We start from the raw sequence: 57,519 nt of genomic DNA on the forward strand, positions 1-57,519 counted from the left end.
CGGCGGTGGCCATGCTGCCCGCGCTGTCCTGTATGCGATCCACCGCGGTGTCGAAGGCCCCGGTGATCTGGTCGTCGCCGATGTTCAGCGGCGGTCCGGCGGCCCACTCGCGCACCTTCTGTATGCCCTGGACGACGCCTTCCGACAGTTCGCCGGACTGTGCTGCCACCGGCACCGCGATCAGCGCCACGACGCCCGCGGCGACCAGGAGGAACAGCACGGTCACGGCCGAGGCGGCGAGGGCGGGGGGCCACCCGAACCTGCGCAGGAGCCGAGCCAGGGGCCAGGTGAGCGTGGTGAGGAGGAGGCCCACGACGAGGGGCCAGACGATCGACCACATCCGGCCCAGCAGCCACAGGGCCACCGCCGACATCACGGAAACGAGCAGCAGCTCGACCGACACCCGCGCCGAAGTGCCGAGCGCGGCACGGGCCCTCGTGGAGCTCAACCTGGCAGACATGGGATCACCCTAGGGGTACCCCGGCCGTGGGTCTCCAGCCGCAGCCCGTCCGGCCTCCGTTTCTCCGAGAGAGTCGTTCCTCCGGCCGTCCCTCCTGCTGCGGTGAGCGGTGTCCCGGGCGCGGCGAACGGTCGGACGGGCGGCCTCCGGACGGGACCTCGGCCTCGGCTCCGTCCCGGTTCCGGTTTCGGCCGGCCATGTTCCGTCCCGGGTCCGGCTTCGGGTCCGGTTTCGGCCGGCCCGGCTTCGGCCGGCCCGAGTCCGAGTCCGGCTCATGTTCCGTCCCGGGTCCGGGTCCGGCTCATGTTCCGTCCCCGTTCCGGGTCCGGCCTCGGCCTCGGAAATCCCTTTGACCGCCGGGCCGTCGGTGGATACGGTCCGCGGCGTGACTTCACACTGCTTCTCCGCGAACCGCGTCCGCCGCGCCTGAGCGCGGCGACGGCCCTCTCACTCTCGCCGCGCCCGTCAGTCCCTTCCTTCCAACGGGCACGGAGAACCCCATGTTCACGCCTTTCCCGGAGCTCAATGCGCTCCTGACCGGCTTCACCCACGCGGTACGCGACATCCTCGGCGACACATTCGTCGGCGCCTACGTCCAGGGCTCCTTCGCACTGGGTGCCGGTGATCCGCACAGCGACTGCGACTTCATCGTCGCCACCACCGAACCTCCCCGGGGGGCCGCGGAGACGGGGCTCCGCCGTCTCCACGACGGGATCCCGGCCCGTCCGGGGTTCTGGACACAACACATCGAGGGCTCGTACGCGGACACCGCGTCTCTTCGGGACGTCGGTGGGCTCGGCGTTCCGTGGCTGTTCTGCGACCACGGGCACCGTGAGCTGATCTGGGACACCCACTGCAACAGCCTTCACACTCGTTGGATCCTCAGGAACCACGGCATCACGCTCGCCGGCCCGCCCATCGCGGATCTGGTGGACGAGGTGCCGCCGGACGCACTGCGCGCCGCCATGCGCGCGGATCTGCCCGAGGTGCTGCGGGGCATCAGGACCTGGTCGTCCTTCGATCTCGCGTGGACCCAGCGCTACACGATGACGACCTACTGCCGCGTGCTGTACTCGCTGCACACGGGGAGGGTGGCGTCCAAGCGCGGTGCCCTCGAGTGGGCGTGCCGGAACCTGGAACCGAGGTGGCGTCCACTGCTCACCCAGGTGATGGACGACCGCGACCGGGGCTGGGACCCCGACGACCCGCCCCGGCCGGGCAGCCTCGACGCCACGTACGCCTTCGCCGCGTACGCGGAGTCCTTCGCGGGCTGACCGTGGCCGGAGTGGTCCGTTCGCCCACAGCCGCTGGATGTCGGCGGTGGCGCGCAGGGTGCGGAAGCGCGCGATGTCGTCGGGGTGGACCACCTGGAGGTGGGCCAGGTGGTGCCGATTGCCGGTGTGGCCGTTGGCGGCGACGGCGGCCTCCAGGGAGTCCAGGGCCTCACGGACGGCGCGGTCTCCGAGGGCGTGGAAGGCGCCGGGCGCGGCGGTACGGAGGTCGAAGCCGGCCCGAGTACCGCGGCCCGCCATGGACTACCGGCGAGCGGCGTACGCGGTCGTGCCGGCGGAGGTGGTGCCGTCGGCGGACGCCCGCTGCCGTGGGACCTCCGGGTCGCCGACTCCGGCGTGCCAGAGGCCGTCGCACCTCGTCAGGGTGACCGCCGACCGGTGCGGCACGTCCAGGTGCGGGAAGACGCGGGCGGGTACCGACAGGGCGTGGACCAGCGCCGCCCGGACGACGGACGCCTCGGTGATCGCCAGCACACGCCCGGCGCCGTCCGGCAGGGCCTCCAGCCAGGAGGCGGTCCGGCGGCACAGTCGGCCGACGGACTCGCCGCCGTGCGGTGCGGCATCGGGGTCCGTCAGCCAGGCGGAGAGGCCGTGCGGGTCCTCCGCCCGGATGTCCGCGTGTGTGCGCCCGCTCCAGGTGCCGTGGTCGATGTCCCGCAGGGCTTCCTCGGGTGTCGCCGCCACACCGAGGGCCTCGGCGGTCTGCGCACAGCGGGCCGACGGCGCCCGGAAGGCCTGGGAGTACGGCGGAAGGGCCGCCTTCTCGTTCGCGGCACGTCCGTCCAGGGGGCCGTCCCCGAACGCCGGACCGCGGGTTCCCTCCACGGGGGACGCGCACAGGAACGTCAGTCGCAGACCCATGGCTCCGACCTCCTTCTCCGATCGGCACGGCACCCGGCCGGCCCGGTCAGCCGATCCATCGGGCGGGCTTGGTGGCGCTGTACAGCATGTACTCCAGCGGGCCTCGCCGGAAGAAGCGGGTCCACAGGAGGGCCGTCGCCATGGCCACGACCGCGAACCCGAGGAGGACCGGCAGGGCCGCCCAATCCTCACCCTCGCCCGTACCCAGCAGACGGATGGCGAAAATATGGGCGACGTAGGCCGTCAGGGAGATCGAACCGACCGCGGCGAGCGGTGCGAGCAGCCGGACGCGGGGGCCCGCGAACCGCACGGCGAGGAAGCAGCCGGCCAGGACGGCCAGCGCCACGCCGGTGTTGCCGACGACGGACCAGGTGGTCTGGCTGTGCGGGGAGGCCACGAGCAGCCAGGCCGGGTGCCCGGAGGCGAACTCCTCGCCGACGGCGTCGGACCACCACGCCGAGGCGGCGGGGCCCCCGCCCGTGGCCGCGCTCACACCCGCCTGGGCGCCCGGGACCGCGTGGAGAGCCAGCCACGACCCTCCGTAGCCGATCACGGCCAGTGCCGCGCCGGTGCAGGCCAGCTTCGTGAGCACGTCACGGCGCGAGAGATCGAGCCTGGCCACCGCCATTCCGGCCACGATGAAGGGGAACCACGTCAGGGCCGGGTACTCACCGGTGACGAAGAGTTCCAGGAAACCGTCGGAGCCGGTGATCCGTGCGAGGGGGTCCAGGCCGACGACGGCCTCGTACCGGTCACCGCCGTCGACCGCGACTCTCAGCACGTACAGCACCTGCGGCAGGACGAGGGCGGACGAGGCCGCGACGAGCGCGAGCGTCCTCGCGCTCAGCCGGTACAGCGGCAGGGCGAGGACGAGGAGCAGACCGTAGAAGGACAGGATGACGTCGACGTCGGTGTCCAGCAGGACCAGTGCGTACCCCAGGACCATCAGCAGGGCGGCACGGATCACGACGCGGCCGATCGCCTGGCGGCCGCCGCGTCCCGTGCGCGGCCGGGGGCGTCCCGTCAGGAGGACCAGGGTGAAGCCGGCCAGCAGCGCGAACAGGGCGGACGACCGGCCGCGGGCCACCTCCATGACCCACCCCAGGGGTCCGCCCACCGACGGATCGGGACCCACGTGCGCGGCGAACATGCCCAGGATCGCCAGTCCGCGCGCGAGATCGAGGCCGACCATCCGGCCCGTCGAAGGCGCGCGGAAGGGCGAGTCGTCCGCGGTCGTCGCGGACGGCACGGCCGGAGCGAATACGTGTCCCATTGGTCACCACAATTCAAGGAACATGCCGGTTCAACCATCCGGCAGTCGGCCGGATCTCCCCCGCCGACCGACGGGTCCCCGGTGCGGCCGCGGAAATCCGCGGGAACCGGACGGCTCGGAATGCCACCAGTGAAACGGGCGGGAGCCCTCACGTCATGCCCCCGCCATTCGGGACTTGCCGGATCCGTACGCGGCCGGTAGGGCCGCACGTCGCGCAGGCAGGCGATTCCGCCCGGCAGACGGGGCCCTCACATCCCGCCGCCCGTGTCAAGCCACGAGCTCCAGTAGCAGGACAGAAATCGTTCGATCGTGCCTACTGGAACAAGAGGCGATTGAAACCCAAAACGTGGTGCCTGCCACCACCGCCTCCGACAGGAATCCGATATGCGCGCCCCGAGGAAAACAGAGCCAGGGTCGCACGACCGCAGGTGAACCACTCATGAACTCATGGATTTACGACCGCCCGGCGACCGATGACCTTGGGACGCCCGGGTCGCAGGCATCCGCTCCCGGGCACGGCCGTGACCGCCGCACGGCGACGGCGCTCCTGGCCGGGGCCGGCCGCCGTGTCCGGGAGGAACTGTCGTGACCTGCAACAGCTTCGAACGACCCGCCACCTCCACCGGAATCGGCCCGACACCCCGCACGGACACACCGGCCGACGCCGGAGGCGGCGCGGAGAGTCCCGTCGAGGCACGGCTCGCCGAGGTGCTGGCGGGCGTCCTGCGCACCGAGCAGGTCCCCGTCGACGGCAACTTCTTCACCGACCTCGGCGCCGACTCCCTCGTCATGGCCCAGTTCTGCGCACGCGTCCGCAAACGGGACGACCTCCCCACCGTGTCGATGAAGGACGTCTACCAGCACCCCACGCTGGAGGCCCTGGCGGCCTCACTGGCCCCCCCGCACCCGTCGGCGGCGGCACCGGCCGACGCCGGAGGCGGCACGGGGAGGCCCGTAGAGACACGGCTCGCCGAGGTGCTGGCGGGCGTCCTGCGCACCGAGCAGGTCCCCGTCGACGGCAACTTCTTCACCGACCTCGGCGCCGACTCCCTCGTCATGGCCCAGTTCTGCGCACGCGTCCGCAAACGGGACGACCTCCCCACCGTGTCGATGAAGGACGTCTACCGCAATCCGACCATCCGCGGCCTGGCCGCGGACCTGGACCTCCCGGAGGCCGGGCCCGGCGCCACGGCCGGCCCCGGGCGGTCCGGTGCCTCCGCCGGGGGGACGTCCGCAGCGACAGCGCGACCCACGGCGGGAACGACGGTCGAGACCGGCCCGGCGGAGGCTCCCCCCAGAGCGCGTACGTGGCAGTACGTGCTGTGCGGGACGCTGCAACTCCTGTTCTTCCTGGGCATGTCCTTCGTCCTGGCCCTCGTCCTGGCGAGCGGGTACGAGTGGATCCGGGACGGCTCGGGGGCCGTCGATGTGTATCTGCGGTCGGCCGTGTTCGCGAGTGCGGGCTTCACTGCCCTGTGCGCGCTCTCGGTCGTCGGCAAGTGGCTGCTGATCGGACGCTTCAGGCCCGGGCGGTTCCCCGTGTGGGGCCTCGGCTATCTGCGCTTCTGGTGCGTGAAGGCCCTCATCCGCACCAGCCCGATGCGTCTGTTCGTCGGCACCCCGCTGTACGTGCTGTATCTGCGGGCACTGGGCGCGAGGATCGGCCGCGATGTCGCGATCTTCTCCCGCAACGTGCCGGTGTGCACCGACCTGCTCACGGTCGAGGACGGCACCGTCATCCGCAAGGACGTGTTCTTCTCCTGCTACCGCGCGCACGACGGCGTGATCGAGACCGGTCCCGTCACCCTCGGGCGCGAAGCGACGGTCAGTGAGCAGACGGTCCTCGACATCGATACGTCGATGGGCGACAGCGCCCAGCTGGGCCATGCCTCCTCGCTGCACGGCGGACAGCACGTGCCGGCGGGTGAGTCCTGGCACGGCTCCCCGGCCCAGCCCACCACCACGGACTTCCGCGCCGTCGAGTCCGCCCCGTGCGGCGGCCTGCGCAAGGTGCTCTACACGGCGGCGCAGCTCCTCCTGCTGATCGGGGTGTACCTGCCCCTGGCGCTGGGCGGTCTCGGCCTGCTGTTCGCCGTACTGCCGCAGCTGGACGCCCTGCTGACTCCCGAGCCGGTCTTCACCAGCCCCGGGTTCTACCTCGATGCGCTGATCGCCTCGTTCGTGGCCTTCTTCGGCGGGCTTCTGATGGCCCTGTTCACCGTGAACGCCGTGCCCCGGCTGCTGCGCCTGGTGATCCGGCCGGGCAGGGTCTACCCCCTGTTCGGAGTCCACCACGGCCTCCAGCGCTCCCTCACACGGATGACCAACGTCAGGTTCTTCGTCCTGCTGTTCGGCGACAGCTCGGCCATCGTCCACTACCTGCGCGGCCTCGGGTACGACCTGGGCCGGGTCGAGCAGACGGGGTCCAACTTCGGCTCGCTGGTCAAGCACGACAGCCCGTACCTGAGCCGGGTCGGCACCGGAACGATGGTCGCCGACGGCCTCTCGGTCATCAACGCCGACTTCTCCAGCACGTCCTTCCGCTTCTCCCCCGCCTCCATCGGATCGAGCAGCTTCCTCGGCAACAACATCGTCTACCCCGCGCGCAGCCGCGCCGGGGACAACTGCCTGCTGGCCACCAAGGTCATGGTGCCCATCGACGGACCGGTCCGGGAGGACGTGGGCCTGCTGGGCTCACCGAGCTTCGAGATCCCGCGCACGGTCATGCGGGACCGGCGGTTCGACCACCTCGCCACCGGCGACGAACTGCGCCGCCGCCTGGGCGCGAAGAACAGGCACAACGCGATCACGGCGTCCCTGTACCTGCTGATGCGCTGGATCCACTTCTACGTCGTCGCCCTCATCGCCATGGCCGCGGTGGACCTGTACCACAGCCACGGTCTGGTGCCGCTCGCGCTGGCGAGCCTGATCACCCTGCTGTTCACCGTCGTCTACTACGCGCTGGTGGAACGGATCGTCACCCGCGTCCAGCCGCTGAAGCCGCTGTACTGCTCGATCTACGACCTGTCCTTCTGGCGTCACGAACGCTTCTGGAAACTGACGACCCACCGCTATATGCAGCTCTTCAACGGCACTCCGTTCAAGAACGTCGTCTGGCGGCTGCTGGGGGTCCGCATCGGCCGTCGGGTCTTCGACGACGGATGCTCGCTGATCGAGCGGTCCCTCGTGACGATAGGCGACGAGTGCACCCTCAATGCCGGCACCGTCATCCAGTGCCACTCCCAGGAGGACGGCGCCTTCAAGTCCGACCAGGCCACACTGGGCGCGGGCGTGACCCTCGGCGTCGGCGCCTTCGTCCACTACGGCACCACGGTCGGCGACCACTCCCGACTCGCCGCCGACTCCTTCCTGATGAAGGGTGAGGAAGTGCCCGCTCGGGAGGGCTGGGGCGGCAACCCGGCCCGGGAGGGCGTCGCCGTTGCGCGGGTGCCCGTCTGCCGCGAGCCGTCGGACGGCCGACGAGGAGCGCTGCGGTGACGCGGCGGACACCCGCTTCGCGGTGGGCCCCACCCGTCACGATCGGCGGAGCCCGGACGAGGGCACGAACGCCGCCACCGTGCACCGCGGTCCGTGCCGCCTGACGCGTTCACGGAATCCACGGCCGGGGTCCCCGCCCGCTCACTGCCCGGCGTCCGCCGGCTGCTCGGGCCGGTGGACACCCGACGGGGTCAGGACAGGACGCGGTCGAAGGCGACGGGCAGGTGCCTCGGTCCGCGCAGTACGGCGCTGCCACGGTAGGGCGGGGGGTCGGCGAGGAGGCGGGGGTCGTCGAGCCGCCGGACGAGTTCGGTGAGGGCGATCTGCGCCTCCAGACGGGCCAGCGGTGCGCCGAAGCAGCTGTGGACACCGCTGCCGAAGCCGAGGTGCTCGATGTCGGAGCGGTCGGGATCGAACTCGTCCGGGTCGGTGAAACGCTTCGGGTCCCGGTTGCCCGACGCCAGGACCAGGGCGACCACCGCCCCCTCCGGGATCGTCACGCCGCCGATCTCGATGTCCGTCAGAGCGCCCCGCCGCGGAATGATCTGCACCGGCGGCTCGAACCGGAGCAGTTCCTCGACCAGCCGCGGCGCGATCTCCGGCTCCCGGCGCAGCCGCTCCCACTGGTCCGGCCGGCGCAGCAGGGTCAGGATGCCGTTGGTGATCAGGTTGACGGTCGTCTCGTGACCGGCGATGAGCAGCAGGACCGCGGTGACCACGAGTTCCAGACGGCTGAGCGGTCCGCCCTCCGCGTCGTGGTCGGCCGCGAGCCGGAAGAGCATGCCGCCGTCGGACCTGCCGCCGCCGTTCTCGATGAGGTCGTTGATGTAGAGGGCGAGTTCCCGTCGGGTCGCGGCGCCCTCGCGCAGCTGGACGGACGGGTCCTCGCCCGGCCGCGGGTCGATGGAGGCGACCAGTTTGTCGGCCCAGACGCGGAACTTCGGCTCGTCCTCGTGCGGCACCCCCAGGAGCCGGCAGATGACGGTCACGGGGAACGGATAGGCGAAGGCATCGACCACATCCACCTCTCCCCCCGCGGGGAAGGCGTCGATCAGCTCCCTCACGGTGGCCTCCATCTCCCCGCGCATGTCCTGGATCCGGTGCGGCGAGTGCGGCGGCCCGAACTGACGCATCGCCAGACCGCGGACCCGGTCGTGCTCCGGAGGATCCATACCGATGAAACTGGGCGGGAACTGTCCTTCGAACGCCTCCTCCCGGTCCGCGTGCGTGGAGGTGAGGCGCGGATCGTGGAGCAGAGCCAGCAGCTCGTGATAGGTGCTGACGGCATAGCTGCCGTCCTCCTGCCGGGACACCGGCGTCCTGCGGAGCTCCGCGTACAGGGGATACGGATCAGCCCGGCTCCCGTAGTCGAGAATCTGCCGCATCAGGGTTTCGCCGCCCATGCCGGTCTCTCCTCCCACTCAGCCACCACGCCCGACGTCGGACCATCCGGCATTCTGACCACGATCGCGAACCGCCCGGCCGTCCCGGGGCGAAACCCGCGCGGCACGTCCCCTGACCGGCTCACACGGCGTGTTGGATCACGTCCGGTGCCGCCGCCCGCACCGCGACCGCCGTACGGGACGAGCGGCCGGGAACGGCGGGACCGGGGTGCAGCACGGACACCCGCGCAGGTCGCTGCCGCGGGATCCGCCGGACCGTGTGTCATCCTCGGGGCGGGTCCGTGACCTGCCCGGCCTCCCGGCCCCGGACGGGCCGTCACACCCGCGCGGACGCTGGGACGTTCGTGCACCCGCGTATGACGAAGGCGGCGGAAGGCGGTGCCTGTGGCGTTCGGTGAGGTCGTGTTCTTCGCGGTGGTGATCGCCCTGTCGCCGTTCACCCTCATCCCCGCCCTCTTCATGCAGTTCACCCCGCAGCCCCGGGCCACCAGCAGCGCCTTCCTGACCGGCTGGGTCATCGGAATCGTCGTGCCCGCGGGAGCGTGCGCCGCGCTGGCCTCCGTGGTCCAGCGTCCGGCGGAGGGCCACGGCTGGGTCGCCTGGGCCAGAGTCGTACTCGGCTCGCTCCTGATCCTTTTCGGCCTACGCCAATGGCTGACCAGACACGGCAGGCCCGCACCGGGCTGGATGCGGCTCCTCGCCGACGCGAGCCCGTCCAGGGCGTTCCGGCTCGGGCTGCTGCTGTCGCTGGCCAACCCGAAGATCCTGTTGCTGTCCGCCGCCGCCGGTCTCACGGTCGGTGCGGCCGGGGCCGCCACCACGAGCGGGGTGACGGCCCTCGCGGTGTTCACCGTGTGCGCCGCCAGCACCGTGGCCCTGCCCGTGCTGCTCCATCTGCTCATGGGCGAACGGGTCCTCATCCCGTTGCTGAGGGTCAGACGGTGGCTGGAGAGCCGGGCCGCCGGAGTGATGGCGGTGGTGATCGCCGCCATCGGCGTCCTGGTGCTCTTCGAAGGGGTCGTCAGGCTCTGAGCGCGCTCGGGCGACCGGCGGTGGTCCGCGTGTCCCGTCCGGCACCCCACGCCCCGCCGCCCCGTCGTCGATCACCTCCGTCGGTGACGGTGTCTCACCCTCGGCGCCGACCGCCACCGCCCAGTAATGTCCCTTGCCGGCACCGGTATCCGTATCCGCGCGTGGGCCGTACCGCTCCCGGACCGGTCCGCGTTCCGAGGGAGGGCACTCATGACGACTGTGGCCGGACGGCCCGCCGTGGGATCCATAGCGGCACGCCTCGAACGTCTGCCGCACTCCCGCTGGCACGTCAAGGTCCGTTTCCTGATCGGCGCCGTCACGTTCTTCGAGGCTTTCGACCAACTGCTCGCCGCCTCCGCGCTCCCCGTCCTCATGAAGGAATGGCATCTCACGACAGGGCAGGCCACCTTGGCCGTGACCGCCGGCTCCGTCGGCATGCTCTTCGGTGCTCTGGTCGCCGGATGGGCGGGGGACGTCATCGGCCGGGTGCGAACGGTCGCGGTGGGGGTCGCCGTCACCGCGCTCGCCGGCCTCGCCGTCGCCCTGTCCACGGGAATCGAGCTCTTCGCGCTCTTCCGCTTCGCCCAGGGCCTGGGCATCGGAGGTGTCGTCCCGGTCGCCGCCACCTACATCAACGAGATCGCACGGTCGGACAAGCGGGGTCGGTTCGTGCTGCTCTACGAGATGATCTTCCCCGCCGGGCTCGCGGTCGCGACCCTGGTCGCCGTGTGGGTCGTGCCCAACCTCGGCTGGCGGGCGATGTTCCTGATCGGCGCGCTGCCCGTGCTGCTCGCCGCCGTGCTGCCCCGCCACGTCGCCGAGTCACCGCGCTGGCTGCTGGCGCGTGGACGGACGGAGGAGGCCGAGCGGGTCATCGCGGCGATCGAGGCGGAGGTCGTCCGTTCCACCCGGGCGCCGCTGCCCGAGCCCGCCGCCGTGGAGAGGGACGAGGAGAGCGCCCGGGGAAGGCTGGGAGAGCTGTTCACCGGGCGGTACCTGAGGCGCACGACGGTCGTCTCGGCCCTGTGGTTCGTCGCGTACTACGTCAACCACGGAATCTCCGTCTGGCTGCCGTCGCTCTACACCGGGAACTTCGGTCTCGACCTGACCACCGCCCTCGGCTACACCCTGCTCAGCAATGTGACCGGGCTGCTCGGCACCCTGCTCGTCGCCCTGCTGATCGACCGGGTCGGCCGCCGGCCGGCGCTGGTGACCGCTCTCGCCGGCAGCGCGCTCGCACTGACCACGCTCGCGTTGACCGGAGCCGCCTCCGGCGGCCGGGTGGCGCTCTTCGCGTCCTGTACGACGTTCTTCGTGTACGCCATCAACTGCGGGCTCTATCTCTACTCCCCCGAGCTGTATCCGACGCGGAACCGCGCGAAGGGAGCGGCCTTCGGCGGGTTGTGGAACCGACTGGGCGTCATCCTGGGCCCGATCGTCGTCGGCGCGGTCCTGGGTGCCGGCGGGAGCCTGACGCTCGTCTTCGCCCAGTTCGCGGCCGTGGCGGTGGTGGGCATGGTCATCGCCTGCTTCGCCGTCGAGACGAAGGGCAGGACGCTGGAGGAGCTCAACGCCTAATGGGACTCCTGATCCGCCCGTGTCCTCCGGCGTGCGTCGCAGTTCGCGTGTTCCCGGAAGACGATTCACATGCGCGCAAACATTTGCCGTGGAACAACAATGCATGAGCGGCAACCGACAGGGAAGGCGCCCGGAGCCAGCCCAGTGCCTTCGGGAGGAGTGCCAGCTCATGACGACGCCCGCCACCCACCTGGATCCCGCTCCGCCTGCCGGAGCGCCGGGCCCCGGTCCGAGGGGCAGCGGCTTCGCCGGACTTCCCCGCATCGGCCGTGCCACCGACATCTCGCCCGAGGACGCCCGGGAGCTGACCCGCCTGTTCCTCCAGCGGCTGGGCGAGTTGGAGGAGGGCACGCGGGAGCACCAGTACGTCCGCAACACCCTGATCGAGATGAACCTCTCCCTGGTCAGGTTCGTGGCCAACCGCTTCCGCAACCGTGGCGAGGGGGAGATGGAGGACATCGTGCAGGTCGGGACGGTCGGGCTGATCAAGGCCATCGACCGGTTCGACCTCAGCCGGGCGGTCGCCTTCACCTCCTTCGCCATCCCTTACGTCCAGGGCGAGATCATGAGGTACTTCCGCGACACGTCCTGGGCCGTGCACGTGCCGCGCCGGCTCCAGGAACTGCGCGTCGAACTCGCCAGGGCCAGGGAGCGGCTCGTCGCCGAACTGGACCGCGATCCCAGTGTGGAGGACCTCGCCGCACACCTCGGGCGTACGAAGGACGAGGTCGTCGAGGGCATGGTGGCCGCCGCCGGATACCGGGCCGGCTCGCTGGACACCCCGAACGCCGACAGCGACGACGAGCACGCGCCCCTGGCCGGCGGCCGATTGCTGCCGGACCGGATCGGCATCGACGACCCCGGCATGCAGCTCGTGGAGGACATCCGCGCCCTGGTGCCCCACATGGCCGAACTCGACGACCGCGAGCGCACCATCCTCGAGCTCCGGTTCGGCAGTGAGATGACGCAGGCCCGGATAGGCGCCGTGCTCGGCATCTCCCAGATGCACGTCTCCCGGCTGCTGGCCGGCACCCTGGCCAAGCTGCGTACGCAGATGCTCGCCGACGGATGACCGGGGCGGCCGGGGCCCTCTTCGTTGCGCTCCGGCCCGTCCCTCCCGGCCGGCAGGCACGGGCCGGGCGTGACTCCGCCGCCGCCGCCCGGGCCGCCGAGACCCGCATGGCGGGCGCCGAATCCGGCGGCGGGGAACTCGGAGGCCGCCTCGGCCGACGTCTGATGTGACACATGAAACGAGTGGTGCGCTCGTGCCGCGAGGTGTCTCTCTCGCCGCGGTGCTGAACAGCCGCCCCCGCGCACCCGTACGTCGGTGAGAGCGTTCACCGGCACCGAGGAGTGGTCCGAATGACCCAGAAGCACTACAACGTCACCGGTATGAGCTGCGGGCACTGCGTGGCGAGCATCACCGAGGAGGTCCGCGAAGTGGCCGGTGTGAGCGAGGTCGTGGTCGACCTGGCCGCGAACGCCGTCACCGTGCACGGCACCGGCCTCGACGACGAACGGCTCCGCGCCGCCATCGTCGATGCCGGCTACGGGATCGCCGATCCGGTGACCGCGTGATCCCCTGACCGCAAGCGCACCGGAGGGGCAGGACGGACGTCCTGCCCCTCCGGTGCCGTCCGGGCTCCTCCGCCGTCCGGCGGTGGTGGCCTCCAGCGGGCGGCGGGCGCCCTGCGGTCGAAGGCGATGAGCGGATCGTCCGTGAGCGGGTGGTCGACACGGCGGCCCGGGCTCCGAACACGTCCGCCATCAGCAAACCGGGGGGAACACCTCACGAGGCGGTACGGAGGCGACGACGGTCCCGGAGTGCAGGACGTGCAGCCGGTCGCACACGGATGCGGCAGCGTTGAGATCGTGCAGCGACACCAGAGTGGTGCAGCGCTGCGCCCGGAGGAGGGCGAGCAGTTCCACCTGATCCCTGACGTCCAGGTGGTCGGTCGGTTCGTCCGGCACCGGCATTTCCGGGTCCTGGGCGAACGCCCGGGCCGGCAGCACCCGTTGGCGAACACACCCGGACAGGGCCGTGAAGCGCCGTCCGGCCGCCTCCGCCATACCGACGTCCGTCAGGACGGGCGACGACGTCCCGGTCGGTGGCGTCGTCCCGGCGAACGCCCGCTTGTACGGCGAACGCCCCATGGCCGCCTCCGCGTCACCCGTGCCGGGCCGCTGCGTCACGTCCGGACCCGGCCGAACGCGGGTGCCGGCGCGACCGCGAGGACGCGCCGGCACCCGAGCCGCGTCAGGCCGCCAGCACGGGCGCGGCCGGCTCCTCCGCCTCGCTCAGCAACTCCCTGAGCGTCGCCCGGGCACGGGCCACGCGGGAGCGCACCGTACCGACCGGGCAGTCGCTCAGCTCGGCCGCCTCCGCGTAGGGCAGCCCGAGCATCTGGGTGAGGACGAACGCCTCCCGTCGCTCCTGCGACAGACCCGCCAGCAACTCGTGCAGCGCGACGCCCTCGTCGAAGCCGGGCACATCGCTCGGCTGGGCACGTTCGACGACGAGCTGCCAGTCCGGTGCGTCGTGCAGTCTGGGCCTCGCGGCCGCGTACCGGTAGCTGTCGATCACCGCGCGGCGGGCGATGGACAGGAGCCAGGCACGGGCCGAGCACCGTCCTTCGAACCGGTGCAGGCTTCCGAGCGCACGCAGGAACGTGTCCTGGGCGAGGTCGTCGGCCGACTGGGGATCGCCGCACAGATGGGCGACGTAGCGCAGGACGTCGCGGTGCAGGGCTCGGACGAAACGCTCCCCGGCGTCGGCGTCACCGGTGCGGGCGGCGAGCGCCCAGGAGGTGATCGACTCGTCGGCCGATGGCGCCTTCTCCGTCGCGTCGCATGAAGCGGGCAGGGAAGAAGAGATCACCAGTTGTCCTTCTCGGGTCGTCCGGGACCGGGACCGGGGCCCGAGGCCGCAGGGTCCGCCACCCGGTGTGTGGGGGTGCGGCCGTACGGCGCCGGGGTGGTGTCCCACCGCGCGCCGGGTACGGCCGTGCCCGAGGGGCACTTGGGCCACCTCGGGATTCCGGCTGTCGTCAGGCGACAGCGGACCCCACGGGCGGCCCTCGGGAGACGATGGCGTAGACCAGCGGAAGGAGCCGCGACGCACGGGAAGGGCGGCGGCGGCCGCGCAGCCGCGGACGGCGCGGCGGAGCGGGCAATGCGAGCAGCAGCCGCAGCGGCGCGGTCAGCCATCCGGCGACGGCGCGGAGGATGCGGAACGCGGCCCGCTCCCCGTAGGCGAGCCACAGGCCCGTCAGCAGCGCCGCCAGCAGGTGGGCGGCGAGCATGCCCCAGGACGAGGAGTCTCCGGACAGCACATCCAGATGATGCAGGTGACTTGTACGGTCCATGTCGATCATGTCGCCCATGAGGGGCGTATGCGCCGACCCCATGTGCCCTGCAGATTCGAGGGATGCGCCGTGCCCATGCCCCATCGCCATACCGTGTGTGGCGTCTGTATGGGCCTGCCCCATACCGCTGGATCCCGTGTGGTGGTGCCCCTGGTGGACGGGCGCGGCTGCACGCGCGGTGTGGTCTGCGGCGCCGGTCCCGGACTGCGCGAGGGAGAAGACCGTGTGCAGTGCCGTCTGGACGGCGACCACCACGGCCACGACCGACGGCAGTCCCCGCTCACGGCCCGCCAGCCCCCAGCCCAGTGCGCCTGTTGCGACGAACCCGCCGGCCGGCGTCCACCAGGGCATGGGCTCCCCGGACATCATCACGTGACCGAGGGCGGCGAGCAGCACGCACACGGCCGCGAACACCGCGGCCCGTACCGTGCGAGAACACCACCCAGCAGTCATGGCGCCTCATCCTCGCATCCTGACGTTCGTCGTCGTGCATGGGTACGCACCGGACCCCGGGCACCGACTCAGACCGAACCAGGTGATCCGGAACACGGTTGCGGGAGTCGGAATGCGTCCGTATCGACGAATACCACGGGGAGTTGACGTCCGGGCCGACCGCCGCGCTCGCCGCCGCGGCGCACCCGCCGTCCGGCGCACCGCGGGCGCGAGGTCCCGGGTGGACGCGACCGGCGGCAGCCCGGCGTGCACGGCCCGCAGGGCCGGACTCGCGGCCACCCCCTGGGGGACCGACACATGCACGGCCCACGGGGAAGGCGACCCGCCCGCGGCGGCGGAGGGAGGGGAGCCGGGGAGGGCCGGGGACCGTTCGGGCTTCGGCCGGGCCGCCTCGGCACGGACGGCGCTCCGGCCCGCGTGTCGCCCTCGTTCCGGCTCCGCGTCGTACGGCCTGCCCGCCGGGGTGCCCGGAGCCCCGTGACGGGTGGGACCGCCGCGACGGGTGGGACGGCCGCGGTCGGCCGCGGGCCGTGCTGGACGAGGGGCCGCCCCGTCACCGCCCCGGGGGGAGCTGCGCCCGTGTGCTACTGCTGCTCCGCGACCGGTGACGGGCTGTCAGGACATTCACGGTGGCCGTGACGCCGTCGAGTCTGCCGAGCCGCTTCTCGACACGCCGCGCAGGTCATTCCCCCCACGCTCAGGTCGGTGGTGACGAGCGTCCCCGCTCCGGCGCCCATCAGTCGCGGCCTCCGTGGCCGTGGCCGTGGCCGGTGCCGTCGTCCTCCACCGCCCCGCCGGACGGGGTGGAGTGCATACCCGGCGCCACGGGCCCCACGAGGGACCCGACCGAGTAGGAACCCGCGAAGACAACGGCGAGCAGCAGCAGGAAGCCGCACAGCGCGGGCGGCGGCGCCACCTTGCGGAGCGTCGAGAGCACCGAGGTGGGGCCGGGCGCCGCTCGTCGGGAATCGTCCATGGCCGAGCTCTCCCTCGTCACGTGCGTACGGTCCGGTCGCCCGCTACGTCCGGGCAACCTGCGTGCGGCGCACCGGCTCGGGTCCGGCTTCCCCGGCTCGGCTGGACGCCGGTCCGGCTCGACCACGATGCGGCTCCACGCCGGTCGGCGACGCTCCGATCCTGCGTTCGGCCCGATCCTCCGTTCGGCCCGGTTCGCCGTACGGTCCAGATGTCGTACGTGTGAGAGGTGGAGTTCCGGGCCCGACGTATGACTCACCTCACACATCTCCGCCGGCGGCCGGCCGGTCCACCCCGGCCGGCGCTCACTCCGCCGGCGTGCCCACCCGGAGCCGGTTGCCGTCAGGATCGCGGAGCTCCACCTCGCGCGCCCATGGAGCGGTGGTCACCGGCACGCCGAACTCGTCAGCGACGGCGTCGACGTCCCGTACCCGCAGATACACCAGCGTGCCGGGGCGGGCGTCGCCGGCGTGCTCCGAGAGGAACAGCTTCAGCGGGCCCCTCGCGATCTCGACGAAGGCCGGGAGCCCCGGTTCGAACCGGTGCTCCCACTGCTTCACGAACCCGAGCCGCCGGTACCAGGAGAGTGCGGCGTCGGCATCGGCCACCCGCAGCACGGGAACCGCCTCCTCGTCCCCCTCCCCCCTTCGCGCCGCGTCGGGCACGGACGGCGTCCGGGCCGAGGAGGCGTCCGCTCCGGGGGCCGCGGGAGCGGACCGACCGTCGCCGCCGTCCACCGCTTCGTCGACGACGCGCAGGAGGTAGGTGTCCATGATCCAGCCGTGCCGCGCGCGCGCCTCGGCACGAAGCCGCTGGATGCGCCCGGCGACGTCCGACAGACGGCCGGACACGAGGAGTTCGTCGGGCGTTCCGAGGTAGGCGCCCCAGTAGATCCACACGTCGTCGCGCTCGACGTCGGTGAACGACTCCTGGGCGTCGAGCATCACGACGACGTCGCCGTCGTCGCCGAGACCCACCTCGCGCAGTCTGCGCGCGGGAGTGATGCGGACCGGACGGCCGACCCGGTTGAGCGTGGTGCGGTGCCGCGCGGCCAGGGCGGACACACTGCTGACCCCCGGGACGACCTCGGTGTCGAAGGCGACCGTGCCCCGCGCCTCGATCTCCGACAGGATGCCCAGGGTGCTGTCGTACAGGGCGGGATCGCCCCACACCAGGAAGGCTCCGGTCCGTCCCGGGGCCAACTCGTCCCGGATCAGGCGCTCGTAGACGTCGGCGCGCCGGCCGCGCCAGTCGTGGACCGCCGCCGTGTACTCGCTTCGGCCGCCCGGCGTCCGGTCGCGCCACGGGTCGTCCGCTTCGACGACGCGGTACGGCGTACGGGCGTGCTCGTCGAGCATCCGGCGCCGCAGATCGGTGAGCGAGGACTTCTCCGGCCCCTTCCCGAGGAGGAAGAACACGTCGGCGCGGCGCATGGCCTTCAGCCCGGCGAGCGTCAGATGGTCCGGATCACCGGCGCCGATGCCGATGACGAGGAGGTGGCGGTGGTCCGTACTCATGTGTACCGGCCTTATGGGCGAGATGGGGGGGGTGGACGGACGGACCGCCGCGCGGAGCGCGCGTCCGGGGCCGGCGCGCCGGTCAGCGGTGGGTGGACTCAGGCGGGTGGAGTCCGGTGGCCGCTCCTCCCTGCATGCGGTGAGTGATGCCCTCCCGTTCGGCGAGGAACACGACGTGGACCGGCCGGTGTTGGAAGCGTACGCCTTCGGCGGGGCCGGCCCGCAGCCGCGGCGCGCTCCGCCGTCGTCGCCCGTGCGGCACGACTCCTCACCCGCTGACGGTCGGAGGGAGCCAGGCGCGGTCAGGGCCGTGAGGTGCCGCCGTCGGCCTGGACCGCGTCGGCGACGGCCTCCGCCGCGGCCTCCGCCGCCCGCGCCGCATCGTCGGCGGCCTTCCGGTCGGCCGCGCCGTCGGAGGATTCCTCCCGGGTCGCCGGGGATCGGGGCAGTACCTCGCCGAACGCGCGGGACACGCCCTGGAGCGCGGAGGTGACCTCACCGGGAATGACCCAGAACGTACTGCCGGGTCCCTGGGCGAGCTGGGGCAGTACCTGCAGGTACTGGTAGGCGAGCAGTTTGGGGTCCGGGTCGTTGCGGTGCACGGCCTGGAACACCTCGTCGATGGCCCGGGACTGGCCCTCGGCCTTCAGGATCTCGGCGGTGCGGTTGCCCTCCGCCCGGAGGACGGCGGACTGCTTCTCGCCCTCCGCGGTGAGGATCTGGGCCTGGCGCTGCCCTTCGGCCCCGAGGATCGCGGCCCGCTTGTCCCGCTCGGCCCGCATCTGCTTCTCCATCGCGTCCTTGATGGACTGCGGGGGGTCGATGGCCTTGATCTCCACGCGGTTGACCCTCAGCCCCCACTTCCCGGTGGCCTCGTCCAGTACACCGCGCAACTGGTTGTTGATGGTGTCCCGCGAGGTGAGGGTCTTCTCCAGGTCCATCGACCCCACGACGTTGCGCAGGGTGGTGACGGTGAGCTGCTCGACGGCCTGCAGATAGTTCGCGATCTCGTAGGCGGCGGCACGTGGATCGGTCACCTGGAAGTACACGACGGTGTCGATCTCCACGACCAGGTTGTCCTCCGTGATGACGGGCTGCGGCCGGAAGGAGACGACCTGTTCGCGGAGGTCGATCACCGGGTGGACCCGGTCGACGTAGGGGATGACGACGTTGAGTCCCGGCTGCAGCGTGCGGTGGTAGCGGCCGAGCCGCTCGACGTTGCGCGCTCGCGCCTGGGGGACGACGCGCACCGCGCGGACGACGGTGAAGACCGCCAGGAGCGCGACGATCACGCCGAGAAGGAGTGCCGTGCCTTCCATGATTCACTCCCGGGGGTAGACGACTGCGGTGGCCCCGCTGATCTCCATGACGTCCACGGCCGCTCCCGGAGGGATCACCAGCGACTCGTCGTACGCACGGGCCGTCCATTCCTCACCGCCGATGCGGACCCTGCCGCCCGTGCCCGTCACCTCGGAGACGACCCGGGCGGTACTGCCGACCAGAGCGTCGACGCCGAACCGTTCGCGCCGCGGTGTGAGCGCCCGCCGCACACGGGGGCGCACGAACACCACACTGACCACGGCGACGACGGTGAAGACCAGGAACTGGAGGGGCAGCGGCACTCCTGCCGCGGCGCACGCCGCGGTGATCAGTGCGGCCCCGCCCAGCATGCCCAGTGCGACGGTCAGCGTGACGATCTCCGCGGCGATCAGCACCGCAGCGATGACCAACCAGATCGCCCAGAGGTCCATCTCGCCCCTCCTGACTGACGCAGGTGCTCGGAGATCCCGGGCGATGTCCGTCCTCCTCCTGCGAGGGCCCGGGGCGTATTGGTGCGAGGGCCCGGGGCGTACCGGGCCGGGAGGTGACCGCCTGCGAGCGGGTCACCCCTTACATCTCGTATCTACCCAGCACAAAAACGCAGAAATCCCATGAACTCCACCTTTCGTCGTGATCGGCTCGACGTCGACGCACCGGCACGTCCGGACCTAAGGCACCGGCCGCCGGACGCGCGAGGAGTCGCGCACGACGCTTCCCATCCGGGTCGTCGGCCCGCAAGACGTCGCCGCTCCCGCCGTTCAGGCCCCGCGGACCCGGTGCGCGCACCGCACCCCTCCGCGGCCGGCGGCCGTCATCGTCCCGACGCGCGAACCGTCCCGTCGGCGTACGAGCCGTCCTCGGGGCCGTGGCGGCCGTCGCGGTGTACCGGACCGTGCGGGTCCGCGCAGTGCCCCGCCGCACCCGGCGCGCCGGCAGGGGCGCCGACCTGGAGCAGGGTCTCCGGACCGTGGTCCACCTGGAGGGTGGTGTGGGTGATGCCGAAGTCACGGCGCACCAGGTCCTCGAGATCGCGGCGTACGGCGTGGCAGTCGTCGCCGGGTTCGACGAGCACATGCGCGGACAGGGCCGCCTCCTGGGACGTGATCTGCCAGATGTGCAGGTCGTGGATCTCCCGCACTCCCCGCTGCGCCGCCAGTCGCTCACCGAGCCGGTCGGGGTCGACATGGGCGGGCGCCGCCTCGAGGAAGATCCGTCCCGAATCGCGGAGCAGCCCGTAGCCGGCCCTGAACATCAGGGCGACGACGACGAGCGTCGCGATGCCGTCGGCGCGTGCGAAGCCCGTGGTGAGGACGACGAGGGCCGCGACCGCGGTGCCGATGAACGCGAACAGGTCGTTCAGGATGTGCTGGTAGGCGCCCTCGACGTTCAGCGAGGAGCGGTTGGCACGGGAAAGGCACCAGGTGGCGGCCACATTGACCGCGATTCCCGCGAGGGCGGTGGCGAGCATCAGCCCGCCCTTGACCTCCGGAGGATCGATGAGCCGCTCGACGGCCTCGACCGACAGCCAGGCGCCCAGCAGGATCAGGGAGAGGCCGTTCACCTGTGCGGAGAGGATCTCCACCCGCTTCAGCCCGTAGGTGTAGCCGCCCTTTGCGGGGCGCTTGGCTATCCGCATCGCCGCGAGCGCGAGGACGATGGCGACGGCGTCGGTGAGCATGTGAGCGGCATCGGAGATCAGCGCGAGGGACTGCGCCACCACGCCGATGACGACTTCGACCGACATGAAGCCCACGATCAGGACGAGGGCGATCGAGAGCCACCGCCTGTCCGAGTCCCCCGTCACCCCGTGACCGTGATCGTGACCGTGCGCACCGCGGTGACCGTGACCCGTACCCATCGATTCCCCCTGACCTGTGCATCACGTGCTTACCGGTTCGCAGTGAAACGCACGGAACGACTTCACGCAAAGGCTGCAACGATGTTGGTAATCGATGCCGATAGCAGGCCCATGACCTGGCATTTCACATGGAGAATGAGGAATTCCTCATTGAATCGACAGTCGTTGTCGCATTCATGGCGTGGGCGTTTCCTCCGGGGCGGCACCCGGATCCGGGTGTCCCCGGCCGTCCATCCGCCCGTCGCCGACCGGCGTGCCGACCCGACGGCGAACCTCCCCCGTCCGCCGGACGATCAGCGGCCCGGGTCCCACGCCGCATCGGGGAAGCACGGCCGGCGGTTCCGCTTCGCCCGGAGGACGACGCCGACGGTCCCCGGGGTGGGCCGAGCGCCCTGCCGACCGGGACCCGACGCGCCGTGTGCCTGCCGACCGGCCACGCGATGGTTCATGATGGGCGGGCCATGCACTCGCCGCACACGGACCCTCGTCCCCCACTGCCCGTCGTGCGGACGGCCGTGTTCGCCCTCGTGGGCGGCGTGCTCGGGCTCACCGCCCGTCCTTCCGCGACCCGTGAGCGCCGCGGGCCGGGCGGCGGGCGCCGCGGCGGTGGCCGCGCGCTTCGCCGTGGGGCGGTGCACGGCCGGCGTCCGCGAACCCTGCCACAGGCCGCCGCCGTCGACCGCGCGACCCAGGCAGGCAGCACTCATCCACCACGATCCGGAGACGCCATGACCCGTACCCCCGCGAGCATCCGCCGCGCGTGCCTCTGCCTCGCCACCGCCGTCGGTGCCGTACTGCTGGGCGCAGGCCCCGCAGCCGCGCACGTCGAAGTCGAGGCCGACAGGGCACAGGCCCTCGCCGAGGACGTCACGCTCACGTTCAACGCCGAATCGGAGTCCGACAAGGCCGGGATCACATCCCTGCGCGTCGTCCTCCCCAAGGGGATCGTCCCCGCCGACGTCACGTACACGGACGGCCCCGAGGGCTGGACGTTCGCCACCGCGGCCGACGGCTACACGGTCAAGGGGCCCGCCGTCGCCGTCGGGGCCGACGCCGAGTACTCGGTGCGCGTCCGGCAGTTGCCCGACGTCAGGGAGCTCGCCTTCAAGACGCTTCAGGGCTACGGCGACGGACGCGTCGACCGCTGGATCGAACTCGGCGCCTCGAGCGAACACGGCCACGGCCACGGCAACTCCGCACCCGTGCTGAAGCTCGAGGCGCCCGCGCCCGGCGCCACCGTGAAGAGCCCCACGCCCCCCGCCGCGCCGACGCCCACGCCGAGCGCTGCGGCACGCCCCGCCCCCGAGGCGTCCCCGGCGAGCACTCCGGCCACGGGTGCGGCGGTGGAGAGCGGCGGTTTGTCGGCCACCGGCTGGACCGCGATCGCCGTGGCCGCGGTGCTCGTGGCCGCCGCGGGGGCGTTCCTGCTCCGGCGGCGCTCCCGCGCGAGCTGACGGACGGGCATCGCGAGTGGTGCCGCTCCCGCGCGAGCCGACGGACGGGCATCGCGAGTGTGATCCGCGGGGCGGCCGGAGGCACAAGGCCGCAGGGGCCGGCCCCGGATCACCGGCCCGAGGGCACGCCTGCCCCGGCCGTGTTCCCCTCCCTCACCGGACTGCGCGCCCCTCACTCGCCTGAGCCCACGCCCGGCCGCAGTTCGGGGTGTTCCTCCGCCAGCCGGCCCGGTGCCGCCTGTCTCCAGGAGTCGACGAGAATGTCACGCAGTTCGGCCAGGTCCTCCAGCGCGCCGAGCCGCACCCGGACCCAGGACGAACTCGCCTCGTGCCGTGGTACCCAGAACTTCTCCGGCTCCGCGGCGATCAGTTCGGTCCGCTCGTGCTTCGGGCAGCGCACGGCGAACGACGTCTGATCGTCGGGAATCGTGATGTACATCTTCCCGGCCACGCGGAACGTGGGCATGCTCCATGCCTCCTTCTCCACCGTTTCCGGGAGCGACAGAGCGATACGGCGAATGTCCTCGGCCTCGATCATGTGCCCACCGTAACCAGCGCCGCTGACACACCCCCGCGCTCGGACGGCGCCGGTGCCGACGCCGACAATGGACCTGCGGCCTCGGGCACGGCGGAGACCGTCCGGCACCGGCGCCGCGGGCCTGGTGCAAGATCTCCGCTCACACGGGGAAGGCTCTTGCTGTGGACGGGTTCGAGCAGAGCGGGGAGACGCCGGTGTCCGCGGGTACCTGTCTGTTGACCGTCGTGAGCCCGCGCAGGGACGAGGGCAACAGCCCGACCGGGATCGTCGGCCGGTGCCTGGCCCGGCAACTGCTCGCCATGGGGCGGCATGTGCGGGTGGTGGCCGAGCCGGACCAGTGCGGTGGCTGGCCCGACACGGTCGAGGTCGTGGAAGGGACCATCACCCGGCCGCTGGAGTGTGCCCGGGCCTTCGACGGTGTCGAGGCCGTGTTCCTCGCCGGTGCCCATCCGTCCACGGTCCGGGACGCACTCGCGCTGGCCCGAAACGCCCGCACCGGCAGAGTCGTTCTCCTGTCGTCCCACGGGCCCGAGTACGAAGCGGCCCATCCCCCGGAGACCTGGTTCTGGCTGGCGATCGAGAAGGCTGTGGAGCACTCGGGCATCGCCTGGACGCACATCCGGCCGTCGGCCGTGATGGGTGCCGTCGTCGAGGGCACCTACCCGGCAACGGGGTCGGACTGGCCCGACACCGTCCGCGCCGACGGGACGGTCCGGGAGGCCTTCCTCGACCAGGGCCACTACCCCTTCATCCACGAGGAGGACCTCGCCGCCGTCGTGGCCGCAGCCCTGATCGGCAATGACCACACCGGGACGGTCGTGGAGGCTGTGGGCCCACCGCTGAGCACGCGTTCACGGATCCGGAGCATCGCGACCGCTCTCGGCCGCGACATCGACACGGTCGACCTCGCGGCGGACGAGAGTCGGGCGATCTGGCGACGCCGTGGCTGGCCGGACGGTGCGATCGACGTGACGCTGTACGCACTCGAGGAGTACGGTGCCCGCCTCGCCGAACTCGTTCAGTGGACCGTCGCCCAGCGGCCGTCCGTGCAGGACATCATCGGCCGCCCGCCGCGCACCTACGACGACTGGGTGCGCGAGAACATCGACGCGTTTCGCTGACCTCAGTGCGCGGAGCACGGTTCCCCGCTCGGCGACCGCCGCAGCCGGGAGATCGCGGACGATGTGGTGAGCGGCACGATTCGAGCGCGGCGCGAGCGCCCGCGTGGGTGCCGGTGTAGCAGTGGCCGCCGATACGGCGCAAGATGGAAGGTGCCCTGACAGGCCGGCCGAAGGCGCCGACGGGCCGTTTCGCAGCCGCAGGACCGTCCCCGCTGCCGTGGGGCCCGGGTCGGCCGGGCCTCGACAGGACCGTGCGGCGTGCATCCGGGACGGACCGGCTGCTCGCCCTTCCGGCATCCGGCATCCGGCATCCGGCATCCGAGCCGGAGGATTCCACCCTCAGGAGGTCCGATGGTGGAGGAAGAGTCGCGACTGCGCGAACTCGCAGCCCGCGTACGTACCGCCGACGTGGTCGACGCGATGGGACGTGCCCATCGGCATCGGTGCCATCTGATCGACCTGCACAGCCCCACGCCGGACCGCCTGCTCTTCGGCCCTGCGGTGACGATCTCCTACATGCCGTCCTGCCGGAAAGCCCTTCCACCCGAACGGTACAATTTCTCCGCGCTCTTCCAGGAGGCAGTCCGCGACGGCGGCCGGGGAAGAGTGCTGGTCCTGGCGAGCAACGGCTACCCGGACGCATCCCTCGGCGGTGGGGGCAAGCTCTCCCAACTCACCGTCCACGGACTCGCCGGAGTCCTGACGGACGGCCGCCTGCGTGACTTCCGGCAGCTTTCGGAGTTCGGATTCGCCGTCTACTGCGGAGGGGAGTCCGTGCGGTGGGGCGGGGACACGATAACGCCGTTCGAGGCCAACCGGCCCGCACTGGTGTCGGGTGTGGCGGTGCGTCCCGGTGACTACGTGTTCGCCGACTCGTCCGGGGCCGCGGTCATACCCGCCGTGGAGGTCCTGCAGATCCTCGAGGAAGCCGACCGCGTGGTGAGGGACGAAGCACGCTTCGCCGAAGAGGTTCGCCAGGAAGGCGGTTCAGCACACGAGCCCGAGGAATAGTTCGCCGGCGGCCAGCTGCCGGGGCCACCGGAACCGGACACCGCTCACCGCGGTCCGTGCCGATGCGGAGGCGTACCGCACGGACCCCGAGAGGACACCGCGCACCGGACGGATCCGGGCGCTGCGGCTCCGCACGGCGGATCGTCGTGGACGGAGACCACGGCCGTCACGGACTCCCCCGGGCACCGGGTCCGGATCGCGTGTGCGCCCGAAGGCCGGAGACCACCGCACAACAGGCGCCCGCCAGAGAGAGGTCCCGTCATGCAAGCCATCGCCGTCCGAGACCGTGACGCCGGCCTCGGTGGGCTCTCCCTGACGGAGATGCCGTATCCGCACGCCGCCGAGAACGACGTCGTCGTGCGCGTGCACGCCGCGGGGTTCACCACCGGTGAGCTGGACTGGCCGGGAACGTGGTCCGACCGTGCCGGCCGCGACCGGACCCCGAGTGTCCCCGGGCACGAGCTGTCGGGTGTCGTCGCCGAGCTCGGCTACGGGACCACCGGTCTCACCGTCGGTCAGAGGGTGTTCGGGCTCGCGGACTGGACCCGCGACGGCTCACTGGCCGAGTACACCGCCGTGGAGGCCCGCAACCTCGCTCCGCTCCCGGCGGACGTCGACCACACCCTGGCCGCCGCACTGCCGATCTCGGGGCTGACCGCGTGGCAGGGCCTGTTCGACCACGGCCGGCTCACGACGGGCCAGACGGTGCTCGTCCACGGCGCGGCAGGCGGTGTCGGGTCGATCGCGGTCCAACTCGCGCGCGAGGTGGGAGCGCGGGTGATCGGCACCGGCCGGTCCACCGGCAGGGACACGGCACTCGGTCTCGGTGCGGACGTGTTCCTGGACCTGGAGGCCGATCGGCTCGAAGACGCCGGCGAGGTGGACGTGGTGTTCGACGCGATCGGCGGCGAGGTCCTCGACCGCTCGGCAGCGCTGGTGCGCCCCGGTGGCACGCTCGTCGCCATCTCGATGCCGCCCGCGGTCAGGCCCAGGGACGGGCGGGCCGTCTTCTTCGTCGTCGAACCCGATCGCGCACAGCTCACGGCCCTGGCCCAGCGGCTGCGGGACGGACGGCTCACGTTGCTCGTGGGGGCCGTGCAGCCACTCGCCGAGGCACCCGCCGCACTGACCTCCGGGCGGCGCGTCCCCGGCCGAACGATCATCCGGGTGGCCGAGGGCTGAGTCGCCGCCCCGGAGGCCGCACCGTGCCGCACCGCACCCGAACGCCCCCCGCAGGCGGAGCACCGCGCCGCGCTCGACGAACGCCGCACGAAGGGACGAACGCCGCACAGAGGGCGTCGACGCCGCACAGGGGACCGCCGGTCCGGGGCCGCGCACCAGGAGGCCGGTCGACGCCGACGCGACGCCGGGCCGCCTCCCTGCTCCGGACGACGTCAGGCGGCCTCCTCGCTCCGGTTCCGGTCGCGGTACGTCTCGAGGATGCGCAGCCACACCTCGCTGATGGTCGGGAACGCCGGGACCGCGTGCCAGAGCCGCTCGACGGGGGCCTCACTGGTGATCAGAACGGTCGCCGAGTACAGCAGTTCCTGCACTCCCGGTCCGACGAAGGTGACGCCGACGACGGTGCCGCGGTCGCGGTCGATCAGCACGCGGGCCCTCCCCCGGTAGCCTTCGGCGTACTGGACCGCTCCCGCGACCCGGCCGATGTCGTAGTCCACGACGTCGACCCGGCGGCCCGTGCGTTCGGCCTCCATCGTGGTCAGACCCACGTCGGCGACGTCCGGGTCGGTGAAGACGACTTGGGGCACGGCGTCGCTGTCGGCGGTCGAGGCGTGCGCGCCCCACCGCCCGTCATCGAGCGGTTCCCCCTTGGCGCGGGCGCCGATCACGGCACCTGCGATCCGTGCCTGGTACTTCCCCTGATGCGTCATCAGGGCTCGGTGGTTGACGTCGCCGACCGCGTACAGCCAGCCGTCGGCGACTCCCGTCACGCGGTACGTGTCGTCCACGTCCAGCCAGTCCCCTGGGGTGAGGCCGACCGTTTCCAGGCCCAGATCGGCCGTGTGCGGCGCCCGGCCCGTCGCGAACAGGATCTCGTCCGCGACCAAGGGCTCGCCCTGCGACAGTGTGACCAGTACGGGGCCGTCCGCCCCGTCCTGCCGTACGACATCCGTCACCTTGGTACCGAAACGCAGGTCCACACCGGCGTCCCGGAGGGCGTGGGCCACCATCTCCCCGGCGAACGGCTCCATCCGACCGAGCAGTGCGTCACCCCTGACCAGCACGGTCACCCGGGATCCGAGAGCCTGCCATGCCGTGGCCATCTCGACGGCGACCACGCCGCCTCCGACCACGGCGAGCCGGTCCGGCACATGCCGGGCGGCCGTCGCCTCGCGGTTGGTCCACGGACGGACCGCGCCGAGTCCCGGCAGATCCGGGAAGGCGGTGACGGTACCGGTGCACACCGCGACGGCGTGCCGGGCGGTCAGACGGACCGTGTCACCTTCCGGCGTCACGACGACCACCTGTCGAGGCCCGTCCAGACGCCCGTGGCCCCGCACCAGGTCCACCGACACCGAGTCCAGCCATTCGACTTGGTCGTCGTCCGTCCAGTGGACGCACATCTTGTCGCGGTGGGCGAAGACCGCGGGAACGTCCAACGGCCCCTCGACCGCTCGTCTCAGCCCCGGTATCCGGCGTGCGTCGGTGCGTGCCACGACCGGCCGCAGCAGCGCCTTACTGGGTTCGCACGCCCAGAACGAACACTCCCCGCCGAGCAACTCGTTCTCCACGATCACCGAGTTGAGCCCGGCGGAGCTCGTTCGCTCGGCCACGTTCTCTCCCGCGGGGCCCGCTCCGAGGACCACGACGTCGTAGGCGCGCGAGGTGTCGCTCATTGCCACTCCAGCTTGTCCACCGGCCTCGAGCGAGGACGACGGTCGCTCGCTCCGTGGCCCCCGTCCGTTCCGACCCGCCGGTGAACGTGCGCACATGCCGTGGCCGCTCCGCGTCAGACGCGGGCCACCCACCGTCGCCGACCCACCCACTCACCGACGGGACGGAACACATCAGCGCCTCGCGAAGCACCACGCCCGCTCATGCGTCCCACCGGGCCGGCGCGGGTGTTGTCGCGCAGCACTCCTCCATCTTCCTCCAGTGGCAGTGGCGTCGCCTGGTGAGTCCCGGCCGGACGGGGAGTCGCGCTGCCCGGACGGCCTCGAAGCACTCCCGCCCCGGAGCGGTCAGACCCCGGAGCGGCGGCGTCCGGAACGGACCGAGTCGTGGGGCCTGCGCCGTTCGCCCGCGAGTGCGAGTGCCAGTGCGCGGACGGGGAGGCGGAGGAGGAGAGGTCTCCCTCGGCCCGAACGACCTTGCCGCCCGGAATCGGGCGCGAGCCCCGTCTGCGGGACATCTGGGAGACCAGGAAGGGACCTCGTCCTCGAACACGATCCTCAGAGAGTGCTCCCCTGGCGGCCAGCAGTAGTCGGGCAACGACTCATCGGCAACGCCGTCGATCCTCAGCGTCCAGTCGGTCCAGTCGGTGACGATGAAGTGCTGTCCGGTACCGGTGGCGATCCGGATGCCCACGACCTCCTCTCCCGCGAGAACCACCTCGGCCAGCCGGGTCACCCGTGTCCCGGCGAGGGAATCACCGAATCCCGTCCTCACGCTCGCCACCTCCTCCCGCCAGGGGCCCGCGGCTGACCCGGATCTTCGACTGGCCGTGGGGGCGCTTCTCCCAGTCGTCCATGAAGCGGGCCTGCAGGCCGTGTCCGCGCGCCAGGGCGAGGAGCGTTTCGGTGCGGTAGTAGAAGTCCTCGCGCAGCACCTGGTGTTCCGCTCCCTCGGTGCGGTCGAAGGTGAAGTCGAAGAACCCGGTGTCCGTCAGCACTCGGCCGACGTGCGCCAGGCATTCCTCGATGACCTCCAGCGGCGAGTGGGAGAAGACGCTGTGCGCGTGGACGACGTCGAAGTGGTCGCTGGGCAGGAAGTCCAGGGTGAGGTCGCCGACGAGGGTCAGATGGGGAAGCTTGTCCTGGAGCCGGCGCTCGGTCAGGGTCTTCTTGGCGGCGATCAGGATGTCGGGCGAGATGTCGATGCCGTAGTAGTTGCCGGTGCCGAGATGCTCGATGAAGCGCCAGCCGGCGCGAAGGTTGCCGCAGCCGATGTCGAGCATCCGGTGTTCGGGGCGCAGCCCGTGCTCGAGCAGGTAGTCGAACTGCATCTGCCCGAGCGCGAGCCAGCGCTCGTGGCTCTGGCTGCCGACCGCGGCCTCGGGGTTGCGGCGGGTGTCCGAGGCCATCACGGCCCGGTAGTAGCCGACGTGGTCGGGATGTTTGAGGCGCAGCCAGAGGTCCCGTACGGCGCGGCGGAGGTACGGGATGACGCGGCCGGGGTGGCGCAGGGCGTATTCGGCCTTGTGGGCGAGGGCGGCGCGGTTGTTGCGCAGCTTCTTCGGTGACGTGGCGTCGGCGGGCATGGTGGAGGGACCTCCGTGCAAAGGCGCCGTTCGGGGGTGCGGTGGGGGATGGCGGATGCCCTGCGCACCGGCACAACGGTACGCCGGTCGGACGCCGCCGGGTGGGACCTGCGGCGCGTACGTCAGGGTCCGCGCCGCGGCCGGCGCCCTCAGCGCAGCGGGTCGTCCCGCGCCGCAGCGCCGCGGTGGGCGTGGATCAGCGCGGTCACCGTGTCGGCGGTGCGGTCGAGATGGCTGCGGCCGTCGGGCACCCGGGCCGTCGGGCTGAGGTAGCCGCGCGGCCCGACGTGCGTGGCGGGATCGAGCCGATGCACGGTGATCTTCCCGGCACGGCGGGCCCGGTTCCATCCGCTGTCGCGCAACAGTCGCCAGCGCTGGGGGAACATCAGGGTGCCGACGCGTTCGATGCGGTCGCTCGCACTGGTCAGCCGATGCAGGTGCACGGCGCGGGTGAGGTCGTTGGCTCCGTTGTGGAACCCTCCGAGCGTGATCAGCAGGAGGGGGGCGCGAAGCCCGGTGTGCAGCCCCTCGACCGCGCCCGTGGCGACCTGAGCGCCGCCGCTGTAGCTGAGCAGCACCACGGGGACGCCGCTGCCGGGCCGGTAGCCGGCGAGCCGGAGCTGAGTGGCGATCTGGGCGCCGATGGCCCGGTTGTAGAGGGGCCGGTAGCGGTGGTCGGCGGCGACGAAGATCTGCATGACGTTGTGCAGGAACAGCAGTACCCCGATGCGCCGGCGCAGCCACGACCACACCGGGCGCTCGGCGAGCGGGTCGGCCGGCGGCGAGTAGGGCTGCACCTGCCCCAGGACCCGCAGCCCCGGAGCTCTGGTGATCAGGGCCTCGACCAGCCGGCCGCCGTCCCGGCTGTCGCGGACGCGGCGTTTGCCGATGCCGTCGAGGTAGACCAGGTAGGCGTCCGGAGGGCTGTCGGGGGCAGCGCCGCGGGCGTGGGGCACGCCCTCCGGGAGTTCGGTGACGGGGGCCCGCCAGCGCGCGCCGTAGGCCATCACCTCGTAGCGGGCCAGCAGGGCTTCGGCGAGCAGAACGGGGCCGATCGCGAGGACCCGGAGCAGGAGGACGTTCATGCGGTCGCCTCCGGCGCCTCGGTCGCGCTGATCCTCACGACCAGTCGTCGCACGGCCTCCACGGCGATACCGAGCCCGGCACCGGCGACGGCGACGCAGCCGGCGGCGCTCCACCAGCCCAGCCCGGTCGCCGTGGCGAGCGGGCCCGCCAGACCGGCCCCGACCCCCGCGAAGAGCAGCAGGTGGAGCAGGGGGCCGAGCAGGGGGAACGCCAGGACGGGCGATCCTCGTGGCGGCCACGAGGAAGAGGAGGGAGGTCGCCTGCATCAGACCGCTCAGCCCCGTCGGGCCGAGCACGATCCCGGCCACGATCCCGATGACCGGGCTCGGGAGAGGAACGCGGGCATGAGGGCGAGGAGCAACGGAACGGCCGCGGGCACCGTGCGAGCGACGACCGGGTCGTCGTCCGACATGGCGGCTCCGGTCCTCGCCCGCACCGGGCGAGGGCGCGTCGGCCGCGCATGCGGCGAAAGGCCCCCGCGCAGGGGTCAGTGCACGAGTTCCGCCACGGCCGCTGCCTCCAGTCGGGCCTCCTCGCACGTGGCGCAGTCGTCGAGCGCCGCGAGGTACCGCTCGGCGTCCAGCGCCGCCGCGCAGCCCGTCCCGGCGGCGGTGACGGCCTGCCGGTACTCGTGGTCGACGACGTCACCGCAGGCGAACACACCGTCCAGGTTGGTACGGGTGGTCCGGCCCTCGACGTCGATGTGACCGGCGTGGTCCAGGGAGACCTGGCCCTTGACGAGCTCGACCCGCGGATCGAGCCCGATGGCGACGAAGACACCGGTCACCGGAAGGTCGCTCTCCTTGCGGCTGTTGACGTCACGCACCCGGACACCCGTGACCTTCTCCTCCCCCAGTACGTCGACCACTTCCCGCTCCAGCAGAAAACCTATCCTGTCGTTGCGGCGCGCCCGTTCCTGCATGATCTTCGAGGCGCGCAGCCTGTCACGGCGGTGCACCACGGTGACCGAACGGGCGAACTTCGTCAGGAACGTGGCCTCTTCCATGGCGGAGTCACCACCGCCCACGACCACGACGTCCTGGTCCCGGTAGAAGAAGCCGTCGCAGGTGGCGCACCAGCTCACTCCGCGGCCGGACAGCCGCTTCTCGTTGGTCAGCCCCAACTCGCGGTAGTGGGAGCCGGTGGCGAGGACGACCGATCTGGCGCGGTGGGTCCTCCCGGCACTGTCGACGACCTCCTTCACCCCGCTCTCCAGGCGGGCCTCCACGATGTCGTCGGGGATCAACTCGGCGCCGAACCGCTCCGCTTGGGCTCTCATCCTGCCCATCAGGTCGGGTCCCAGAACCGGATCGGGGAACCCCGGGTAGTTCTCCACGTCGGTGGTGTTCATCAACGCACCGCCGGCGGCGACCGACCCCTCGAACACGACCGGGCGCAGCAGGGCACGAGCCGCGTAGAGAGCGGCTGTGTATCCGGCCGGACCGGAACCGATGATGATCACTTCGCGTACCGCGTCACTCACGTCGATCACCTACCGAGCTCGGGAGAGGCAGGAGACCGGCCCGGCCATCACCCTCCACGCCGCCTGTCCGGCGGCGCCACGGCGGCGAACGGCCTCCGCCGTCACCGGAAAGCGCACCGCACACGACCGACGCCGACAGGGGTACCGGAGACCCGGTCCTGCCTCGGACGCCTCCACCATGCACACGCGGCGGGCGGCGCCGCATCCCGGTCGTCGTGCGGACGCCGGGCGCTCGACGGAATCGACGGCACGGGCCGTGGGTCAGGGACGGAGGGGAGTCGAGCCGGTGCGTCCGGTCAGTCGCGGCAGGTGCACCCCGCGGAGCAGCCGCAGGCGTCGGTCGCACCCACCGGTTCTCCGTGCGTCACCACCGCGCTGAGCCCGGCGGGGGCGCAGCAGCCGTCGCCGCGCCATGCCTCCAGGCCCTCCTTGACCGCGACGGCCGCGATCACCAGGGCGGCGACGGGGTCGGCCCACGACCAGCCGAGCGTCGCGTTGGCGACGAGTCCCACCAGCAGCACGGCCGAGAGACAGGTACACAGCAGGGTCTGCTTGGAGTCCGCGACCGCCGAGGCCGAGCCGAGCTCCCGGCCGGCCCTGCGCTGGGCCAGGGACAGGAACGGCATGACGGCCAGGGACAGGGCCGCGAGCACGATGCCGGGGATCGATGTCGCGGCCACATCGCCACCGGCCAGCGCCCGCACGGCGTCCACCGTGACGAACGCGGCGAGTGCGAAGAACGACACGGCGATGATCCGCAGCGCCCTCCTCTCCCGTGAGTCCCGTACGTCGTGTTCCCGTGCGGAGAACTGCCAGGCGACGGCTGCCGCCGAGGAGACCTCGACGACGGAGTCCAGGCCGAAGCCGACGAGCGCGGACGACGAGGCGAGCGCCCCCGCGGTGAGCGCGACGACCGCCTCGATCACGTTGTAGGCGATGGTGGTCGACACCAGCAGCCGTACCCTTCGCGCCAGGGCGTCCCGGCGCTCGGGCGCCGGGCCGGGCAGGATCTGCGCGGCCATCAGCAGCAACTCTTGTCCGCGGTGTCCGGGCAGGTGCTGTCCGCCGCGACCGCCACGACGGCCCGGCGCAGATCGTCCAGCGCGTGCCCGAGACGCGGGTCGGCCAGTTCGTAGCGCGTACGGCGGCCCTCGGGCACCGCCACGACCAGACCGCAGTCGCGCAGGCACGCCAGATGGTTCGACAGACGGGTACGGGAGACGCCGATCGCGTCCGCCAGGTCGGACGGATAGGCGGGGGCCTCGCGCAGTGCGAGGAGCAGCCGGCTGCGGATCGGGTCGGCGAGCGCGCGGCCGAAGCGCGCCAGCACCTCGATGTCGGTCACGAGATTCAGCACGCCATTGATAGTACACAAACTCCTGAATTCAGCAATCCATGAACAACGGAGGAAGGGAGGTCCACGGTCACGGTCACGGTCGGGGGTGCGGGTGCGGGTGCGGGTGCGGGTGATCATGGCGTGTCCGGGCCGGTGGGAGTCCGGGTCCGTGCCACGGTGACGGCATCGGCGACGCGAGGCTCGCCCGCCCTGCGCGAATCGGAGGATCCATCGTGAAGACCCTGGCCCCGGCTGTGTCAGCCGCTCTGACGGCCGCCGTCCTGTGGGGAGCCGCCCTCCCCGCGCAGGCGGCTGACGCCCCGCCGCCCGCCCCGCCGGAAAGGGAGGCCCCCGGGCGGCCCTACTACCCGAACGTCGACCGGATCGTGTGTGAGATCAACAAGGAACGCGCGGCCCGGGGCCTGCCCGGTCTGCGCGTCTCCGACCGGGCGAGCGAGGTGGGACGTTCGCACGCCGAGGACATGGCGGCCATGGGGCGGCTCACCTCGGTGGGCAGCGACGGCCGCGACCTGCGGACCCGGATGTCCGACGCGGGCCTGTACTCCGGCCTGATCTCCGAGTCCATGGCGTACGGCTACACCCACGACGGGTACTTCGCGGACAGAGCGACGGACCCGGACCCCGGGAACGCGGCGTACAAGGTCCTGATGAACCGCGACGTCGTGGCCATCGGCATCGGATACGACCGCCGCTACTGGGACGTGAACCTCCTCGGCGCACATCGCAAGCTGGTGACCAGGACTCCCGCCGGATGCGGGGTCAACACGACCGTGCCGAGGTCACTGCCTGCACCGGCCGCCTCCGAGTCGGCCGGATCGTGGAGCGGCCCGGTGCTCGCGCGAGGCGCTCGGTAGCGCGCCGAAGAGCCCCTCTCCCGGCACGGCCCCGGCACCCGCCGAGTCCGGCGCGAGTCGCCGCCCGCGCTCAGGCCGGAGGCAGCCGTGCCGGGCGTCGTCCGGCCGCCCGGAGCACGGGCGAGGCTCGCGTCGACGCTCCAGGGACGCCGGCCGTGTGCGCGCGTTCGGGCGACGCCCGCCCGTTCGAGGCGCCTCCTCCCGGCTCGGTCAACCGGGCCTCTCCCGAGCCGCGTTCCTGGCGGCCGTGTGCAGAGCCCTCAGCGCGAGCACCAGGACGCCGATGTCGTCGACGTACACCGGGTCCGGCAGCAGGTCGACGGGCGGGACGGTGTAGAGCACGGCAGCCCAGAACAGGGCCCTGCCCCTGACCGGCACTCCGGCGTCGACGAGCGCCCTGCGGGCCCTGACGACGCGCAGCAGCAGCCACCCCGCGCCGATGGCCGTGGCGAGGATGATCGCGCCGAGGACCCACCAGAGGGCGCTGCCGTCCATGACGTTCCTTCTACCCCGGTCGGCGGCGGCGAGTCGGCCACGGATCCGAACGGCCCTCCGGTCGGACGGCGGCGGGTCGTGAGCACCGGCCCCGTCCGGGGGGCTCGCACCCGGCGAGCGGCCGGTGCGCCGGCGGGGCGATGCCGAGCCACGACCGGGGGCGGAGCGTCGTGCGGCAGAGCCGTGGAGCGCAACATGCCCAGGCCCGGCAGCCTCCATGGCACGGCACGGGGCCCGTCCATCCGTGACTCCCGCCGATGTTGCCGTTCACCGGCAATCTTTACGTATCCTTGACGCCCGGGGCCGGCTCCGGGCCGGCCTCACGCCGGCCCGGCACCCGGAACCGGGCGGCGCGGTAAGGCGCCGGGCAACGCCGGAAGCCGGGGAACAGGAGAGCGCATGACGGATCGGACGGCGCCCGAGCACTACGTGGCGGGGTACGACGAGATCCTGATCGCGGCCTGCGCCACGGGACGCAGACTCAGCCGGGACGAGCTCGAATCGCTCCGGCTCCAGGGCGAGCGCGCCGCCGAGGCGGGCATCGGCCTGCGGGCACTGGTACGGGTCCTGCTCGGCGCCGCGCGAACGGTGCGCGCGACGCTCGCGCCCGACGCGGCCGACCATCTCCTCGCCGCCGTCGAACAGGCGGTCGACGCCTTCGGGGAGGGCCACGAGCGCGCGCAGCGGCTCGCCGTTCGCCAGGAGGAGGCGGCGCGGCGCGAGTTCATCGACGATCTGCTCTACGGGCGCAGCGACCTGGGACGTCTGGCTGAGCGCGCCGAGCGCTTCGGGCTGCTCCTCTCCCACGCGCACGCCGTCGCCGCCGCGCAGGGCGCGGAACCGTTCGGCGACGGCTCGCCGGCGACCCGGCAGATCGAGTCCGCGCTGCTGGCCCGCTTCGGCGACCGCCGGATCCTGCTCACCACCAAGGACGGCCGGCTGATCTGCATCGCCCCGGGGGACCAGTCGGACGTGCTCGCCTTCTTCGCCAAACAGGCCTACGCGGCCGCGGAGGGCGGGCGCGTGGCCATCGGACGCGCCCATCCGGGCGCGGGCGGAGTCGTCCACTCGTACGAGGAGGCGCTGAACGCCCTGGACCTGGCGGAGCGCATGAGCCTGGAGGATCCCGTGCTCCGGGCCGCGGACCTGCTGGTGTATCCCGTGCTCACCCGCGACCGGCAGGCCATGACCGACCTGGTGGAGAGCGTCCTCGGTCCGCTGCGGGACGCCCGCGGCGGCGCCAGGCCGCTGATCGGGACGCTCGCGGCCTACTTCGACAGCGGCTGCGTCGCGGCCGAGGCGGCGCGCCGCCTGTCGCTCAGCGTGCGGGCCATGACCTACCGGCTCGACCGCATCCGCAAGCTGACTGGCGCAGATCCGGCGGACCCCGTGCACCGCTACACGCTCCAGACGGCCGTCATCGGCGCGCGTTTCCTCGACTGGCCCGAGCGGGAGTCGTGAGCCGCCGCGGAATGCGGCGCGTCACCGGCCGGGTCAGGACCTCGGTTCCGGTCCGGGCGGTCCGGTCGAGCGGGTCGATCCGCCGGCGGGTGGACTCGCCGTATACGGCATGAACACGCAGCCCGAAAGCTCCGGGGTGCGGATTTTGCCGCCCCTTTCCCCGGCCGTCACTGCCCGAACACGGCAACCTCCTCGGGCGGAACTCTGCCGGGAGCGGGCATCGAATGCGCTCCGGGGCGGTATCCGGCGTGCTCAGGGCCTCCCCGTGACGGGTCCGAGGCCGCACGGCGCTTCCTTTCCGCAGGTCAACGCCTGAGTGTCGGGACTCAGCGAGCACGCACAGCCAGCCGTCATGGACGTTCGGTGAACGGGGACGCGCTTCCGGATAACGGTCTCGTCACGCTCGCAGGCAATTCCCGCAGTTACTCGCCGTTATGTGATTCCGATCACCCAGCGATCCGTAAAAAGCGTGTTAGAACTGCGCAACTCCGCAGAAGGCCTCGTGCCGTGACGCGGGGCGCGCCGGTCCCGCCGGCGCGGCACGACCAGGGCGATCAGGTTCGAGTCCGCGAACCGACGCGCCCCGGGTCGCCGAACGGACAACGGCGTTCGCTCCAAGACCGCACACCCTCCGGCGCAGCCTCGCCTGCGCCGGTCCTGCGCCATGAGGTAGCCACTGTGTCACTCGACTCCATGACCGAATCCGTCGACAAGGCAGTCAGCGGATTCTTCGAGCCCATCGCCAGCTGGCTCGGAGAAGTCGTCTTCTACTCCGTGCCCGTCGCCGGGACGGAACTCCCCCTCATCGTCGCCTGGCTCGTCGTCGCCGGCCTCGTCTTCTCCGCCTGGTTCGGGCTGGTCCAGATACGCAAGTTCCGCCTCGCCGTCGACGTGGTGCGCGGGAAGTACGACGAGAAGGGGTCGACCGGTGAGGTCAACCACTTCCAGGCCCTGACCGCGGCCGTCTCCGGCACCGTCGGCCTCGGCAACATCGCGGGTGTGGCGGTCGCCGTCTCCATCGGTGGCCCCGGCGCCACCTTCTGGATGATCCTCTGCGGTCTGCTGGGCATGGCCACGAAGTTCGTCGAGGTCACCCTCGGTGTGAAGTACCGCGAGGTCCACGCGGACGGCACCGTCTCCGGCGGCCCGATGCACTACCTCCCCAAGGGTCTGGCCGACCGCTTCGGCAAGAACGGCAAGACCCTCGGCAAGGTGCTCGCCGTCCTGGCCTCCTTCATGGTCCTGTTCTTCGGCCTCTTCGGCGGCAACCTCTTCCAGGTCAACCAGAGCTACGCGCAGCTCGTCTCCGTCGCCGGCGGCGAGAACGGCGCTCTCGGCTCCTCCGCGGGCGCGCTGTTCTTCGGCATCCTCATCGCCGCGCTCGTCGGCATCGTGCTGCTCGGCGGCATCCGCTCCATCGCCAACGTCACCAGCAAGCTGGTGCCGTCCATGGCGGCCATCTACATCGCCGCCTGCCTGGTCGTCATCCTCGTGAACGTCACGGCCGTGCCGGACGCGGTCGTCACGATCGTCGAGGGCGCCTTCAACCCCGAGGGCGTCGCCGGCGGTGTCCTCGGCGCGCTGATCATCGGCTTCAAGCGGGCTGCCTTCTCCAACGAGGCCGGTCTCGGTTCCGCCCCGATCGCGCACTCCGCGGTGAAGACCAAGCACCCCGCGAGCGAGGGCCTGGTCGCCCTGCTGGAGCCGTTCATCGACACCGTCATCATCTGCACCATGACGGCCCTCACCATCGTGATCGCCAACCCGGCGAGCTGGGCCGAGGCGCGTGCGGGCGAGTCGATCGGCGGCGTCACCATCACCTCGGACGCCTTCGGCACGGTGCTGCCCTGGTTCCCGTACATCCTCACCATCGCGGTGCTGCTGTTCGCCGTCTCGACGGTGCTGACGTGGGGCTACTACTGCCTGAAGGCATGGACGCACCTCTTCGGCCGCAGCAAGGCCAGCGAGATCACCTTCAAGGTGCTCTACACGCTGTTCGCCGTCGCGGGCTCGCTGCTCACCCTGCAGACCCTGATCGACATGGCCGACGCGGTCCTCTTCATGCTGGCGGTCATCAACATCATCGGTCTCTACCTGCTCGCCCCGATCGTCAAGCGGGAGCTGAACACCTTCCTGGAGTTCGTCCGGGCCCGCAAGGCCGGTGAGAAGGACGACTCCGGCGACGACAAGGAGCCGGTGAAGACCACCGTCTGACCGCCCTCGCGGTCCGGCTCTCGAAGGGGCCGTATGCGCCCGCGCCTTGCGCATGCGGCCCCTTCATCCACGTTCCCGCAGGTGGGGTGCTGTCTGGTGGCAGCGCCCGCCTTCTGGTTAGGGTGTTAAGAACGCGTCAACGCGACGCGAGGTGTGCCGGGAAGTCTGGTCGGCGGCAAAGGGCGCAGTGTGCCCGCAACAACGACGGCCCGGAGGCCCTCCTCATGTCAGACGCTCCGCGTCAGCGCACCACCTTCCTCGGCCTGCTGCCGCTGCCCGAGCGCAACGCCGTGGCCCAGGCGCTGCGTACGGAGACAGTCGGCGGACTCGTCCTGCTCGCCGCGGCGGTCGTGGCGCTGGTGTGGGCGAACAGCCCGTGGAGCGGCGTCTACGAGGCGATACGCGACTTCCACTTCGGCGTCCCCGCCCTCGGCCTCGACCTCTCCGTCGGCCACTGGACCGCCGACGGTCTCCTCGCCGTCTTCTTCCTGGTCGCCGGGATCGAGCTCAAGCGAGAGCTCGTCGTCGGCGAACTCCGCAACCCCGCCACCGCCGCCCTGCCGGTCATCGCGGCGGTCTGCGGGATGGTCGTGCCCGCCGCGCTCTACATCGCCGTCGCCATGCCCGCGGGGGGCTCACCGGGCGGCTGGGCCGTACCGATGGCCACCGACATCGCCTTCGCGCTCGCGGTCCTGGCCGTCCTCAGTACCCATCTGCCCGCCGCTCTCCGCGCGTTCCTGCTCACCCTCGCCGTCGTCGACGACCTCGGCGCGATCCTGATCATCGCGGTGTTCTTCACCAGCGACCTGAACTTCGCGGCGCTCGGCGGCGCCTTCGCCGGGCTGGCCCTCTTCTACGCCCTCCAGCGCCTGCGGGTCAGGGGCTGGTGGTGGTACGTGCCCCTCGGCGTCGCCATCTGGGCGCTGATGTACAACGGCGGGGTCCACGCCACGGTCGCGGGCGTCGCCATGGGCCTGATCCTGCGCACCACCCGCGACAAGGGCGAGGACGCGTCCCCCGCCGAGCGCACCTCGCATCTGCTCCACCCGGTCTCGGCAGGCGTGGCGGTGCCGCTGTTCGCCCTGTTCGCCGCGGGTGTCGGCATCTCCGGAGCGGCCCTCAGCGAGGTCTTCACCCGTCCCGAACCGCTCGGGGTCGTCCTCGGACTCGTCGTCGGCAAGACGGTCGGCATCTTCGCCGGCACCTATCTCGCCGCTCGTTACACCCGCGCCCGGCTCAACCCGGATCTCGAGTGGGCGGACGTCTTCTCCCTCGCGGTCCTGGCGGGCATCGGCTTCACCGTCGCCCTCCTCATCGGGGAGCTCGCCTTCCCCGACCCGTCCCGGGCCGAGCAGATCAAGGCGGCGGTCCTGGTCGGATCGCTGATCGCGGCGGGCCTCGCCGCCCTGCTGATCAAACGCCGCAACGCCGTCTACCGCCGCCTCTACGAGGAGGAGACGCGCGACGACGACGCGGACGGCATCCCCGACATCTACCAGCGGGCGGACTCGGCACCCGCAGCACCCGACACCACCCGGTGACGGAGCCCGGCCCCGCACTCGATGTTGTGTTCGATCAATGAGCACGTCGGGGAGCGGCAGGGTGACGGAACACGACGTCCTCTCGGAAGTCGACGGCCAAGCGTGCCTTCCGTGTCCGTCCGCCATGGGTGACGACCACCAGCCGGCAGGCCGGTGCCTCACAGGAGTGGCAGACGAAGCACTTCCTGCGTCTGCCCGCCGTTGGTTGCGTCGACACCGGCCGGGCCCGCTCGCTGTATCACGCGGCCGGTGTGTGACATCCCGCCGCCCAGCCCGGAGGGCGGGCATCGGCTCCGCGCCACACGGACCTGCCCCCGGCGGCCGGCGGCGCACACCCGGAGGGAGGACCTTCGTTCCTACGGCGGCCCCGGGGGGAGCCGCTTCTCGAACCAGTGGTGGGCGTAGGGCTCGTCGTTGAAGGGCGGGACCTCGGTGTAACCGCTGTCGCGGTAGAGACGCGTCGCCGCCACCAGGGCCCTGTTGGTGTCGAGCCGCACCAGATCGCTGCCGTGCCGGGCCGCGCGTTCCTCGAGTTCGGACAGCAGGCGCCGGGCCAGGCCGAGTCCTCGGGCGCCGGGACGGACCCACAGCCGCTTGATCTCGGCGGGTGCTCCGGCCGGCAGCTTGAGCCCGGCGCAGCCCACCGGCTCGCCGTGCAACCGGGCCACGAGGAACAGTCCGCGCGGCGCGCGCAGTTCGCCCGGGTCGGGCAGCAGGCTGTTCGCGGGGTCGAAGCCGCCGTCGAAGATCTCCCCCAGTTCTGCGGCGTAGGACCGCAGGCAGTGCGCGGCGTCCGGGTGGTCGGGGTCGAGCACGGACAAGGTGACCGTCGAAGCGGTCAGCAGTCGCTCGACCTCCGCCATGGCCGAGGTCAGCCGGTCCCGCTGCCGGGCGTTGAGCGGGGCGAGGAGCGATACGGCGAGGGCGTCGCTGCGGCCGTCGAGAAGGGCGCGCTCCTGCCGCCCGGCCTCGGTCAGCCGCACGGTGCGTACCCGCCGGTCGTGGGGGTGGGGCTCGACGGCGACGAGGCCGTCCCGTTCGAGCGCGCGCAGCAGCCGGCTCACATAGCCGGAGTCGAGGCCGAGCCGGTCCCGTACGCCGCGGACGTCGTGCGTGTCGCCGTCGCCGATCTGCCAGAGCAGTCGCGCCTGCCCGTACGGGCGTGCGCCGCCCAGATAGTGGTCGTGCAGCACTCCCACTCGCTCGGCGACCGTCCGGTTGAAGCGTCGCACCTGCTCCACCTGCATCTCCGTCATCCTCTGACCTTAGTCAGAGAAAAGCGACCCGAGCAAGCCGGCCGGCCCGGGGAGCCCGGCGTGGCGGTACCTCGGCGCGAGCGGCACGGGCCCCGCTCGCCGGCCGGCACTCAGGACCGGAGGCGTGTCCACGAGGACATGGATCGCGGTTGGCAGGCATGTGCGAGACGCTGGACGGAACGCGCCCCGCAAGGGCGACGCGCAACGGGGAGGTGCGCCGACAGCGGCGGCGCATGTCCGGTTCGACACCCGCACCCGAGCGAGGAAGGCGGGCTGTGATGAGCGATCCGGGGACGGGCCCCGCCGGGCCGAGCGACGGCGACACGGCCCCACTCTCGGCGATACGGCTGAACGTCAACGATCACATGTGGCGGCTCGAGGTGGATCCGCGTACCTCGCTGCTCGACGCGCTGCGCGAACACCTGCGCCTCAGCGGGACGAAGAAGGGATGCGACCACGGTCAGTGCGGCGCCTGCACGGTGCTGGTCAACGGCCGGCGCGTCAACTCCTGTCTGTCGCTCGCCCTCATGCACGAGGACGACGAGATCGTCACGATCGAGGGCCTCGGGGATCCCGACCACCTGCACCCGATGCAGCGCGCCTTCGTCGAGAAGGACGGATTCCAGTGCGGTTACTGCACGCCGGGGCAGATCTGTTCGGCCGTCGGCATGCTCGCCGAGGTGGAGGCGGGCTGGCCCAGCCACGCCACCGACGACTTGGCCTCGCCACACATCGCGCTGACCGACGCGGAGATCCGCGAGCGGATGAGCGGCAACATCTGCCGGTGCGCCGCCTATCCGAACATCGTCGCGGCCATCCGCGGCACGGCGGAAGGCGGTACGGCATGAGGCCCTTCACCTACGAGCGGGCAACGGACCCGCAGGCCGCCGTCGCCGCGGTGTCCAAAGAGGGTGCGAAGTTCATCAGCGGCGGCACCAATCTGCTTGACCTCATGAAGCTGGACATCGAGAAGCCGAGCCATCTGGTCGACATCAGCCGGCTCCCGCTGCGCGACATCGAGGAACTCCCGGACGGCGGGCTGCGCATCGGCGCCCAGGCGCCGAACTCCGAGGTGGCTGCCGACGCCCTGGTGCGCACGCGTTACCCGGTGCTGTCGGAGGCGCTGGTGTCGGGTGCCTCGGGGCAGTTGCGCAACAAGGCGTCCACGGGGGGAAACCTGCTGCAGCGCACCCGGTGTCCCTACTTCTACGACACCGCCGCGGGCTGCAACAAGCGCGAGCCCGGAAGCGGGTGTTCTGCCATGGGCGGGTTCAACCGCACACACGCGATCCTCGGCGCGAGTGAATCCTGCATCGCCACCCACCCCTCGGACATGGCCGTGGCCCTGACGGCGCTGGACGCGGAGATCGAACTGCTCGACACCGACCGGGCGGTGCGCCGCGTCGCCATCACCGACTTCTACCGGCTGCCGGGCGACACACCGCACATCGAGACCGTGCTGCGGCCCGGCGAGATGATCACGGGCGTCGTCCTGCCGCCGCCCCCGCCGGGCCGGCAGAGGTACCGCAAGGTACGCGACCGGGCGTCCTACGAGTTCGCGCTGGTCTCCGTGGCGGCCGTCGTGTCGACGACCGGCGAGGGGACCGTCCGTCAGGCCCGGGTGGCCTTCGGCGGTGTGGCGCACAAACCGTGGCGATCCGCCGAGGCGGAGGCCGCGCTGACCGGCCGCCCAGCCGAGATGGCCACGTACCGCGCGGCCGCCGAGGCGGCCATGCGCGGCGCCGCCGGGCAGGGACACAACGATTTCAAGATCGAGCTGGCCGGGCGCACACTGTGCCGCACGCTGGCACAGGTGGCCGGGACCGGCTGAGTCCCGCCAGGCCGCCGGGACCGACCGGGCCCGGCAGCCGACCGGCGGACGAGCCGGCTCCGCAGGAGGAGGCGAGATGATCGGGCACGCTGTGGACCGCGTCGACGGGCCGCTCAAGGCGACCGGGCGGGCAGCCTACGCGTACGAGCACTGGGAGGCCGGCCCGCCGCTCTACGGCTTCATCGTGGGCGCGACGATCGGCAAGGGCCGCATCACCCGGATCGACACCGAGGAGGCCGAGCGGGCACCCGGAGTGCATCTGGTGATGACCCATCTCAACGCCCCGGCGCAGGGCCCCCGCGACGAGTCCGTTCCCTTCGAGTACTGGCGTGCCCAGCCGGAACTCACCGGCCCCGAGGTCCACTACTACGGGGAACCGGTGGCGCTCGTCGTCGCCGGTGCCCTGGAGCAGGCCAGGGCCGCGGCCGGCCTCGTCGAGGTCGAGTACAGAACCGGGCGGGGACGTTTCGACTTCGCCGAGTTCGAGGACGACGTCTACATCCCGAAGGTGGTCAACGCCGGTCTCCCCACCGACACCGAGGTGGGCGACTTCGACGCCGGGTTCGACGACGCGGAGGTCAAGGTCGACCAGCACTACACGACCCCGTACGAGTTCTCGTTGCCGATAGAGCCGAACGCGTGCCTGGCGGAACCACGCGGCGAGGACCTGGTCGTCCACGTCAGCTCCCAGATCGTCAACGCTGCGCAGGTATCGGTCTCCGCGACGCTCCTGATGGCCCCCGAGCGCGTCCACGCCGTCGCCCCCTTCGTCGGCGGGGGGTTCGGCTCGAAACTGGGCATCCACTCGGAGACGATCCTGGCGGCGCTCGCCGCCCGCACGCTGCGCCGACCGGTGAAGGTCGCCATGACCCGCCAGCAGGTGTTCCAACTCGTCGGCATGCGGCCGACATCGCGCCAGCGGGTCCGGCTCGGCGCGGAGCGCGACGGGCGGCTGACGGCGATCGCCCACGACGTCACGATGCACACCAATCCCGACGTCGAGTACGCCGAGCAGACCGCCGCCACCACCCGCAGCCTCTACGCCGCGCCCCACCGGTTGACCAGCCACCGGCTGGCGGCGCTCGACCTGCCGCGCGGGACGGACGTCCGCGCGCCGGGCGAGGCGCCGGGCATGCTGGCGGTCGAGTCGGCGATGGACGAGCTGGCCCATGCGCTCGGCCTGGACCCGGTCGAGCTGCGGATCCGCAACGAGCCCACCGTCGACCCCGAGCGCAACGTGCCGTACAGCGAACGGCGACTGGTCGACTGCCTGCGCGAAGGCGCCCGCCGGTTCGGGTGGGAGCACCGCCCGGTCACGCCCGCGAGTGTGCGCGACGGGCGGTGGCTGGTCGGGTACGGCATGTCGGCGGCCATCCGCGGGCACTTCCAGGGACCGACGACGGTGGGCGTGCGGCTGGAGGCGGACGGCACCGCCGTCGTCCGGACGGACATGACCGACATCGGCACGGGCACGTACACCATCCTCACCCAGGTCGCGGCCGAGGGACTCGGACTCCCGCTCGAACAGGTGCGGATCGAGCTGGGGCTCTCCGACTTCCCCAGCAGCTGGGGCTCCGGAGGCTCGTGGGGCGCCACCAATTCGTGCACCGCGACGCACCGGGCGTGTCTGGCCCTGCGCGGGAAGCTGCTGGAGGCGGCCTGCGCCGACGCGCGCTCCCCGCTGCACGGACTGGACCCGGCCGACGCGGTGTTCTCCGACGGGAACGTCCGCATCGGCGGCGCGTCCGAGACACTGGGCGGGATCGTCGCGCGCAGCCGTCCCGAGGGTGTGGAGGCCGAGGGCCAAGTCCGCTACATGGGCGATGAACCGAACTACTCCGACTACTCGATCAACACCTACGGGGCCCATTTCGCGGAGGTGGGTGTCGACGCGGACACGGCCGAGATCCGTCTGCGGCGGATGCTCGGTGTGTTCTCGGTGGGCCGGGTGTTCAACCCGAAGACGACCCGCTCGCAGCTGATCGGCGGCATGATCTGGGGTGTCGGCGCGGCCCTCGAGGAAGAGGCCGTCGTCGACCCGCGGTCCGGCGCCTTCGTCAACCGGGACCTCGCGGGCTACCTGGTACCGGTGCACGCCGACATCACCGACGTCGACGCAGTCGTCCTGGACGGCTACGACGACAAGGCCAACGTCCTGGGCGCGAAGGGCGTCGGTGAGCTGGGCATCTGCGGAGCCGGTGCGTCCGTGGTGAACGCGGTGTTCAACGCCACCGGTGTGCGGGTGCGCGATTTCCCCGTCACCATCGAGAAGTTGCTGCCCGGGCTGCCGCCGATGGATGCCTGAATCAGGCCGAACAGTCCGGCGCCACCGGCAGTCGAGTTCCTCGTCGCCGGGCGGGGAACGGCGACCCGCACGCCGGTCCGTCCGCGCCGAAGGGGACTCCCCCACGCCGTCCGCACGACGGGCCGGGGCCGCCGGCCCTCGTACGCCCCGCCTGCCGGCCGGAGAAGAGGCGGCCGCCGAGGAAGGGGTTCGGCCCGGCCGCACTCTCCTCTCGCGTCTCCCCCCAGCTCCGCGCGGGCGACCGCAGGTCAGTCGGTCGGCCCGGGCGTCGCCGCGGCGGCAAGGGCGATCACCGCACTTCGCGTCCAGGAGTACTGGGCCTTGCGGCGTGCCGTCCGGTCGTCGAGGGCCGGATGGCCGAAGGCTCCACCGGTGTCCTGCTGGGCGACCAGGAAGGACACGGCGTCCCGGGTGATGCGGTGGTGGCCCCAACCCTGCTGGACGAGGGCGCGGAGCGTCGCCGCCATCCGCCCCAGGTGGTAGGTCTCCCGGGCTTCGCACAGGGACACCGCGGCGTGGAGAGGATAGAAGTGCCGTTCCCGGTGCGTGGTCTGCCGGGGAATCGCCGAGGCGACGGACCGGTCGAGAACGCCGAGGCCGATCAGCCGGTGCACACCGGCGGCGATGTCGGCGGGGATGCTCCCGAAGGAGGCGACCGCGTCGGCGGTGGCTTTGAGGTGTTCGTCCAGCGAGGGGCAGCTGATCCCCGCCCGCCGGAGCGCCAGGGCGAACTCCCCTGCGATCTCCATGCCCTGCTCCTGCCAGAAGGCCGGGGAGGCGTCCGCGAGGTGTGCCGCGCAGCGCTCCAGTGAGGGGCGGACGAGGTCGTGTTCCCGGATCGCGGACGCGCCGACGGCCGCGGCGGTGACCCCGGCGAGGCCGGAGCGGTGGTCCTGCTCCTGAGTCGCGTCGCACAGCCACATCACCGCGCGCCTCAGGGGCGTCCGCAGGGGGACGTCCTCGGCAGGCGGAGACGGGGGCGGCTGGGTGCGGCGCCGCGGACTGCGCTCGAGCAGGCCGGCCAGGGCGGCGACGACGGTGGTGTGGTACCCCTCGGCCCAGTGTCGGAAGTCGCCGTCCCCGTCGTCGGTTCCGGGGTGGAGCACTCCTTCGGGTCCGTTCACACGACCGTTGCCTTCCTGGACCGACTCCAGGAAGGCCCAGGCGCGGTCCGCCGCGCGGGAGTCGGTGACACCGAGGCAGTACAGACAGCACAACAGCTCACCGACCAGGTCGGCGTTGGCGCGGGCCTCGGCCAGCACGAGGAGTGCTTCGAGGAGCTCGACGCCCTCGCCCGGCCGGAACCCCCGGGGCCATGCCGGGTCGCGCAGGCCGAAGTCGGTGACGTAGAAGACGGTGTGGGTGATGGCGTAGACGTCTCGATCGGCCAACTTCAGCACGTTCGGGCGCCGGCACAGGAGCGAGAACGGCAGAACGTCGTCCATCGAGGACAGGTCGTGCTCGATTCCGCACAGGTACAGGGTGTGGATCAGGTCCAGCTGCCGGTACGGAACACGCTCGAAGGCCGCCGCGTACCCGCCTTCCACGGCCTGCCGGATGATGCGCTCGAACTCCGGGGCGTCGCGGCCGCAGAGCCGAAGCGCCGCGTACGTACCGGCGTACAGCAGCAGGGCGCTCTCGTCCCGCGCGATCATCTCCCGATAGGAGGGCTCCCGGGCCACGTCCTCGACCTGCTCGAGAATGGACGCGTAGTCGTCCGTGAGCGGCGCATCGTCGAGCCGGGCTCGCAGTCCCGTCAGAAACGCCGTCTCGATCAGCGCCTTGCGGGTGAAGAGCACACTGTCCGGCCGAGCGCTGCGCGGGTCGAGCAGGGCCCGGCGCGCAGCGAGCCAGGCGACCGCCCGGTCCTCCACCGCGCGCCTTCGAGATGACCGGACGCCGGGTTGTTCTGCTCTCACCGTGATCCTCCCGGCAGTCATCTTGCTTCGTTCGATCAGCTGTCAGTGGGCGCCGCGGCGTCCGCTACTTCGTTGGCGACGACCAGGACGTAGCGTTCCCAGGCCAGTACATAGCCCGCGACATCGTCCAGTTGGCTGACCTGGCCGACCACACGCTCCAGCGGAACGCTGAGATCGACCAGTCCACTGGTCCTGAGGAAATCCAGCGCCTTGCGCGCATCGACCGACGGTGGACAGGACATGACGTACCTCCCGTTCGGAGTCCAGCATTTCCCGTCCACTATCTGCCCAACGGGCATGGCAGCGGAATATGCGTACGGAAACTCATACAGTCATATCTGCGGACTTATACGGATGAACGGGCAAGTTGAGGGCACGTCAGCGCCCTGCCCGGCAAGCGACCGCGCCCGCGTACACCGTTGCACCCGCTGCCCGCACCCCACCGGGTCGACGTGTGATCTTCCTCCGGGACCGGGTAGTCGGGCCCGATGTTCAAGCATCGGCGTGTACGGGTTGCAACTGTCCTTCTGAGCAGCTGGGTGCTGCTGGCAGCAGTGGAGAGGTGGACGGAGAAGGCGTCGTGGTCCTCCGCGGTATGGGCCGGGCTCCTGTGGTCGGGCGTGGTGGCGGGTGCCTGGTGGTTTGCCGAGTGGACGCAGGCCGGGCGGTTCCGGGCGGGCGCTGCGGGCACCGGCGGCGGACACCGGCCGGAGGAGGAGCGGCAATTGCCCGAGGACCGGGCGGGCCGGAGCCGCTGACGTACGGGGAACCCGGGCTCGCCGGGAGCCGCCGCCGTGGACACGGGTGCGGGACGCGCCGAAGACGGAACGGGGAGCGGGCCGACGCGTGCTGCGGATCCGGGCGCCCTGCTCCTCGCGCGCGTCGAGCGGTGCCGCCGGCCGCGCGGTCGTGTCGGGGCCGTCCGGAGGCGGAACGGTGCGGGTCGCCGGCGGGGGGCCGGGCGACCGGTCGCGGGTCAGCGATGGGCGGCGAAAGCCGGCCGGACCGTCCCTCGCCGCCTCGGCGTCGGGTCGCCGTGGCAGCAGCGGCCGCACCCGGCCTGCCGCCGGAGACCGGCCGGCCGCCGAGGAAGCCTCCTTCCAGGGAGCGGTGGCCGCGGGCTCCGCCGCCCCGAGGCCCACGCCCTGCGCCGCGTACGGACCGGGAACCGGGCTGCCGGAGGTGTTGGGCCGCGACCCGGCGGCGGTCGGGGCGGCGAACGGGTGATCTTCAGGGCGGCCGGTCTGCCTCGCCGGGGCAGCGGTTACGCGTGGCGACATGAACGAATCGCTGCATGCTCTCCGTCTGCGTTCCGCCCTGCCCGCATGTCTCGTCGTCTGCTCCGCCCTGCTCGTCACCGGCTGCGGCAGCGACGGGGGAACCAAGGGTCCGGCGGCCGTCGCCACGCCGGCGGCTCCAACCGGCGTCAGCCCCACCGCTTCACCGGACCCCACGGACACCGGGGCCCGTCTCACCGACGACCAGGTCGCGCGCATGTCGCTGGTGAAGGCGGCCAAGGTCCCCTGGGACGAGGCCGCCGACACAGCCCTCGGCACCGTCGCCGGGAGCAAGCTGGTCGCGATCGAGCTGCGGCGCTACAAGGGCGGCGCCACCGCCTCACCCGTACCGAGCCCCGGCAGTCCCGAGTGGACCGCCGAGGTGGCCGGCCAGAACGGCATGGTCCACCGGGTCCTCGTGGACGGCGTGTCCGGCACGGTGCTGCGGTCCCAGCCGGAGACCGATCAGGACGCGGACGACATGCGTGAGCTCACCGACCGCCTGACCAGGGCTCAGGTGTCGCCGGAGCAGGCGGTGAAGACGGCCACGGAGAGGAAGCAGGGAACCGTCACCGACGTCCACCTGGGTGACGAGGACAACACGCTCGTGTGGTCGGTGGACGTCGTCAACCAGCAGGACTGGAGCAAGACGGCCTTCGACATCGACGCCGCCACCGGCGAGGTGCTGCGCGAGCAGGTGGACAAGGGCTGACCCTCCCCGCTGACCGGACACTCGGCGCCCGACGCCCGGGCGGGGTGCTCGCCGGAGCCGGACGCGCCCGCCCGGCGTCGATCCGGTCCGCGCCGCCCGGAGCCTGTCGAACGCCCCGGGCGTCGGTCCGGACCCCGCCGGGCACACTGCCGCACGGGCGATAAACCGGCTGCGCCGAGAGGTCCGGAACGTCCAGACTGTTCGGACGCATCGAACAGTCCGGGTGCACCGGACCTCGCCTCGTCCCAGGAGTCCTCAGCGTGCAGGCAGCCGTCTCCGTCACGCCCGCCCGTGTCCCCGAGCTGCTGCTCGGCCTCGCCACGGTGCGCCCCGTCTTCCTGTGGGGTGCCCCAGGCATCGGCAAGTCGTCCCTCGTAAGGAACTTCGCCGAGTCCCTCGGCCTCGAGTGCGTCAGCCTCCTCGGCACCCAGCTCGCGCCCGAGGACCTCATCGGCGTCCCGCAGATCCGTGACGGACGGTCCGTCTTCTGCCCGCCGGAGGCCATCGCGCGGGACGAACCGTACTGCCTGTTCCTCGACGAGCTGAACGCCGCGACCCCCGATGTGCAGAAGGCGTTCTACTCCCTGATCCTCGACCGGCGCATCGGAACCTACGAACTCCCCGAGGGCTCCGTCGTCATCGGCGCCGGCAACCGCGCCACCGACAACGCGCTGGCCCGGCCCGTCGCCTCCGCCCTGGTCAACCGCCTCACCCACGTCCATCTGCGCGCCTCCGCCACGGACTGGCTCGTATGGGCGGGCGAGAACGGGATCCACCCGTGGGTCGTCGACTACGTCAGCGACCGGCCCGACCACCTCTGGTCGCAGCCGCCGAAGACGGAGGAGCCCTTCTCCACCCCCCGCTCGTGGCACATGCTCTCCGACGCCCTGCACTCCTTCGGTCCGACGCTCGACGAGGAGACCCTCAGGATCGTCGCGCACGGCACGCTCACGCCCGCGCACGCCGTGTCCTTCTGCGGCTACGCAAAGATCGTGCGGCACGCGTACGGCATCGACGCCATCATCAAGGGCGACGCGTCCTGGCCGAACCGCATCGAGGACCGCGACCTGCTCTACTACCTCGCCGACGCCTTCCGGGGCCGGCTGGTCAAGGAACTCCCCGCCGCCAAGGACCAGATCCCGCCCGCTCTGCGGCAGACCGCGCACCGAGCCAAGGCGCTGCTCGTCCAGCTCGCCGAGATCTCCGTCGAGGTCGCCCAGACCGTCATCCGGGACGACGAGGACGGCCTGCCCGTGCTGCCCGCCTGGTTCCTCGTCGAGGCCGCCCGCGACATGCCGCGGCTGGTCGAGGCCCGCCGGTGAGCCGGACGCCGCGCGGGAAGAAGGCAAGGCCCGACCCGGCCGCCGAGTCCTTCCTCGCCGGTCTGGCCGCCGTCAAGCGCAACCCGGCCCTCGCTTCCCTGGACGCCGACGTCTGCCGCAGCCGCGACTGCGCTCTCGGCCCGCGCCACGGCCTGGCCGCCGTCGACTCCAACGGCACGGTCCATGTCCACCCCGACCGCCGTGCCGAGCCGGCCGAGTGGGCGTGGGCCATCGCCCACTGCCTCATCCATCTCGGCTTCGGCCACGTCCCCGCGGACAAGGGCCCCCGCGTCCAGCCCGACCGGTCCGACCTCGCCGCCCGCTGTGCCGTCGTCAACCGCTTCCTGCTCACCTACCCCGTCGGGCGTGCCCCCGAGCACCTCCCTGCCTCCTACCCCGACGGCGACGAGGAGCAGCTGGCGAAGCGCTGGCGCCGCGACGGCATCCCCGCCGCGTACGAGGGCTGCGGTACGGGCGGTGACTCCCCCGACCAGATCCTGGTGTCGTGGTCGCGGTGGCACACTCCGGCCGACTGGCAGCTGGCCTTCGCGCACGCCCTCACGCGCACCGTGTCCGCCGCCATGGACCTGGCGGGCGGCCGCCGCGACACGCTCACCGGTGAACGGCTCCCCGCACGGCCCTGGGAACGCGCCCTCAGCTGGTTCGTCTCCTCGTACCCGCTTCTCGGCGGGATCGCGTCCGGCATGACGGTCGTCGCCGACGCCGAACTCTCCCGCGCGCACGGCATCGCCGTCGCCGCCGTGGACGCCACGGCCGGCGAGATCTACGTCAACCCGCTGCGGCGGTACGACGACGAGGAGTGGCGCTTCGTCCTGGCCCACGAGATGCTGCACGCCGCCCTGCGCCACGGTGACCGGCGCGGAGGCCGCGACCCCTACCTGTTCAACGTCGCCGCCGACTACGTGATCAACGGCTGGCTCGTCGGGATGGGCGTCGGCACGATGCCCGAAGGGCTGCTGTACGACCCGGCGTTGAAGGACCTCTCCGCGGAGGAGGTGTACGACCGGATCGTCACCGACGCCCGCCGCACCGGACGGCTGGCCACCCTCCGGGGCAAGGGCGTCGGGGACATCCTCGGCGAACCGCTCGGCGGACGTCCCCGTGACTGGGTGGACCTCGACGAGTTCTACCGGCGCGGCCTGGTCCAGGGGCTCGATCTGCATCTGGGCGGCGGGCGCGGCCTGCTGCCCTCCGGACTGGTCCAGGAGATCCGGGCGCTCGCCCACCCGCCGGTTCCGTGGGACGCCCGACTGGCGCGCTGGTTCGACGAGTTCGTGCCCCGCCCCGAGGCCGTACGCAGCTACGCACGGCCCGCCCGCCGTCAGGCGTCGACCCCCGACATCCCGCGCGCCGGACGGTACTTCCCGCCCGAGGAGGTCACCCGGTGCACCTTCGGCGTCGTCCTGGACACCTCCGGCTCCATGGGCACGCGGCTCCTCGGCAAGGCACTCGGCGCCGTCGCCTCGTACGCCGAGGCGCGGGACGTACCGGCCGCCCGGGTGGTCTTCTGCGACGCCGCCGCGTACGACGCGGGCTATCTGCCGCCGGCGGAGATCGCGGGCCGGGTCCGGGTGCGCGGGCGCGGCGGCACGGTCCTCCAGCCGGGGGTCGACCTCCTGCGGCGCGCTGAGGACTTCCCGGCGACGGCGCCCGTGCTCGTCATCACGGACGGCCACTGCGATGTGCTGCGCGTACGGCCCGAACACGCCTATCTCGTCCCGGAGGGTGCCTCGCTCCCCTTCACGCCCCGCGGGCCGGTGTTCCGCCTCAGCTGAGACCGACCGCGGCACCCGGCTCGAAAAGTCCGCCCGCTGAAGGGACATGACGATCTCACACCGACTTGAGGAACGTATGCGGCCGAGCACCGGCCGGCGCCGAACCGCCCGACCTCGCCCCGGCGACGGGCACCCTCGCGACCGGGGCTCGGGCCGGATCGGTCCCGGTGACCGCATGGAGCGTGGTTCCGGGCCCCGGGCTGCGCGATCCGGCCGGTCATGAGGGGGTTCAGGACCCCGGACTACGCCTTCCGTGCGTCGACGAGCTCGTCCAGCTCCCGCATCGCCTCGGCATGGGCACTCATCCGGAGACTCACACTGCCGCTCGTGAAGAGCCCGACACCGACCACCGACACCGGTACGGACAGTCCGAGCACAACCAGGGCTTCAGGCCAGTCGCGTTCGTTCTGGCACCAATCACCCATCCGCAGGCCCTCGTTGGCCGTACCGTGTTCGGTCAGCAATCGCGACTCGCACTCCGCGGGGTGCTGGTCGTCGGGCTCCTCGTCGACCGTGTACGGCGTGAGCAGCAGCAGGGCGCACCACGCCCACTGAAAGGTCGCGACAGCCAGCAGACCCATCCCCCAGGCGCGTATCCGGCCGGCCCTGTCGCGGAAGTCGAGATCGTACTCACGTGAACGCATGGCGGACGAATCTACCAGCGGGTTCCCGCGGCATCAGCGGTGCTCCGGCTCCGCTGAATTCGCGGTGAACGGCGCACCGGCGCACCCGTCCTGCTCCTCGCCCGGCCCCGGTCGACCGGCAGCGGTCCCACTGCCTGCCCCATGCCCCGATCGGGTCGGTGGCGGCACCTCGCCACCGGCGAAGCGGGTCCCGGCCGGGCGGTGGGTCCCGGCCGGGCGGTGGGTCCCGGCCGGGCGGTGGGTCCCGGCCGGGCGGTGGGTCCCGGCCGGGCGGTGGGTCCCGGCCGGGCGGTGGGTCCCGGCCGGGCGGTGGATACGATGGCGCACCGGCACCCGGGGCGCCCCGCCGTACCGGCCGACGCCGCGTCCCGCCCACGAGACGGCGGCCGACCGTACGCCCCGCCGCCGACCGTGCGAGCCGAACCACTCCGGGATCCGAGCGGCTCATCGACGACGCGACCCGGTGCGCGTGGGCGGCACGATGCGTACCCGCCTCTCCACAGGGGCGCTGTCGATGTCGTCGAGTTGCGCGACGATCGTGTTGCGCAGTTCGTCGTAGTCGTCGAAGGAACAGTCGTGGAAGAGGGTGTAACCCGTCCACATCAGATTGGCGCACACCCGTGCCGGCACCCGACCGGTCCTGGCGCCCATACCCACCAACGCCACCGAGCGGACACTGCCCGGCGCCTTCTTGTTCTGCTGGTGGACCGCCTGGAACGCGGCGGCGCAGGCAAGCGCCACGTTCAAGGTCTCGCTGACGTTCTGCGAGGACGACTCCATCGTCGGCGTCGAGATCAGGAACCTCGGGGTGACCGCCCCGGACGGGACGCACACCGCGCTGCCGACCGGGAGCGCTCCGTCGAAACCGCTGCGGATCGCCCTCTGCACCCGCAGTTGGATGCCGGCGCCGAGATGCCGCTTGATGACGGCGTCGACCCCACCGTCCATCCGCCCACGGGAGTTGGTGGGACTGACCCATGCGTCGACGTCCACGTCGACGATCGAGCCCTGGCGGATCTCCATCCCCGGGATGTCGGCGAAGGCGGCCCGCCACGCCTCCACCACTGCCTTGTTGACATCGGTCAGCACCACTTCGAGGCGTGGCTGCACACGGTCCGCGGTCACGGTTCACTCCGATCGGGAACGGTCACTCAACTGATCGGGACGCTACTGCCCGGCACTGACAACGGAGTCGTCCCGCCCTGTGTGCGGCAGCCGGAAGGGGACTGTCAGTGGGCCCGCATAGCCTCGTGGCACTGCTCGGATCAGCCCTTCCACCAGCACGCTTCGACCCTCCGGAGTCCGTCCGTCATGAGCGATGTGCACACCCCCGCCCCGTCCGGCCCGAACGACCCGCTGGCCCTCTCGGAACTGTTCGAGGGCGGCGCTGAACCGTGGCTTCCCCTGCTGAAGCCGGTCATCGAAGCACAGCAGGACGCGGCCGAGTTCATCGGCCCGGGCCGCCGCCCGGAGGTCGTCCCGGTCCGCGAACTGACCTTCCAGGCGCTCAAACCCAACGCGCCGCACAAGTGGAAGGTCGTCGTCTTCGGTCAGAACCCGTACCCGCGGCCCGAGAGCGCCACCGGCATCGCCATGTTCGACAACACCTTCCACGACTGGAGGGACGGCCAGTTCGGCAGGGTCGTCAGCATCCGCTGCCTCATCAAGGCAGCGGCGATGTGGAAGTACGGCATACCCAAGAAGACCCCGATAGCCGACGTGCGAGCGCTGCTGAGGAAGCACGACACGGTCCAGCCGCCGGAGTGGTTCCAGGCGATGCTCACCCAGGGCGTTCTGCTGCTGAACGCGGCGCTGACGGCCAACAGCGACGGGGCGATCGGCACCGACCGTCACACCAGGTTCTGGCGGCCGGTCGCCGAGCGGATCGTCGAGGGAATCCTGAAGGCCAAGCAGACGGCGGACGAGGAGGACCGTGGGGTCGTCTTCGCGTGGTGGGGGGCGCACGCGCGGAGTCTGAAGAAGGTCGTTCTGGAGCTCCAGAAGAAGTACCCCGAGGTCGACGTCCGGCACATCGACCACGCCAACCCCGCGGCGCAGGGCGACATCTTCTGCGACGGCGACCATCTCGGGACGGTGAACGACGCGCTCGCATCGCTGGGTGCCGACGGGATCGACTGGCTGCCGAGCACCGGCTGGCACGAGCTCGCCGCCGAGGACGGCGGGGCACGCGGTGCCGCTGCCGCACGCATGGGCGCGTTCATCGCGTCCACGATGGAACTGCACCAGCTGTATCTCGACCGGCTCTCCGGGGTGAAGGACGAAGGACTCGTCCTCCCCGCTATCACGGGTGTGTTCGACACCCCCCTCATGGACCTCCGTGGAGCCGTCGCCCCGGTCACCACGCTGCTGTCCGGGCTGGCTCGTCACGTCGACCGATCGCACGAGTTCGGCAAGCTGCGGGCGGACGGGGCGTCCGGCGGCCTCTCCGCCGACGCGATCGCCGCCCTCCACCTCTACACCTGTGAATCCGCGTTCTACCGGGAGATCAACGCCGTGCTGCGCTCCTCGGACCGGACCGGACTCGTCCCGTACCTGCCGTATCTGCGACTGCTGTTCTCCGCGGTGTCGCAACTGCCCGTCCGCACCCGGCCGTTGTGGCGCGGGGTGCCGCTCGACCTGCGTGCGCAGTATCCGCTCGGCCGGACGGTGACCTGGTGGGGTGTGTCCTCGTGCACGTCCGAACTCGGCGTGGCCAAGGCGTTCCTCGGCAGCCGCGGCAAGCGGACGCTGTTCGAGGTGGTCCCCGCCCGGGCCGTGGGCATCCGCGACTTCTCCGCGTTCACCGGGGAGGACGAGTTCATCCTCCTGCCCGGTACCCAGCTGAAGGTGACGGACGTCAGGGTCGAACGCGGCGGCCTGTGCACCGTACGGCTGACGGAGCTGGACGAGCCGCCTCTGGTGTCCTGAACGCACCACGGGCGGATACGTCGCTGCCCGGGGGGCGGGGAGCAGGCACCGGCTCAGACATTGCGCAACACGCTCAGCCGATGCCCTGGCGGTCGGGCCGCAACGCGAACGCGCGCTCGGCCGCCTCGGGCAGCGTCCGTTCCAGGGCCTGCACCAGAAGCGCCCGGTGCCGAACCAGCGGGGCACGCCGTTCCTCCGGCACCAGCCGCAGCAGATCGTCGATGCCGGCCAGCATCCGGCGGGAGACCTGTGGGCTTGCCGTGGCGCACCCGCGGATCTCGGTGAGCCCGAGATCGACGAGATCGGTCCAGCCGGGGACGTTCTGCACCAGCCGCACGACGCCCTTGCGGTCCCGGTGGTGCACCGCGCCCAGGGGGCGTACGGCGACCGCCGCGAGGAACTCCACGATCCGGTCGAGGCACTGCACGGCGGTGGTCGGATCGTTCACGGCGGGCGACAGCGCCCGCAGCGCGATGTCGGACAGCTGCCGCAGTCCGAAGCCCAGGTCCTGGTGGAAGCTGCGCTCGACCCCGACCGACACGCTGTGCCGCAGCGCCGACCGGACGGGCACGCGCGGCCCGTGCACCGCGAGCACGGGCGTACCGGGCACCACGTGGTCCCCGATCCGGGGGATGAGCCGCAGCACCACCCCGTTCCGCCGGGCGACGCGCACCAGCCGCGCGATGTGCACGTCCCGCAGAACGCCGGCATGCCCCTGGTGGCTCATGCGCGCGATCTCGGGCGCCAGGGGTGCCCCATCGGGCCCTTGGACGGGCATTCTCGCCACCTCATCGAGCGACTCCCTGTTGATCCGCTCGACGACGGGCCCGACCTTCATCAGCTGCAGGGTCTGGGTGACGTACGCGATGAACAGCACCAGGCTGAGCAGGACCATGACGACGGTCAGGGCGCTCTGCACCACCGGCACGGTCATGACGTCCCGCGGGTCGGCCTCGCTCTCGTACGAGGTGAGGACCAGCAGCGACAGCAGGAACGTCGCCAGGAACACCGCGAAGGTGAGCTTGCTGATCCTGCTCCGGATGAAGATCCGCACGATGCGGGGCGTGAAGTTCCCGGCGGCCATCTGGACGGCGACCAGCGAGATGCTGAAGACGACGCCGATGAAGGTCATCATCGCCGCGCTGACGGTGGTGACGATGGTCCGGGCGTCCTCGGCGATGGCCATCAGGTTGCGGACGCCCTCGAGGTCCCCGTCCTCCCTCAGGGCGTCCACGATCGCGGCATCGAGGGTGTCGGCGACCCCCCAGAGCAGGAAAACGAGCGACAGGGCCGTGGTCGGCGCGAACCAGAAGGTGTCGCGCAGATGCTCCCGAAGCGGCGACAGTGCACGCGGACTGCGATGACGAAGTTCACGGCTCACGCCGTGAGGCTAGACGACGACATACGTCACGTACACATACGATCACTCTCCGTGCGTCCAATTCGGGCGGGCGCGAGGGACGGCCCGATGGGGCAGCTCATCCGCCGCCCCACCCCACTGACCACGGAAAATGCGGTTCAGAGGCACCTCGAACCCCTGGTAGAGTTATCCATGTCGCCGCGGGGAACACCCCGGGTTCGACAAAAC

General features: G+C 71.8%; 47 protein-coding genes and 4 pseudogenes (1 of these 51 cut by a window edge). 23 read left to right on the forward strand and 28 right to left on the reverse strand.

Annotated elements, in window-relative coordinates:
• Nucleotides 1–460, reverse strand: partial view of an AI-2E family transporter gene (locus O7595_RS04370; RefSeq protein ID WP_269727401.1) — the 5' portion only. It extends 719 nt beyond the left edge of the window; the window shows 460 of its 1,179 coding nt (coding positions 1–460); it begins with the start codon at nucleotides 458–460; its stop codon lies off the left edge, out of view.
• A gap of 500 nt (nucleotides 461–960) precedes the next feature.
• Between O7595_RS04370 and O7595_RS04375 the strand changes: the two genes are divergently transcribed.
• Nucleotides 961–1,734: an aminoglycoside adenylyltransferase domain-containing protein gene (locus O7595_RS04375; protein WP_269727402.1), complete on the forward strand. Its 774-nt coding sequence runs from the start codon at nucleotides 961–963 to the stop codon at nucleotides 1,732–1,734.
• Nucleotides 1,735–1,755: 21 nt separating this feature from the next.
• On the opposite strand, the pseudogene O7595_RS04380 reads toward O7595_RS04375, so the two are convergent.
• The 3 genes and pseudogenes from O7595_RS04380 to O7595_RS04390 all read right to left on the reverse strand — a co-directional run.
• A pseudogene (locus O7595_RS04380) lies at nucleotides 1,756–1,935 on the reverse strand (amidohydrolase family protein); the annotation flags it as partial.
• 60 nt (nucleotides 1,936–1,995) lie between these two features.
• Nucleotides 1,996–2,613 carry a histidine phosphatase family protein gene (locus O7595_RS04385; RefSeq protein ID WP_269727403.1) on the reverse strand — a complete coding sequence of 206 codons (618 nt, stop codon included), beginning with the start codon at nucleotides 2,611–2,613 and terminating at the stop codon, nucleotides 1,996–1,998.
• A 46-nt stretch (nucleotides 2,614–2,659) separates the two neighbouring features.
• On the reverse strand, nucleotides 2,660–3,886 hold the full coding sequence (locus tag O7595_RS04390) for an acyltransferase family protein (RefSeq protein WP_269727404.1): 1,227 nt from the start codon (nucleotides 3,884–3,886) through the stop codon (nucleotides 2,660–2,662).
• A 708-nt stretch (nucleotides 3,887–4,594) separates the two neighbouring features.
• Here O7595_RS04390 and O7595_RS04395 point away from each other — a divergent pair.
• On the forward strand, nucleotides 4,595–7,384 hold the full coding sequence (locus tag O7595_RS04395) for a Pls/PosA family non-ribosomal peptide synthetase (protein ID WP_443071816.1): 2,790 nt from the start codon (nucleotides 4,595–4,597) through the stop codon (nucleotides 7,382–7,384).
• A gap of 191 nt (nucleotides 7,385–7,575) precedes the next feature.
• On the opposite strand, the gene O7595_RS04400 is transcribed toward O7595_RS04395, so the two are convergent.
• Nucleotides 7,576–8,787, reverse strand: a complete 1,212-nt coding sequence (locus O7595_RS04400) for a cytochrome P450 (protein WP_269727406.1) — start codon at nucleotides 8,785–8,787, stop codon at nucleotides 7,576–7,578.
• Between the two features lie 384 nt (nucleotides 8,788–9,171).
• Between O7595_RS04400 and O7595_RS04405 the strand changes: the two genes are divergently transcribed.
• The 4 genes from O7595_RS04405 (at nucleotide 9,172) to O7595_RS04420 (ending at nucleotide 12,975) form a co-directional block, all read left to right on the forward strand.
• Entirely contained in the window at nucleotides 9,172–9,819 is a 648-nt protein-coding gene (locus O7595_RS04405) for a GAP family protein (RefSeq protein ID WP_269727407.1), read from the forward strand.
• A gap of 210 nt (nucleotides 9,820–10,029) precedes the next feature.
• A complete protein-coding gene (locus tag O7595_RS04410) occupies nucleotides 10,030–11,397 on the forward strand; it encodes an MFS transporter (protein WP_269727408.1) in 1,368 nt (455 codons plus the stop codon).
• A 169-nt stretch (nucleotides 11,398–11,566) separates the two neighbouring features.
• Nucleotides 11,567–12,469 (forward strand): SigB/SigF/SigG family RNA polymerase sigma factor, encoded by a 903-nt coding sequence (locus O7595_RS04415; RefSeq protein WP_269727409.1) that lies wholly within the window; start codon nucleotides 11,567–11,569, stop codon nucleotides 12,467–12,469.
• Between the two features lie 290 nt (nucleotides 12,470–12,759).
• Nucleotides 12,760–12,975, forward strand: coding sequence for a heavy-metal-associated domain-containing protein (locus tag O7595_RS04420; protein ID WP_269727410.1), 216 nt, complete (start codon nucleotides 12,760–12,762; stop codon nucleotides 12,973–12,975).
• On the opposite strand, the pseudogene O7595_RS33805 reads toward O7595_RS04420, so the two are convergent.
• From O7595_RS33805 to O7595_RS04465, 9 genes and pseudogenes are all read right to left on the reverse strand, one after another.
• Nucleotides 12,945–13,554: pseudogene (locus O7595_RS33805) on the reverse strand (ABC transporter ATP-binding protein); the annotation flags it as partial. The gene O7595_RS04420 and the pseudogene O7595_RS33805 sit on opposite strands and share 31 nt — an antisense overlap.
• Nucleotides 13,555–13,654: 100 nt before the next feature.
• On the reverse strand, nucleotides 13,655–14,275 hold the full coding sequence (locus O7595_RS04430; protein ID WP_269727412.1) for a sigma-70 family RNA polymerase sigma factor: 621 nt from the start codon (nucleotides 14,273–14,275) through the stop codon (nucleotides 13,655–13,657).
• Nucleotides 14,276–14,444: 169 nt separating this feature from the next.
• Nucleotides 14,445–15,215, reverse strand: coding sequence for a hypothetical protein (locus tag O7595_RS04435; protein ID WP_269727413.1), 771 nt, complete (start codon nucleotides 15,213–15,215; stop codon nucleotides 14,445–14,447).
• 736 nt (nucleotides 15,216–15,951) lie between these two features.
• Nucleotides 15,952–16,191: a hypothetical protein gene (locus O7595_RS04440; RefSeq protein WP_269727414.1), complete on the reverse strand. Its 240-nt coding sequence runs from the start codon at nucleotides 16,189–16,191 to the stop codon at nucleotides 15,952–15,954.
• Nucleotides 16,192–16,495: 304 nt separating this feature from the next.
• A complete protein-coding gene (locus O7595_RS04445) occupies nucleotides 16,496–16,927 on the reverse strand; it encodes a glyoxalase superfamily protein (RefSeq protein ID WP_443071817.1) in 432 nt (143 codons plus the stop codon).
• Nucleotides 16,916–17,707 (reverse strand): annotated as a pseudogene (cobF, locus tag O7595_RS04450) (precorrin-6A synthase (deacetylating)); the annotation flags it as partial. The gene O7595_RS04445 and the pseudogene cobF, both read right to left, overlap by 12 nt.
• Before the next feature lie 302 nt (nucleotides 17,708–18,009).
• Nucleotides 18,010–19,026, reverse strand: coding sequence for an SPFH domain-containing protein (locus O7595_RS04455; RefSeq protein ID WP_269727415.1), 1,017 nt, complete (start codon nucleotides 19,024–19,026; stop codon nucleotides 18,010–18,012).
• A 3-nt stretch (nucleotides 19,027–19,029) separates the two neighbouring features.
• Nucleotides 19,030–19,458 (reverse strand): NfeD family protein, encoded by a 429-nt coding sequence (locus O7595_RS04460; protein ID WP_269727416.1) that lies wholly within the window; start codon nucleotides 19,456–19,458, stop codon nucleotides 19,030–19,032.
• A gap of 380 nt (nucleotides 19,459–19,838) precedes the next feature.
• Complete coding sequence (locus O7595_RS04465) at nucleotides 19,839–20,885, reverse strand: cation diffusion facilitator family transporter (RefSeq protein WP_269727417.1); 1,047 nt, start codon at nucleotides 20,883–20,885, stop codon at nucleotides 19,839–19,841.
• A gap of 728 nt (nucleotides 20,886–21,613) precedes the next feature.
• Here O7595_RS04465 and O7595_RS04470 point away from each other — a divergent pair.
• Nucleotides 21,614–22,339, forward strand: a complete 726-nt coding sequence (locus tag O7595_RS04470) for a DUF1775 domain-containing protein (RefSeq protein WP_269727418.1) — start codon at nucleotides 21,614–21,616, stop codon at nucleotides 22,337–22,339.
• A 172-nt stretch (nucleotides 22,340–22,511) separates the two neighbouring features.
• Here the strand turns inward: O7595_RS04470 and O7595_RS04475 are convergent, their stop codons facing one another.
• Nucleotides 22,512–22,877, reverse strand: a complete 366-nt coding sequence (locus O7595_RS04475; RefSeq protein ID WP_269727419.1) for an MmcQ/YjbR family DNA-binding protein — start codon at nucleotides 22,875–22,877, stop codon at nucleotides 22,512–22,514.
• Between the two features lie 161 nt (nucleotides 22,878–23,038).
• On the opposite strand from O7595_RS04475, the gene O7595_RS04480 reads away from it, so the two are divergent.
• From O7595_RS04480 to O7595_RS04490, 3 genes are all read left to right on the forward strand, one after another.
• On the forward strand, nucleotides 23,039–23,998 hold the full coding sequence (locus O7595_RS04480; protein WP_269727420.1) for an SDR family oxidoreductase: 960 nt from the start codon (nucleotides 23,039–23,041) through the stop codon (nucleotides 23,996–23,998).
• Between the two features lie 351 nt (nucleotides 23,999–24,349).
• On the forward strand, nucleotides 24,350–25,009 hold the full coding sequence (locus tag O7595_RS04485; protein WP_269727421.1) for an RraA family protein: 660 nt from the start codon (nucleotides 24,350–24,352) through the stop codon (nucleotides 25,007–25,009).
• A 261-nt stretch (nucleotides 25,010–25,270) separates the two neighbouring features.
• Entirely contained in the window at nucleotides 25,271–26,191 is a 921-nt protein-coding gene (locus O7595_RS04490; RefSeq protein ID WP_269727422.1) for an NADP-dependent oxidoreductase, read from the forward strand.
• 212 nt (nucleotides 26,192–26,403) lie between these two features.
• Here the strand turns inward: O7595_RS04490 and O7595_RS04495 are convergent, their stop codons facing one another.
• From O7595_RS04495 to O7595_RS04520, 6 genes are all read right to left on the reverse strand, one after another.
• Entirely contained in the window at nucleotides 26,404–27,867 is a 1,464-nt protein-coding gene (locus O7595_RS04495) for a dihydrolipoyl dehydrogenase family protein (RefSeq protein WP_269727423.1), read from the reverse strand.
• Between the two features lie 752 nt (nucleotides 27,868–28,619).
• Nucleotides 28,620–29,450, reverse strand: a complete 831-nt coding sequence (locus tag O7595_RS04500) for a class I SAM-dependent methyltransferase (RefSeq protein ID WP_269727424.1) — start codon at nucleotides 29,448–29,450, stop codon at nucleotides 28,620–28,622.
• A 149-nt stretch (nucleotides 29,451–29,599) separates the two neighbouring features.
• On the reverse strand, nucleotides 29,600–30,535 hold the full coding sequence (locus tag O7595_RS04505; protein WP_269727425.1) for a hypothetical protein: 936 nt from the start codon (nucleotides 30,533–30,535) through the stop codon (nucleotides 29,600–29,602).
• A 488-nt stretch (nucleotides 30,536–31,023) separates the two neighbouring features.
• Nucleotides 31,024–32,019: a thioredoxin-disulfide reductase gene (trxB, locus tag O7595_RS04510; protein WP_269727426.1), complete on the reverse strand. Its 996-nt coding sequence runs from the start codon at nucleotides 32,017–32,019 to the stop codon at nucleotides 31,024–31,026.
• A 296-nt stretch (nucleotides 32,020–32,315) separates the two neighbouring features.
• A complete protein-coding gene (locus O7595_RS04515) occupies nucleotides 32,316–33,041 on the reverse strand; it encodes a cation transporter (protein WP_269727427.1) in 726 nt (241 codons plus the stop codon).
• A complete protein-coding gene (locus tag O7595_RS04520; protein WP_269727428.1) occupies nucleotides 33,041–33,376 on the reverse strand; it encodes an ArsR/SmtB family transcription factor in 336 nt (111 codons plus the stop codon). Before O7595_RS04520 ends, O7595_RS04515 begins: the two co-directional genes overlap by 1 nt.
• Before the next feature lie 212 nt (nucleotides 33,377–33,588).
• Between O7595_RS04520 and O7595_RS04525 the strand changes: the two genes are divergently transcribed.
• A complete protein-coding gene (locus O7595_RS04525; protein WP_269727429.1) occupies nucleotides 33,589–34,230 on the forward strand; it encodes a CAP domain-containing protein in 642 nt (213 codons plus the stop codon).
• Between the two features lie 210 nt (nucleotides 34,231–34,440).
• On the opposite strand, the gene O7595_RS04530 is transcribed toward O7595_RS04525, so the two are convergent.
• A complete protein-coding gene (locus O7595_RS04530; RefSeq protein WP_269727430.1) occupies nucleotides 34,441–34,725 on the reverse strand; it encodes a YkvA family protein in 285 nt (94 codons plus the stop codon).
• A 399-nt stretch (nucleotides 34,726–35,124) separates the two neighbouring features.
• On the opposite strand from O7595_RS04530, the gene O7595_RS04535 reads away from it, so the two are divergent.
• The 4 genes and pseudogenes from O7595_RS04535 to O7595_RS04550 all read left to right on the forward strand — a co-directional run.
• Nucleotides 35,125–36,186, forward strand: coding sequence for a PucR family transcriptional regulator (locus tag O7595_RS04535; protein ID WP_269727431.1), 1,062 nt, complete (start codon nucleotides 35,125–35,127; stop codon nucleotides 36,184–36,186).
• Between the two features lie 678 nt (nucleotides 36,187–36,864).
• The gene (locus tag O7595_RS04540; protein ID WP_269727432.1) at nucleotides 36,865–38,400 is read left to right on the forward strand and encodes an alanine/glycine:cation symporter family protein; all 1,536 of its coding nucleotides are present in this window, start codon (nucleotides 36,865–36,867) and stop codon (nucleotides 38,398–38,400) included.
• Nucleotides 38,401–38,624: 224 nt separating this feature from the next.
• A complete protein-coding gene (nhaA, locus tag O7595_RS04545; RefSeq protein ID WP_269727433.1) occupies nucleotides 38,625–39,941 on the forward strand; it encodes a Na+/H+ antiporter NhaA in 1,317 nt (438 codons plus the stop codon).
• An 86-nt stretch (nucleotides 39,942–40,027) separates the two neighbouring features.
• A pseudogene (locus tag O7595_RS04550) lies at nucleotides 40,028–40,198 on the forward strand (MepB family protein); the annotation flags it as partial.
• A gap of 99 nt (nucleotides 40,199–40,297) precedes the next feature.
• On the opposite strand, the gene O7595_RS04555 reads toward O7595_RS04550, so the two are convergent.
• Nucleotides 40,298–41,197: a bifunctional helix-turn-helix transcriptional regulator/GNAT family N-acetyltransferase gene (locus tag O7595_RS04555; protein ID WP_269727434.1), complete on the reverse strand. Its 900-nt coding sequence runs from the start codon at nucleotides 41,195–41,197 to the stop codon at nucleotides 40,298–40,300.
• A 278-nt stretch (nucleotides 41,198–41,475) separates the two neighbouring features.
• Between O7595_RS04555 and O7595_RS04560 the strand changes: the two genes are divergently transcribed.
• The 3 genes from O7595_RS04560 (at nucleotide 41,476) to O7595_RS04570 (ending at nucleotide 45,333) form a co-directional block, all read left to right on the forward strand.
• Nucleotides 41,476–42,045 carry a 2Fe-2S iron-sulfur cluster-binding protein gene (locus O7595_RS04560; protein ID WP_269727435.1) on the forward strand — a complete coding sequence of 190 codons (570 nt, stop codon included), beginning with the start codon at nucleotides 41,476–41,478 and terminating at the stop codon, nucleotides 42,043–42,045.
• A complete protein-coding gene (locus O7595_RS04565; protein ID WP_269727436.1) occupies nucleotides 42,042–43,028 on the forward strand; it encodes an FAD binding domain-containing protein in 987 nt (328 codons plus the stop codon). Before O7595_RS04560 ends, O7595_RS04565 begins: the two co-directional genes overlap by 4 nt.
• A gap of 76 nt (nucleotides 43,029–43,104) precedes the next feature.
• Nucleotides 43,105–45,333, forward strand: coding sequence for a xanthine dehydrogenase family protein molybdopterin-binding subunit (locus tag O7595_RS04570; protein ID WP_269727437.1), 2,229 nt, complete (start codon nucleotides 43,105–43,107; stop codon nucleotides 45,331–45,333).
• A gap of 248 nt (nucleotides 45,334–45,581) precedes the next feature.
• Here O7595_RS04570 and O7595_RS04575 read toward each other — a convergent pair whose 3' ends face one another.
• Entirely contained in the window at nucleotides 45,582–47,252 is a 1,671-nt protein-coding gene (locus O7595_RS04575) for a DUF6895 family protein (RefSeq protein WP_269727438.1), read from the reverse strand.
• 35 nt (nucleotides 47,253–47,287) lie between these two features.
• On the reverse strand, nucleotides 47,288–47,494 hold the full coding sequence (locus O7595_RS04580; RefSeq protein WP_138052150.1) for a hypothetical protein: 207 nt from the start codon (nucleotides 47,492–47,494) through the stop codon (nucleotides 47,288–47,290).
• Between the two features lie 246 nt (nucleotides 47,495–47,740).
• Here O7595_RS04580 and O7595_RS04585 point away from each other — a divergent pair, with 246 nt between their 5' ends.
• The 4 genes from O7595_RS04585 to O7595_RS04600 all read left to right on the forward strand — a co-directional run bounded on the left by O7595_RS04585 (nucleotide 47,741) and on the right by O7595_RS04600 (nucleotide 52,359).
• Nucleotides 47,741–48,010, forward strand: a complete 270-nt coding sequence (locus tag O7595_RS04585) for a hypothetical protein (RefSeq protein ID WP_269727439.1) — start codon at nucleotides 47,741–47,743, stop codon at nucleotides 48,008–48,010.
• A 520-nt stretch (nucleotides 48,011–48,530) separates the two neighbouring features.
• Nucleotides 48,531–49,241, forward strand: coding sequence for a PepSY domain-containing protein (locus tag O7595_RS04590; RefSeq protein WP_269727440.1), 711 nt, complete (start codon nucleotides 48,531–48,533; stop codon nucleotides 49,239–49,241).
• Between the two features lie 260 nt (nucleotides 49,242–49,501).
• Nucleotides 49,502–50,563: an ATP-binding protein gene (locus O7595_RS04595; protein ID WP_269727441.1), complete on the forward strand. Its 1,062-nt coding sequence runs from the start codon at nucleotides 49,502–49,504 to the stop codon at nucleotides 50,561–50,563.
• The gene (locus O7595_RS04600; protein WP_269727442.1) at nucleotides 50,560–52,359 is read left to right on the forward strand and encodes a vWA domain-containing protein; all 1,800 of its coding nucleotides are present in this window, start codon (nucleotides 50,560–50,562) and stop codon (nucleotides 52,357–52,359) included. Before O7595_RS04595 ends, O7595_RS04600 begins: the two co-directional genes overlap by 4 nt.
• A 242-nt stretch (nucleotides 52,360–52,601) precedes the next feature.
• Here the strand turns inward: O7595_RS04600 and O7595_RS04605 are convergent, their stop codons facing one another.
• Nucleotides 52,602–53,003: a hypothetical protein gene (locus O7595_RS04605; protein WP_269727443.1), complete on the reverse strand. Its 402-nt coding sequence runs from the start codon at nucleotides 53,001–53,003 to the stop codon at nucleotides 52,602–52,604.
• Between the two features lie 444 nt (nucleotides 53,004–53,447).
• Nucleotides 53,448–54,128 (reverse strand): macro domain-containing protein, encoded by a 681-nt coding sequence (locus tag O7595_RS04610; protein ID WP_269727444.1) that lies wholly within the window; start codon nucleotides 54,126–54,128, stop codon nucleotides 53,448–53,450.
• Between the two features lie 186 nt (nucleotides 54,129–54,314).
• Here O7595_RS04610 and O7595_RS04615 point away from each other — a divergent pair, with 186 nt between their 5' ends.
• Nucleotides 54,315–55,931 carry an ADP-ribosyltransferase domain-containing protein gene (locus O7595_RS04615; RefSeq protein WP_269727445.1) on the forward strand — a complete coding sequence of 539 codons (1,617 nt, stop codon included), beginning with the start codon at nucleotides 54,315–54,317 and terminating at the stop codon, nucleotides 55,929–55,931.
• Nucleotides 55,932–56,004: 73 nt separating this feature from the next.
• Here the strand turns inward: O7595_RS04615 and O7595_RS04620 are convergent, their stop codons facing one another.
• A complete protein-coding gene (locus tag O7595_RS04620; RefSeq protein ID WP_269727446.1) occupies nucleotides 56,005–57,312 on the reverse strand; it encodes a DUF2254 domain-containing protein in 1,308 nt (435 codons plus the stop codon).
• Between the last annotated feature and the right edge of the window lie 207 nt (nucleotides 57,313–57,519).

Origin of the sequence: Streptomyces sp. WMMC940, assembly GCF_027460265.1 — a bacterium.
Lineage (GTDB): Bacteria > Actinomycetota > Actinomycetes > Streptomycetales > Streptomycetaceae > Streptomyces.

What these genes read in the sequence shown, in the direction of transcription:
- O7595_RS04505 (WP_269727425.1), bottom strand. Translation starts at nt 30,535, where the DNA reads ATGAACGTCCTCCTGCTCCGGGTCCTCGCGATCGGCCCCGTTCTGCTC.
- O7595_RS04420 (WP_269727410.1), top strand. Translation starts at nt 12,760, where the DNA reads ATGACCCAGAAGCACTACAACGTCACCGGTATGAGCTGCGGGCACTGC.
- O7595_RS04460 (WP_269727416.1), bottom strand. Translation starts at nt 19,458, where the DNA reads ATGGACCTCTGGGCGATCTGGTTGGTCATCGCTGCGGTGCTGATCGCC.
- O7595_RS04455 (WP_269727415.1), bottom strand. Translation starts at nt 19,026, where the DNA reads ATGGAAGGCACGGCACTCCTTCTCGGCGTGATCGTCGCGCTCCTGGCG.
- O7595_RS04500 (WP_269727424.1), bottom strand. Translation starts at nt 29,450, where the DNA reads ATGCCCGCCGACGCCACGTCACCGAAGAAGCTGCGCAACAACCGCGCC.
- O7595_RS04530 (WP_269727430.1), bottom strand. Translation starts at nt 34,725, where the DNA reads ATGGACGGCAGCGCCCTCTGGTGGGTCCTCGGCGCGATCATCCTCGCC.
- O7595_RS04615 (WP_269727445.1), top strand. Translation starts at nt 54,315, where the DNA reads ATGAGCGATGTGCACACCCCCGCCCCGTCCGGCCCGAACGACCCGCTG.
- O7595_RS04435 (WP_269727413.1), bottom strand. Translation starts at nt 15,215, where the DNA reads ATGACTGCTGGGTGGTGTTCTCGCACGGTACGGGCCGCGGTGTTCGCG.
- O7595_RS04565 (WP_269727436.1), top strand. Translation starts at nt 42,042, where the DNA reads ATGAGGCCCTTCACCTACGAGCGGGCAACGGACCCGCAGGCCGCCGTC.
- O7595_RS04465 (WP_269727417.1), bottom strand. Translation starts at nt 20,885, where the DNA reads ATGGGTACGGGTCACGGTCACCGCGGTGCGCACGGTCACGATCACGGT.
- O7595_RS04555 (WP_269727434.1), bottom strand. Translation starts at nt 41,197, where the DNA reads ATGACGGAGATGCAGGTGGAGCAGGTGCGACGCTTCAACCGGACGGTC.
- O7595_RS04580 (WP_138052150.1), bottom strand. Translation starts at nt 47,494, where the DNA reads ATGTCCTGTCCACCGTCGGTCGATGCGCGCAAGGCGCTGGATTTCCTC.
- O7595_RS04585 (WP_269727439.1), top strand. Translation starts at nt 47,741, where the DNA reads ATGTTCAAGCATCGGCGTGTACGGGTTGCAACTGTCCTTCTGAGCAGC.
- O7595_RS04475 (WP_269727419.1), bottom strand. Translation starts at nt 22,877, where the DNA reads ATGATCGAGGCCGAGGACATTCGCCGTATCGCTCTGTCGCTCCCGGAA.
- O7595_RS04535 (WP_269727431.1), top strand. Translation starts at nt 35,125, where the DNA reads ATGACGGATCGGACGGCGCCCGAGCACTACGTGGCGGGGTACGACGAG.
- O7595_RS04385 (WP_269727403.1), bottom strand. Translation starts at nt 2,613, where the DNA reads ATGGGTCTGCGACTGACGTTCCTGTGCGCGTCCCCCGTGGAGGGAACC.
- O7595_RS04570 (WP_269727437.1), top strand. Translation starts at nt 43,105, where the DNA reads ATGATCGGGCACGCTGTGGACCGCGTCGACGGGCCGCTCAAGGCGACC.
- O7595_RS04415 (WP_269727409.1), top strand. Translation starts at nt 11,567, where the DNA reads ATGACGACGCCCGCCACCCACCTGGATCCCGCTCCGCCTGCCGGAGCG.
- O7595_RS04485 (WP_269727421.1), top strand. Translation starts at nt 24,350, where the DNA reads ATGGTGGAGGAAGAGTCGCGACTGCGCGAACTCGCAGCCCGCGTACGT.
- O7595_RS04605 (WP_269727443.1), bottom strand. Translation starts at nt 53,003, where the DNA reads ATGCGTTCACGTGAGTACGATCTCGACTTCCGCGACAGGGCCGGCCGG.
- O7595_RS04470 (WP_269727418.1), top strand. Translation starts at nt 21,614, where the DNA reads ATGACCCGTACCCCCGCGAGCATCCGCCGCGCGTGCCTCTGCCTCGCC.
- O7595_RS04410 (WP_269727408.1), top strand. Translation starts at nt 10,030, where the DNA reads ATGACGACTGTGGCCGGACGGCCCGCCGTGGGATCCATAGCGGCACGC.
- O7595_RS04560 (WP_269727435.1), top strand. Translation starts at nt 41,476, where the DNA reads ATGAGCGATCCGGGGACGGGCCCCGCCGGGCCGAGCGACGGCGACACG.
- O7595_RS04495 (WP_269727423.1), bottom strand. Translation starts at nt 27,867, where the DNA reads ATGAGCGACACCTCGCGCGCCTACGACGTCGTGGTCCTCGGAGCGGGC.
- O7595_RS04440 (WP_269727414.1), bottom strand. Translation starts at nt 16,191, where the DNA reads ATGGACGATTCCCGACGAGCGGCGCCCGGCCCCACCTCGGTGCTCTCG.
- O7595_RS04515 (WP_269727427.1), bottom strand. Translation starts at nt 33,041, where the DNA reads ATGGCCGCGCAGATCCTGCCCGGCCCGGCGCCCGAGCGCCGGGACGCC.
- O7595_RS04400 (WP_269727406.1), bottom strand. Translation starts at nt 8,787, where the DNA reads ATGGGCGGCGAAACCCTGATGCGGCAGATTCTCGACTACGGGAGCCGG.
- nhaA (WP_269727433.1), top strand. Translation starts at nt 38,625, where the DNA reads ATGTCAGACGCTCCGCGTCAGCGCACCACCTTCCTCGGCCTGCTGCCG.
- O7595_RS04590 (WP_269727440.1), top strand. Translation starts at nt 48,531, where the DNA reads ATGAACGAATCGCTGCATGCTCTCCGTCTGCGTTCCGCCCTGCCCGCA.
- O7595_RS04390 (WP_269727404.1), bottom strand. Translation starts at nt 3,886, where the DNA reads ATGGGACACGTATTCGCTCCGGCCGTGCCGTCCGCGACGACCGCGGAC.
- O7595_RS04375 (WP_269727402.1), top strand. Translation starts at nt 961, where the DNA reads ATGTTCACGCCTTTCCCGGAGCTCAATGCGCTCCTGACCGGCTTCACC.
- O7595_RS04490 (WP_269727422.1), top strand. Translation starts at nt 25,271, where the DNA reads ATGCAAGCCATCGCCGTCCGAGACCGTGACGCCGGCCTCGGTGGGCTC.